Source organism: Micromonospora acroterricola, assembly GCF_003172955.1.
In the GTDB taxonomy this organism is placed as follows: domain Bacteria; phylum Actinomycetota; class Actinomycetes; order Mycobacteriales; family Micromonosporaceae; genus Micromonospora; species Micromonospora acroterricola.
The window spans coordinates 1-51,000 of sequence record NZ_QGKR01000196.1 but is presented as its reverse complement, the minus strand read 5'-3'; the positions used below and the strand labels follow the sequence as shown (position 1 = coordinate 51,000).

Annotated in this window: 63 protein-coding genes and 2 pseudogenes; 48 read left to right on the top strand and 17 right to left on the bottom strand. The window is 70.5% G+C overall.

The window, feature by feature from the left end; translation table 11 throughout:
- The 6 genes from DKT68_RS15400 to DKT68_RS15375 all read left to right on the top strand — a co-directional run.
- The coding region (locus DKT68_RS15400) for a hypothetical protein (RefSeq protein WP_201749051.1) at positions 1–1,640 on the top strand (1,640 nt) is incomplete at its 5' end.
- A 328-nt stretch (positions 1,641–1,968) separates the two neighbouring features.
- Positions 1,969–2,313 carry a hypothetical protein gene (locus DKT68_RS15395; RefSeq protein ID WP_109818095.1) on the top strand — a complete coding sequence of 115 codons (345 nt, stop codon included), beginning with the start codon at positions 1,969–1,971 and terminating at the stop codon, positions 2,311–2,313.
- Positions 2,314–2,322: 9 nt separating this feature from the next.
- Entirely contained in the window at positions 2,323–2,667 is a 345-nt protein-coding gene (locus DKT68_RS15390; protein WP_109818094.1) for a hypothetical protein, read from the top strand.
- Positions 2,664–3,188 carry a hypothetical protein gene (locus DKT68_RS15385; RefSeq protein WP_236646910.1) on the top strand — a complete coding sequence of 175 codons (525 nt, stop codon included), beginning with the start codon at positions 2,664–2,666 and terminating at the stop codon, positions 3,186–3,188. Before DKT68_RS15390 ends, DKT68_RS15385 begins: the two co-directional genes overlap by 4 nt.
- Complete coding sequence (locus tag DKT68_RS15380; protein ID WP_109818093.1) at positions 3,188–3,886, top strand: class I SAM-dependent methyltransferase; 699 nt, start codon at positions 3,188–3,190, stop codon at positions 3,884–3,886. Before DKT68_RS15385 ends, DKT68_RS15380 begins: the two co-directional genes overlap by 1 nt.
- The gene (locus DKT68_RS15375) at positions 3,883–4,185 is read left to right on the top strand and encodes a hypothetical protein (RefSeq protein WP_109818092.1); all 303 of its coding nucleotides are present in this window, start codon (positions 3,883–3,885) and stop codon (positions 4,183–4,185) included. Before DKT68_RS15380 ends, DKT68_RS15375 begins: the two co-directional genes overlap by 4 nt.
- Positions 4,186–4,267: 82 nt before the next feature.
- On the opposite strand, the gene DKT68_RS15370 is transcribed toward DKT68_RS15375, so the two are convergent.
- A complete protein-coding gene (locus DKT68_RS15370) occupies positions 4,268–4,972 on the bottom strand; it encodes a recombinase family protein (RefSeq protein WP_109818091.1) in 705 nt (234 codons plus the stop codon).
- 264 nt (positions 4,973–5,236) lie between these two features.
- On the opposite strand from DKT68_RS15370, the gene DKT68_RS15365 reads away from it, so the two are divergent.
- The 27 genes from DKT68_RS15365 (at position 5,237) to DKT68_RS15235 (ending at position 28,241) form a co-directional block, all read left to right on the top strand.
- Entirely contained in the window at positions 5,237–5,638 is a 402-nt protein-coding gene (locus DKT68_RS15365) for an endonuclease domain-containing protein (RefSeq protein WP_236646909.1), read from the top strand.
- 44 nt (positions 5,639–5,682) lie between these two features.
- Positions 5,683–6,135, top strand: coding sequence for a RyR domain-containing protein (locus DKT68_RS15360; protein WP_109818090.1), 453 nt, complete (start codon positions 5,683–5,685; stop codon positions 6,133–6,135).
- A 103-nt stretch (positions 6,136–6,238) separates the two neighbouring features.
- Positions 6,239–6,868, top strand: coding sequence for a DUF7341 domain-containing protein (locus tag DKT68_RS15355; protein WP_109818089.1), 630 nt, complete (start codon positions 6,239–6,241; stop codon positions 6,866–6,868).
- On the top strand, positions 6,865–7,239 hold the full coding sequence (locus DKT68_RS15350) for a hypothetical protein (RefSeq protein WP_109818088.1): 375 nt from the start codon (positions 6,865–6,867) through the stop codon (positions 7,237–7,239). Before DKT68_RS15355 ends, DKT68_RS15350 begins: the two co-directional genes overlap by 4 nt.
- Before the next feature lie 505 nt (positions 7,240–7,744).
- Positions 7,745–7,999: a hypothetical protein gene (locus DKT68_RS15345; protein WP_109818087.1), complete on the top strand. Its 255-nt coding sequence runs from the start codon at positions 7,745–7,747 to the stop codon at positions 7,997–7,999.
- Positions 8,000–8,198: 199 nt separating this feature from the next.
- Positions 8,199–9,131, top strand: coding sequence for an HNH endonuclease (locus DKT68_RS32705; RefSeq protein WP_109818086.1), 933 nt, complete (start codon positions 8,199–8,201; stop codon positions 9,129–9,131).
- The gene (locus tag DKT68_RS15335; RefSeq protein ID WP_109818085.1) at positions 9,128–9,487 is read left to right on the top strand and encodes a hypothetical protein; all 360 of its coding nucleotides are present in this window, start codon (positions 9,128–9,130) and stop codon (positions 9,485–9,487) included. The genes DKT68_RS32705 and DKT68_RS15335 overlap by 4 nt, the downstream gene beginning before the upstream one ends.
- On the top strand, positions 9,487–11,118 hold the full coding sequence (locus tag DKT68_RS15330) for a hypothetical protein (RefSeq protein ID WP_109818084.1): 1,632 nt from the start codon (positions 9,487–9,489) through the stop codon (positions 11,116–11,118). Before DKT68_RS15335 ends, DKT68_RS15330 begins: the two co-directional genes overlap by 1 nt.
- A 3-nt stretch (positions 11,119–11,121) precedes the next feature.
- Positions 11,122–12,591: a phage portal protein gene (locus DKT68_RS15325; protein WP_109818083.1), complete on the top strand. Its 1,470-nt coding sequence runs from the start codon at positions 11,122–11,124 to the stop codon at positions 12,589–12,591.
- A complete protein-coding gene (locus DKT68_RS15320) occupies positions 12,581–13,645 on the top strand; it encodes a VG15 protein (RefSeq protein ID WP_109818082.1) in 1,065 nt (354 codons plus the stop codon). Before DKT68_RS15325 ends, DKT68_RS15320 begins: the two co-directional genes overlap by 11 nt.
- Positions 13,646–13,682: 37 nt before the next feature.
- On the top strand, positions 13,683–14,411 hold the full coding sequence (locus tag DKT68_RS15315) for a hypothetical protein (protein WP_109818081.1): 729 nt from the start codon (positions 13,683–13,685) through the stop codon (positions 14,409–14,411).
- Positions 14,412–14,423: 12 nt separating this feature from the next.
- Entirely contained in the window at positions 14,424–14,813 is a 390-nt protein-coding gene (locus DKT68_RS15310; protein WP_109818080.1) for a head decoration protein, read from the top strand.
- Between the two features lie 16 nt (positions 14,814–14,829).
- Positions 14,830–15,867 (top strand): major capsid protein, encoded by a 1,038-nt coding sequence (locus tag DKT68_RS15305; protein ID WP_109818079.1) that lies wholly within the window; start codon positions 14,830–14,832, stop codon positions 15,865–15,867.
- On the top strand, positions 15,864–16,256 hold the full coding sequence (locus DKT68_RS15300) for a hypothetical protein (protein WP_201749050.1): 393 nt from the start codon (positions 15,864–15,866) through the stop codon (positions 16,254–16,256). Before DKT68_RS15305 ends, DKT68_RS15300 begins: the two co-directional genes overlap by 4 nt.
- A gap of 69 nt (positions 16,257–16,325) precedes the next feature.
- The gene (locus DKT68_RS15295) at positions 16,326–16,721 is read left to right on the top strand and encodes a hypothetical protein (protein ID WP_109818078.1); all 396 of its coding nucleotides are present in this window, start codon (positions 16,326–16,328) and stop codon (positions 16,719–16,721) included.
- Positions 16,718–19,579 (top strand): hypothetical protein, encoded by a 2,862-nt coding sequence (locus DKT68_RS15290; RefSeq protein ID WP_109818077.1) that lies wholly within the window; start codon positions 16,718–16,720, stop codon positions 19,577–19,579. The genes DKT68_RS15295 and DKT68_RS15290 overlap by 4 nt, the downstream gene beginning before the upstream one ends.
- Before the next feature lie 161 nt (positions 19,580–19,740).
- Positions 19,741–20,136 (top strand): DUF6093 family protein, encoded by a 396-nt coding sequence (locus tag DKT68_RS15285; RefSeq protein ID WP_109818076.1) that lies wholly within the window; start codon positions 19,741–19,743, stop codon positions 20,134–20,136.
- Positions 20,133–20,528, top strand: a complete 396-nt coding sequence (locus tag DKT68_RS15280; protein ID WP_109818075.1) for a hypothetical protein — start codon at positions 20,133–20,135, stop codon at positions 20,526–20,528. The genes DKT68_RS15285 and DKT68_RS15280 overlap by 4 nt, the downstream gene beginning before the upstream one ends.
- Positions 20,525–20,932 (top strand): hypothetical protein, encoded by a 408-nt coding sequence (locus DKT68_RS15275; protein ID WP_109818074.1) that lies wholly within the window; start codon positions 20,525–20,527, stop codon positions 20,930–20,932. Before DKT68_RS15280 ends, DKT68_RS15275 begins: the two co-directional genes overlap by 4 nt.
- A 26-nt stretch (positions 20,933–20,958) precedes the next feature.
- Positions 20,959–21,159, top strand: coding sequence for a hypothetical protein (locus tag DKT68_RS15270; RefSeq protein WP_109818073.1), 201 nt, complete (start codon positions 20,959–20,961; stop codon positions 21,157–21,159).
- Entirely contained in the window at positions 21,156–21,665 is a 510-nt protein-coding gene (locus DKT68_RS15265; RefSeq protein ID WP_109818072.1) for a phage tail tube protein, read from the top strand. Before DKT68_RS15270 ends, DKT68_RS15265 begins: the two co-directional genes overlap by 4 nt.
- Positions 21,662–22,240, top strand: coding sequence for a hypothetical protein (locus DKT68_RS15260; RefSeq protein WP_109818071.1), 579 nt, complete (start codon positions 21,662–21,664; stop codon positions 22,238–22,240). Before DKT68_RS15265 ends, DKT68_RS15260 begins: the two co-directional genes overlap by 4 nt.
- A gap of 104 nt (positions 22,241–22,344) precedes the next feature.
- Complete coding sequence (locus tag DKT68_RS15255; protein ID WP_109818070.1) at positions 22,345–22,602, top strand: hypothetical protein; 258 nt, start codon at positions 22,345–22,347, stop codon at positions 22,600–22,602.
- A 3-nt stretch (positions 22,603–22,605) separates the two neighbouring features.
- Positions 22,606–24,771, top strand: coding sequence for a hypothetical protein (locus DKT68_RS15250; protein WP_109818069.1), 2,166 nt, complete (start codon positions 22,606–22,608; stop codon positions 24,769–24,771).
- Complete coding sequence (locus DKT68_RS15245; protein WP_109818068.1) at positions 24,768–26,174, top strand: hypothetical protein; 1,407 nt, start codon at positions 24,768–24,770, stop codon at positions 26,172–26,174. Before DKT68_RS15250 ends, DKT68_RS15245 begins: the two co-directional genes overlap by 4 nt.
- A 313-nt stretch (positions 26,175–26,487) precedes the next feature.
- Positions 26,488–27,555, top strand: coding sequence for a DUF5047 domain-containing protein (locus tag DKT68_RS15240; RefSeq protein WP_236646908.1), 1,068 nt, complete (start codon positions 26,488–26,490; stop codon positions 27,553–27,555).
- Positions 27,555–28,241, top strand: coding sequence for a hypothetical protein (locus DKT68_RS15235; RefSeq protein ID WP_146218379.1), 687 nt, complete (start codon positions 27,555–27,557; stop codon positions 28,239–28,241). Before DKT68_RS15240 ends, DKT68_RS15235 begins: the two co-directional genes overlap by 1 nt.
- Positions 28,242–28,245: 4 nt before the next feature.
- On the opposite strand, the gene DKT68_RS15230 is transcribed toward DKT68_RS15235, so the two are convergent.
- Positions 28,246–28,683, bottom strand: a complete 438-nt coding sequence (locus DKT68_RS15230; protein ID WP_146218378.1) for a hypothetical protein — start codon at positions 28,681–28,683, stop codon at positions 28,246–28,248.
- Positions 28,684–28,761: 78 nt separating this feature from the next.
- On the opposite strand from DKT68_RS15230, the gene DKT68_RS15225 reads away from it, so the two are divergent.
- The 6 genes from DKT68_RS15225 to DKT68_RS15200 all read left to right on the top strand — a co-directional run bounded on the left by DKT68_RS15225 (position 28,762) and on the right by DKT68_RS15200 (position 33,191).
- Positions 28,762–29,286: a hypothetical protein gene (locus DKT68_RS15225; protein ID WP_109818064.1), complete on the top strand. Its 525-nt coding sequence runs from the start codon at positions 28,762–28,764 to the stop codon at positions 29,284–29,286.
- A gap of 19 nt (positions 29,287–29,305) precedes the next feature.
- The gene (locus DKT68_RS15220) at positions 29,306–31,021 is read left to right on the top strand and encodes a PIG-L family deacetylase (RefSeq protein WP_161556669.1); all 1,716 of its coding nucleotides are present in this window, start codon (positions 29,306–29,308) and stop codon (positions 31,019–31,021) included.
- Positions 31,022–31,030: 9 nt separating this feature from the next.
- On the top strand, positions 31,031–31,843 hold the full coding sequence (locus DKT68_RS15215; protein WP_109818062.1) for a hypothetical protein: 813 nt from the start codon (positions 31,031–31,033) through the stop codon (positions 31,841–31,843).
- Between the two features lie 4 nt (positions 31,844–31,847).
- The gene (locus DKT68_RS15210; RefSeq protein WP_109818061.1) at positions 31,848–32,264 is read left to right on the top strand and encodes a hypothetical protein; all 417 of its coding nucleotides are present in this window, start codon (positions 31,848–31,850) and stop codon (positions 32,262–32,264) included.
- Between the two features lie 41 nt (positions 32,265–32,305).
- A complete protein-coding gene (locus tag DKT68_RS15205; RefSeq protein WP_146218377.1) occupies positions 32,306–32,635 on the top strand; it encodes a hypothetical protein in 330 nt (109 codons plus the stop codon).
- Positions 32,636–32,843: 208 nt separating this feature from the next.
- A complete protein-coding gene (locus DKT68_RS15200) occupies positions 32,844–33,191 on the top strand; it encodes a hypothetical protein (RefSeq protein ID WP_109818059.1) in 348 nt (115 codons plus the stop codon).
- 73 nt (positions 33,192–33,264) lie between these two features.
- On the opposite strand, the gene DKT68_RS15195 is transcribed toward DKT68_RS15200, so the two are convergent.
- The 9 genes from DKT68_RS15195 to DKT68_RS15160 form a co-directional block, all read right to left on the bottom strand.
- The gene (locus tag DKT68_RS15195; RefSeq protein WP_109818058.1) at positions 33,265–33,711 is read right to left on the bottom strand and encodes a hypothetical protein; all 447 of its coding nucleotides are present in this window, start codon (positions 33,709–33,711) and stop codon (positions 33,265–33,267) included.
- A 320-nt stretch (positions 33,712–34,031) separates the two neighbouring features.
- Positions 34,032–35,948 carry a hypothetical protein gene (locus tag DKT68_RS15190; RefSeq protein ID WP_109818057.1) on the bottom strand — a complete coding sequence of 639 codons (1,917 nt, stop codon included), beginning with the start codon at positions 35,946–35,948 and terminating at the stop codon, positions 34,032–34,034.
- Between the two features lie 83 nt (positions 35,949–36,031).
- Positions 36,032–36,901: a hypothetical protein gene (locus DKT68_RS15185; RefSeq protein ID WP_109818056.1), complete on the bottom strand. Its 870-nt coding sequence runs from the start codon at positions 36,899–36,901 to the stop codon at positions 36,032–36,034.
- A gap of 2 nt (positions 36,902–36,903) precedes the next feature.
- The gene (locus DKT68_RS15180) at positions 36,904–37,278 is read right to left on the bottom strand and encodes a hypothetical protein (RefSeq protein ID WP_109818055.1); all 375 of its coding nucleotides are present in this window, start codon (positions 37,276–37,278) and stop codon (positions 36,904–36,906) included.
- 19 nt (positions 37,279–37,297) lie between these two features.
- Positions 37,298–37,780, bottom strand: a complete 483-nt coding sequence (locus tag DKT68_RS15175) for a hypothetical protein (protein WP_146218376.1) — start codon at positions 37,778–37,780, stop codon at positions 37,298–37,300.
- On the bottom strand, positions 37,777–38,073 hold the full coding sequence (locus DKT68_RS15170) for a hypothetical protein (RefSeq protein ID WP_109818053.1): 297 nt from the start codon (positions 38,071–38,073) through the stop codon (positions 37,777–37,779). The genes DKT68_RS15175 and DKT68_RS15170 overlap by 4 nt, the downstream gene beginning before the upstream one ends.
- Positions 38,074–38,145: 72 nt before the next feature.
- The gene (locus DKT68_RS15165; protein WP_109818052.1) at positions 38,146–39,057 is read right to left on the bottom strand and encodes a DUF2637 domain-containing protein; all 912 of its coding nucleotides are present in this window, start codon (positions 39,055–39,057) and stop codon (positions 38,146–38,148) included.
- On the bottom strand, positions 39,054–39,227 hold the full coding sequence (locus DKT68_RS31185; protein WP_161556668.1) for a hypothetical protein: 174 nt from the start codon (positions 39,225–39,227) through the stop codon (positions 39,054–39,056). The genes DKT68_RS15165 and DKT68_RS31185 overlap by 4 nt, the downstream gene beginning before the upstream one ends.
- On the bottom strand, positions 39,224–39,421 hold the full coding sequence (locus DKT68_RS15160) for a hypothetical protein (RefSeq protein WP_146218375.1): 198 nt from the start codon (positions 39,419–39,421) through the stop codon (positions 39,224–39,226). Before DKT68_RS15160 ends, DKT68_RS31185 begins: the two co-directional genes overlap by 4 nt.
- Before the next feature lie 141 nt (positions 39,422–39,562).
- Between DKT68_RS15160 and DKT68_RS15155 the strand changes: the two genes are divergently transcribed.
- From DKT68_RS15155 to DKT68_RS15135, 5 genes and pseudogenes are all read left to right on the top strand, one after another.
- A complete protein-coding gene (locus DKT68_RS15155) occupies positions 39,563–40,213 on the top strand; it encodes an NUDIX domain-containing protein (RefSeq protein WP_201749049.1) in 651 nt (216 codons plus the stop codon).
- A 132-nt stretch (positions 40,214–40,345) separates the two neighbouring features.
- The gene (locus DKT68_RS15150; protein ID WP_236646907.1) at positions 40,346–40,759 is read left to right on the top strand and encodes a GntR family transcriptional regulator; all 414 of its coding nucleotides are present in this window, start codon (positions 40,346–40,348) and stop codon (positions 40,757–40,759) included.
- Positions 40,760–41,098: 339 nt separating this feature from the next.
- The gene (locus DKT68_RS15145; protein WP_146218374.1) at positions 41,099–42,103 is read left to right on the top strand and encodes a hypothetical protein; all 1,005 of its coding nucleotides are present in this window, start codon (positions 41,099–41,101) and stop codon (positions 42,101–42,103) included.
- Positions 42,104–42,225: 122 nt separating this feature from the next.
- On the top strand, positions 42,226–42,651 hold the full coding sequence (locus DKT68_RS15140) for a hypothetical protein (protein ID WP_109818048.1): 426 nt from the start codon (positions 42,226–42,228) through the stop codon (positions 42,649–42,651).
- A 43-nt stretch (positions 42,652–42,694) separates the two neighbouring features.
- Positions 42,695–43,045: pseudogene (locus DKT68_RS15135) on the top strand (alanyl-tRNA editing protein); the annotation flags it as partial.
- A 64-nt stretch (positions 43,046–43,109) separates the two neighbouring features.
- Here the strand turns inward: DKT68_RS15135 and DKT68_RS15130 are convergent.
- Entirely contained in the window at positions 43,110–43,745 is a 636-nt protein-coding gene (locus DKT68_RS15130) for a CGNR zinc finger domain-containing protein (protein WP_201749048.1), read from the bottom strand.
- A 68-nt stretch (positions 43,746–43,813) separates the two neighbouring features.
- On the opposite strand from DKT68_RS15130, the gene DKT68_RS15125 reads away from it, so the two are divergent.
- Positions 43,814–44,263 carry a VOC family protein gene (locus DKT68_RS15125; protein ID WP_109818047.1) on the top strand — a complete coding sequence of 150 codons (450 nt, stop codon included), beginning with the start codon at positions 43,814–43,816 and terminating at the stop codon, positions 44,261–44,263.
- Between the two features lie 109 nt (positions 44,264–44,372).
- Positions 44,373–45,287 (top strand): SDR family oxidoreductase, encoded by a 915-nt coding sequence (locus DKT68_RS15120; RefSeq protein ID WP_109818046.1) that lies wholly within the window; start codon positions 44,373–44,375, stop codon positions 45,285–45,287.
- Here the strand turns inward: DKT68_RS15120 and DKT68_RS15115 are convergent.
- From DKT68_RS15115 to DKT68_RS15095, 5 genes are read right to left on the bottom strand one after another with little or no spacing between them, the layout of a single operon-like run.
- On the bottom strand, positions 45,278–46,246 hold the full coding sequence (locus DKT68_RS15115) for a helix-turn-helix transcriptional regulator (RefSeq protein WP_109818045.1): 969 nt from the start codon (positions 46,244–46,246) through the stop codon (positions 45,278–45,280). The genes DKT68_RS15120 and DKT68_RS15115 overlap by 10 nt on opposite strands.
- 23 nt (positions 46,247–46,269) lie before the next feature.
- Positions 46,270–46,911 carry a response regulator gene (locus DKT68_RS15110; protein ID WP_109818044.1) on the bottom strand — a complete coding sequence of 214 codons (642 nt, stop codon included), beginning with the start codon at positions 46,909–46,911 and terminating at the stop codon, positions 46,270–46,272.
- A complete protein-coding gene (locus tag DKT68_RS15105; RefSeq protein WP_109818043.1) occupies positions 46,908–48,179 on the bottom strand; it encodes a sensor histidine kinase in 1,272 nt (423 codons plus the stop codon). The genes DKT68_RS15110 and DKT68_RS15105 overlap by 4 nt, the downstream gene beginning before the upstream one ends.
- A 10-nt stretch (positions 48,180–48,189) precedes the next feature.
- A complete protein-coding gene (locus DKT68_RS15100; protein ID WP_109818096.1) occupies positions 48,190–48,924 on the bottom strand; it encodes an ABC transporter permease in 735 nt (244 codons plus the stop codon).
- Positions 48,925–48,935: 11 nt separating this feature from the next.
- Entirely contained in the window at positions 48,936–49,844 is a 909-nt protein-coding gene (locus tag DKT68_RS15095) for an ABC transporter ATP-binding protein (RefSeq protein WP_109818042.1), read from the bottom strand.
- A gap of 210 nt (positions 49,845–50,054) precedes the next feature.
- Between DKT68_RS15095 and DKT68_RS15090 the strand changes: the two genes are divergently transcribed.
- Positions 50,055–50,846: an EI24 domain-containing protein gene (locus tag DKT68_RS15090; protein WP_109818041.1), complete on the top strand. Its 792-nt coding sequence runs from the start codon at positions 50,055–50,057 to the stop codon at positions 50,844–50,846.
- Between the two features lie 13 nt (positions 50,847–50,859).
- Positions 50,860–51,000: pseudogene (locus tag DKT68_RS15085) on the top strand (macro domain-containing protein); the annotation flags it as partial.

The window sequence follows — 51,000 nt, the reverse complement described above, 5'->3', positions numbered from 1 at the left end:
ACCCCGCACCGGCGCCGGCCGCCGCCCGCACTACGCCCCCGGTCGACGGCACCGCCGCCCTCGCCATCCCCGCCCCCGACCACACCATCAAGCGGTCCATCCAGCTCGACGGCGACGCCGACACCATCCGCCAGGTGCAAGACGCCATCAACCAGGGCGCCCTGCCCGACACCTACGTCACCAACGGCGAACTCGTCGAACTCACCCGCGTCTCCGGCGACAGCTCCGCCGCCGGCCTCGCACCCGCCGAGCAGCCACCCCTGCCCGTCATCTCCACCGCGATCAGCCCCGACGGCCTCGCCGCGCTACTCGCCCACCACACCTACACGCACCGGATGAAGAAGACCCGCGACGGCGAGCTCTACGAAGAGGAGATCACCCCGCCGTCCCGGACCCTCGCGTCGGTGCTGTCCCGGCGGTACTGGCCCGGCGTACCCGCGCTGCACGGCATCGTCGGTTCCCCGGTGCTGCGCCCCGACGGCACCCTGCTCCAGCAGCCCGGCTACGACCCGGCCACCGGCCTCTACTACGCCGCGACCGTCGCCGTGCCGCACATCCCCGAGCAGCCCGGCGGTGACGTCGTCGACCAGGCCCGCCGGTTCCTGCTCGCCGACTTCCTCGGCGACTTCCCCTGGGTCGACCCCGCCGACCGGGCCAACTACATCGGTCTGCTCATCGCCCAGATCCTGCGCCCCTACCTGCGGACCATCACACCGTTCGGGCTCATCAGCGCCAGCGCCCCCTCGTCCGGCAAGACGATCCTCTCCGAAGGCATCGGCCTGCTCTTCGGCCAACGCGTCCGCACCTGGGTCCGCTCAGAAGGTGAGCAGCGCAAGGCCATCACCGCGGTCCTCGACGAGAACGCGCCCACCGTCGTGTTCGACAACATCCGCGAAGGCGAGATCATCGACTCCCCGGTGCTGGCAATGCTCATCACCACCCCGGTGTGGACCGACCGGCTGCTCGGCACCAACAAGACGTTCAGCGCCGCCAACGACCGGCTGTGGCTGGCCACCGGCAACAACATCCGACTCGGCGGGGACATGGCCACCCGCACCGTGCTGATCCGCCTCGACCCGAAGACGCCGCACCCCGAGCTGCGCACCGGGTTCGCCATCCCCGACCTCGACCGGTGGGTCAAGACGCCCGGCAACCGCACCATCCTGCTGCGGCACCTGCTCATCCTCGTCATGGACTGGATCGCCAACGGCGCCGCCCGCACCGGCCACACCATGCGCCAGTTCTCCACCTGGGCCGCGGCCACCGGCGGGTTCCTCGCCCACCACGGCATCGACGGGTTCCTCACCAACGCCGACGCCGTGCACGAGCTCGACGAGCAGAAGTCGGAGTGGATCAGCTTCCTGGGCCGCTGGCACGACCTCTACGGCAGCACCCCCAAGCTCGCCCGCGACATCCGCCAGTCCGCCGACATCGAGTTCACCGGCGGCAGCACCTACGACCGGTGGCAGGGCGACTTCATCACCGACGGCGAGAGCAACCTGCCAAAGAACGCCGTCGCCCTCAGCGCCCGGCTCCGCGGCCACGTCGACCGCTTCTACGGCGACTACGTCCTGCGCGCCAAGCGCGACACCGACAAGAACGTCACCTGGTGGTCGGTCGAGCAGGGCGGTGAGGCGTGAGCGCCCCGCTGCCGGAGTTGACCCGGAGTTGCAACTCCGGGAAATCAGTCAACTCCGGGTCAACTCCGGGTCACGTTTCCGCAGGTCAGACACTATGCCCAAAGATCAACCGGAGTTACCGGAGTTGGAATGGATGTCTTACGCGTACGCGCGAAGAAGAAGTAAGCAACGCCTCGCGCACACGCACGTATGGAACGGCCGAATCAACTCCGGCAACTCCGGGACGGGCGTCAATCCACGCCCTGACCTGCGACAACACCACCCGGAGTTGGACCCGGAGTTGGCGCGGACAGCCGGAATCAACTCCGGGACAACTCCGGGAGCCCCGATGACCGGGCCGCTCATCACCACCACCGTCAAGGTCGACACCCACCTGCGCTGCGGCGCCCCCGTGCTCACCGGCCACGCCGAAGGACTGCTCGCCCGCGTCGACCTCACCCCGCTCAACCAGACCGGCGAGATCCACGCCCTCTGCGCCGGCCTACAGACCTACACGCTCACCCGCCTCGGCCTCGTCCACCGCAACGCCTGCCGCATCGCCGGCACCGCACTACGCGACGTCGGGCCCGTACTCGCCCAGCACCGCTGCCACCGCCGGATCCCCGCCGACCACGCCGCCACCACTGCCCCGACCGTCGCCGCTGTCGTCGACCCCGACACCTGCCCGTACTGAGGAGAAGCCATGACCCAGCCGAACCAGCCGAGCGAGTACAGCCCCGGCTACGTCCTGCCACTGCCCGAGCTACGCGCCTACCGCAACAGCGCCGGCCTCCACGTCCAGGCCGTCCAGCTCACCAAGGCCAACATGCGCGCCGTCTACGAGTGGGCCGACTCCAAGCAGTTCTTCGAGCCCGCCGGGCCCAAGCCGGACGACGGGTTGGTCGTCACCGGGCTGACTATCTTCACCGCCGACGGCCGCCGCAAGGCCAACTTCGGCGACTGGGTTGTCCGCTGGGCGGTCAACGGCACCTTCGACCGGTACGACGCCCTGACCTTCGGCCAGTTCTTCACCGAGGTGCAGTCGTGAAGCGCCGCCCTCGCGACATCGGCACAAAGGCCGAGACCGCCGTCGTCCGCTACCTCCAGTCGGCAGGTTTTCCCCACGCCGAACGGCGCAGCCTCCGCGGTGCCCTCGACGCCGGAGACATCACCGGCACCCCCGGCGTGTGCTGGGAGGTGAAGGGCGGCGACGCGGCCCGCACCGCCTCCGACCTGATGATCGAACGCTGGATGGCCGAACTCGCCGCCGAGGTGACCAACGCCAAGGCCGACGTCGGGCTGCTCGTCGTCCAGCGCGCCGGGGTCGGACCGGCCAACGCTGGCCGCTGGTGGGCGTACATGCCGTGCTTCCAGGTTGCCGTGCTCGCCGCCGATGACCCGGTCGGTGCCTACGGGTCCTTCCCGGTGCGGATGTTGCTCGCCGACGCCGTCACCCTCCTACGCGCCGCCGGCTACGGCGAACCCGACCGGCCGGTGGTGGCCCCGTTCAGCCCGTCCGCCGGTGTCGGCGCCCACACCGTCAACCCGCCCGGAGAGGACGCCGCCTGATGAAGCCCCGCCTGCTCGACCTCTGCTGCTGCCAAGGCGGCGCCGCCCGCGGCTACGCCAACGCCGGGTTCGACGTCGTCGGCTGGGACACCGACCCGCAGCCCCGCTACCCGTACGAGTTCCACCAGGGCGACGCCCTCGCCGTGCTCCGCGACCGCGCCTACGTCCAGAGCTTCGACGCCATCCACGCGTCGTGGCCGTGCCAGTTCTTCAAGAAGGGCACCCTGCGCACCGTCAAGCCGGCGCTCGACCTTGTCACCCCCGGCCGCGAACTGATGCTCACCTACGACATGCCGTGGGTGATCGAGAACGTGATGGAGGCGTCGCTCGACCGGGCCCGCTCCATCGTGCTGTGCGGGGAGATGTTCGGACTTCGGACCATCCGCCACCGCCGCTTCGAGCCGTCGCCCGGCCTGACGCTGGTCGCACCGCGGCACGAGCGTCACAAGCGCCGCACTGCGCACAGCCGGCGCCGCGAGATGTGGGAGCGGGGCTACCACGCGTCGTTCACCGGCGACATCGGCACCTACGCCGGCCCCGAGGGCATGGGCATCGACTGGATGACCGGCAACGGACTGTCCGAGGCCATCCCGCCCGCCTACACCTGGTTCGTCGGCATGCAGCTGATGAACGTCCTCACCACCACCGCCCTCGCACGGGCGAAGGGCGACCAGCTCGACATGGTGAGCGCCCCATGAGTTGCGACCAGTGCGCCGGGACCGGCACCGACTCAACCCTCGTCGCCACCGACCCCTACCCGATCTACGAGCCGCACCCCTGCGGCCACTGCAAAGGAGTGCCCGAGATGAGCCTGCTCAGCCAGATCAAGAACGCGCTACTGCGACGGCCCACCCGCGTCAAGGTCGAGATCACCTATCCGCACAGCGAGTTCATCCCCGGCGCGTACACGCCCGGCCGCGCGACTCGGCGCTACGGCTGCGACGAGTGCGGCATGAAGCTGCGGCTGTCGACCTTCCACGGCCCGGTGACGTGGTGACCGTGCACACCGGATAACTCCCAGATACGGGTGCCTGCATCGCGATAACTGAGCAAATTTCCACGAACCAGGAGCGCAGATGTCAGCTCAGACCCGCCCGCCGAGCCACCGACCGGACCGCCATCGCGGACCAGCGGTCGGCTCGGCGTGGCCGGAGCCCGGCGGCGTCCAGCGCGGCGGCGATCACCCGGTACGACTGCTTGGCCTTCCGGAGTCGCACGATCTCGTCGCGGGCGGCCTGCTCGGCGGGGTTGGGTGCGGCATCACGCTCGCGCCCCTTGCCCTCACCGTGGAGCCCGAAGGCGTACTGACCGACCGCGTGCCGGCCAGCCTCGGCCTTGGCCTTCCGGCCGTCGCGCATTCGCTTCACGATCATGCGGCGCTCCAGCCCGGCGAACACCCCGGCCATCTCCCGCATCGCGGTGCGCATCGGGTCGTCGGGGTCGTCGCGGAGCACCTCCCCGCCGTCGACCGCGAACATCGACCCGCCGTAGCGCCACACCAGAGCCAGCGTCGCCTCCTGGACGGTGACGGCGCGGGCCAGCCGGTCGAGGCGGGGGACGACCAGTCCCTCGGCGGTGCGCTTCTCGATGTCGTACAGAGCGGCCGAGAGGCCGGGCCGGTCGGCGGCGTCCTTCGCGCCGGAGACCCCGGCGTCGGTGTGCAGCGCGACGAGTCGGTGCCCGTTGGCGCGGCACCACGACCGGACGGCCTTCTCCTGGACGTTGAGGCCGAAGCCGTCCATCTGCGACTCGGTGCTGACTCGGAGGTACCCGGAGAGCTTCATAGTGCCCCTGACCTGCGGTGTAAACGAGACTCCAGATTAGTTTACAATGGAGCTATGAGCGACGGCGCTTCTGAACTGGGCAAATGCGGACGTAAGACCAGGAGGGGTGGCCGTTGCACCGCACATCGGACGTCCGGCTACGACTCATGCGCGCAGCATCTCACCGCTGAGGAGCGCGCCGAGTACGACCGCCACCGCGCTCGGCCCACCCCGTTCGACCAAGCGTGGGCCGATCCGATCGAGCCGGCGTGCTGGTGGTGGCCGGTGCTCGACATCGCCGCGCTGCTCGACATCGCCTGCGAGGGGTTCAGCAGCGACGCCCGCGAGATGATCCTCAGCGCGCCCGCCGGGGCCCTCGCCATGCAGGCGTGGCAGGAGGGGCTCTGCGCGATCCGCGGCCGTCGCGCCGGCCGCGGTCTGGTGCTTGACCACGATCACGCCACCGCGTTGGTCCGGGGCTACCTATGTCGGTCCTGCAACGTCCGCGAAGCACACACGGTTGGCGTCTTCGACCTGTACCGGCAGCGCAACCCCGCCACGATGCTTGGCGTCCGCGAGCAGTACTGGAACGACGTAGCGGAAGCGCTCAACCCGCAGTCACTCCAGCCCACTCCACCCCCGACCGACCGCTGGCGGCAGAACCCCGCCGCCGGCATCGGCCTGTGACCACCACCGCGCCGCGCTGAGCGGCCCAACGGAAGGACAGCGCCATGGCCGACACCACCGGCCCCGCTCTGCCGAGCAAGCCGGATATGGCGGCCTTCGCTCGGGCGGTGCGCTTCCGCGAACGGGCGGTCCAAGCCGCCTTGGAGCACTTCGTCCGCATCGACATGTACCCGGAGAGCATGTACGCCCGCGCGGCGTTCGACGCGATGGAGGGGCTGATCCGAGAGGACGAACGGGAGCGGCTTGCTGAGGCTAGTCGGCTTATGCCCGCCGAACCGATCGAGGAGATGACTGAGGCGCTGTCTGAGGCCGTGCACGTGGCATGGATGGAGACGAAGACCCAGCAGGGCGTCACGTCGCGTCGCAGCGAATGGGGTGAGGAGCAGATGGTGCCCTACCGCGACCTGTCGGAGCGGGCGAAGGACCTGGATCGCGGCACAGTGCGAGGCGTCCTGGCGGCCATCGACCGGGCCGGCTACCGCATCTCACGGGCCTGACACGCCGGTGGCCCAGGACCGGCGAAGTCCTGGGCCACCACCAGCACCCCGACAGGGCGCCCGTACACACCGGCCAGCCTACAGATCCGGGGGGACCACTGAGATGGACCGCGACGCCACCATTACCGCCATCACCGGGCTCGCCGAGCAGCTCTGCGACCCGCACCACCACGTCGAACGCGTGCGCTACTGGGACAAGAACCGCAACGAGAAGCACCGCGAGTGGCGCACCACCCAACCCGGACTCCTCACCCAACTCCATCAGGCCGCTGTAGAGCCCGTAGAAGGCCGAACAGAGCCCGGCCCTAGGTCGGTGCCGGGTAGCCGCCCACCGCTCGCCCTGGAAGCTCTCAGCACCCACGCGGCCATCTGCACGCACGTCGCCCACTGGTGCACATCCCTCCACCTGGACCTTCGGGACACCGCCGAGGCCAACCTCCGCGCCCTCATCGGCGCCACCCCGCAACTCGACGACGACGACCTCACCCTCCTCGCCGCCGAAATGCGCCGCTGGCACCGGTGGGCGTCCGTCGCCACCGGCTGGACCGCACCCCTGTTCGCACCCCACGTCCCCTGCCCCGCCTGCAAGGTCACCGGCCAGCTGCGCGTCAACCTCCACGCGCAGATCGCCCACTGCCGCGCATGCCAAGCCACCTGGGCCAGCGACGACGGATCGATCTACCACCTGGGCGCGTACATTCAGGCCCACACCAGCAGGAAGGCAGCAGCATGAGCATCGTCGACACCATCGACCACGCGATCAGTGACTGGGAGACGTCACCAGACGCGATGCGTTGGGCGGCCGACGCCTCTGCCCCTCAGCCTGCCTCAGGCGGCATCGCCGGCCTGGCGGAGGCGCTGGACATCCCGCTCACTCAGTGGCAGCAGCTCGTGCTGGCGCACCCAACCCGGATGGCCGCCGACTTCGATCGCGTCCGCGTGTCCTTCACGGCTGCGGCTACACAGTTCGCCGAGGCCATGAAGGGCATCGGGGCGGCACTGCGACCCATCCTTGACGAGGGGCTGTGGACTGAGGCGCCACGCTTGGCCCGGGTCACCCGGTTGCGGCGGGCGTACCGGGCCAAGCGACGCCACCACTGGTGACCAGCGCGCCAGCTTGACGTGTAGGCCCACTACCTACGAAGATGTGACCTACCAGAAGTGTCTTCGAAGCCCCGCCAGTGCCCCCGTGCCGGCGGGGCTTCGTCGTACCCGAGGGGCGGGGAACGCGGGCAGGCCGGCTGTGGCGACTGGCCTGCCCGCACCGCACCAGCACGGAGGCGAACAATGCCCCGAGCGAAGCGCGTCTGCTCAGCACCTGGATGCCCACAGCTAACCGATGGCGGCCGTTGCGGTACGCATAGACGCGAGGCAGACCAGGCGCGAGGCAGCAGACAGCAACGCGGATACGACCGGGCTCACGAGCTGGAGCGCAAGCGGTGGAAGCCAGCCGTTGACCTGGGCAAGGTGGACTGCAAGGCACCCACCTGCGTCATGCCCACCCGTCGCATCCGGCCAGGTCAGGACTGGGACTTGGGGCACACCGAGGACCGCCGCACCTGGCGCGGACCCGAGCACATGCAGTGCAACAGAGGATGGAGGCGCGACCGTGGTAGACCCTGACGACGTCGGCCCAGCCATCGAACGGGACCTCGCCGACGCCATCGCCAACGTGCTGGCCGAGCACGAGAAGAGCATGGTCACCAAGTGGGTTGCCCTGGTCGAGAGCATGGACGCAGACGGAGACCGCGGCCTCTGGACGCTCACCAGTGACGGTGTCAAGGCATGGGACACAGTCGGCCTGCTGCAGCACGGCCTGCACATCCAGCAGGCGCAGACGCTGCGGCCGGAAGACGACGACTGACATGGCCACAGTGCACGTCGTCCCCGTTAACGACCTCATCGAGCACGACAGCAGCGGCGGTCAGGACTGCGTGTGCGGCCCAACTACGGAGCCGGTCCCCGGCGAGGACGGGTCGATGGGCTGGCTCGTCAGCCATCACAGCCTCGACGGCCGAGAGCTGCGCGAGCAACGGCGGTAACTGTCGCATCTACCTGCGATAATGAAAGGGCCCGGCGGGTGCGCTAACACCCCCGGGCTATGGCCGATCCAATTGAGGTGGACCGACATGGCAGATGCTACCTGCCCCCAGTGCGACGGTGCTGTGCAGCGCCGGAAGAAGTCAGGCCCTCCGCCGACGTACTGCTCGCAGCAGTGCAGGCGCGACGCCTACGCCGCCAGATGCCGAGCTGACGGCCGGTATGCCGCGATGCTCGCCGCTCGTGTGGCGAACCGCAAGCCGACGACCCATCGCCTCACCTGTCGCGTCTGCCTCGCCGAGTTCGAGTCCAAGCAGCGCGGCGTGGCTTACTGCTCGAAGCGGTGCCGAGAGGCCGGCAACGGACGGGGCTGCGACCGCGAGGGCTGCCCTCGACCACACCGGGCCAAGGGCCTGTGCAACCGGCACTACAAGGACGAACGCTACCCAGACGTTCGCTTCGCCATCCCGGAGGATCCGGAGGGGAAGCGGAAGCGCGACCTCATCAGGGCCAAGCGGCGTAGAGCCGCCCAGCGCCGAGCCGATGCGGAGAACGTCGACCGCGATGTGGTCGGTGAACGGGACGGGTGGCGCTGCGGAATCTGTCACCGCAAGGTTGACCAGCGCAAGGCGTACCCACATCCAATGAGCGCATCGCTCGACCATGTCGTGCCGCTGTCGTTTGGCGGCCGGCACACCTACGCCAACACCCGGATCACGCACCTCCGTTGCAACATGGCGCGGAGCAACCGCGGCGGCGATGAACAGCTTCGCCCTCGTGTGACTCAGCGTGACTACCACCCCCTGGCACCCACCCCCGAGGGGTGGCCTGAGCAGTACCGCCGGGGAGATGGCTCGCTGTCCAGAGCCCTGAAAAGTTTCCGGAGGTGCCTGTGGCTACGGAGCGTGCACCCTCCGGCCTGGGTGCGAAAGGGCGCCGACTGTGGCGCGAGATGAACGAGCTGGCGCAGTTCAACCCAGCTGAGCGGGTCATCCTTGAGGAGGCCTGCCGGATTGCCGACCGGCTCGACACCCTGGATCAGGTGCTGTCTGGCGACGCGTCGGGGTGGATGCGTCTGAAGCAGAGCCAAGATGGATCCGAGGTGACGGTGACGCTTGACAACGCGTTGTCGGAAGCCCGGCAGCAGGCCAACGTCTTGAAACAGCTTGTGGCGTCGCTCCGGATCCCGGACGAGGTATCAGGAAAGCGTCCGCAGCAGCGCGGTGGCTCGCGGGGTGCATACCGGCCGTCCGCCGCGAAATCAGCGGGCACGGTGACGAGCCTGCGTGACCGGCTACGGCAGCCTGGCTGATGCCCTGGAATCCGGAGCGGGCCGATGACCCGTTGAATCTGGGTTTCCCGACGCTGGGCTACGACGTGGCAGCCTGGATCGAGGCGTTCTGCTGCCACGGTCCGGGGGACGTGGTGGGCACGCCGGTGGAGTTCCACCGGGATAAGGAGTTCCTGAAGTTCTTGTGTCACGCCTATCGGCTCGATCCGATGACTGGCCGCCGCGTCTTCGATGAAGCGGTCTTGTCTCGGCCGAAGGGCCGGGCCAAGTCGGAACTGGCTGGCTGGATCGGAGTGGCCGAGGCGCTAGGCGAGGTGCGTTTTGATGGTTGGAACGCCGACGGGCAGCCGGTGGGCCGCCCCGTCGTATCGCCCCTGCTGAAGTGCCTGGCCACGGAAGAGTCGCAGGCCGGGAACACGTTCGAGAACATCGCCTTCATCTGCGGCGAGTGGGGCAAGGACACCCACCCCGAGATCTACGAGGCCATCTCCGGCGCCCGCAACTACCAGTCGGCGACCGCGCTGTACCTGCCGCACGGCGGCGAGATTCGGGCGTGCACGTCGGGCTCGGCGTCGAAGGACGGCGGGAAAGAGACCTGGGTGTGCGCCGATGAGACGCACCTGTACGTGCTGCGCGAGCTGAAGAGCATGTACGGCACGGTCAGTCGGAACTTGGGCAAGCGGGACCAGCCGTGGCTGATGCAGACCTCGACGGCGTACCGGCCGGGTGAGCAGTCGGTGTTCGAGGACACCCTGACCGCGTGGCGCAAGGGCGAGCTGTCGCCGTCGGTGCTGATGGACCACCGCGAGGCGAAGGGCCGTATCGACCTCGACGACGAGGCGCACACGAAGGCGCAGTTGCGGCAGGTGTACGGCGAGGCTGCCGGGTGGTTGGACTTGGACCGGATTTACCGGAACATGCGTGACCCGCGGATCTGCGCCGACGAGGCGGAGGCGGCCCGCTACTACCTGAACCGGCCGCTGTCGACGAAGGACGCCTGGATCGCGCTGGACGTGGTGGAGCGGCAAGCCCGTAAGGAGGCCGTAGCCGCCGGCGAGGCGATCGCGCTGGGTTTCGACGGATCGCTGCGCGACGACGCGACGGTGCTGATCGGCGCGCGGATGTCGGACGGGTTCCTGTTCCCGGTGGGGATCTGGGCGAAGCCCAGCGGACCGGAGGGCAACTGGTGGGAGGTCCCCCGCTCGGATGTGCTGGCCGCCATCCGGGAGGCGTTCGCCCGCTACCAGGTCAGCCGGTTGTACGCCGACCCGCACGAGTGGCGGTCGGACGTCGACAGCCTCGCTGAGGAACTGGGCGCTGAGCGGGTCCTGTCGTGGGAGACGCGGCGGGATGTGCAGATGGCCGCGGCGTTGGACCGGCTGCGCACCGACCTGATGAACGGCGCCGTGTGGCATTCGGGTGACGCGGTGTTCGTGGAGCACTTCGGCAACGCGTACGTGCGGCGTAAGGGCGGGCACCGGCTGGTGCGCAAGGAGCACGACCAGTCCAATCGAAAGATCGACAGCGTGGTGGGCGCCGCGCTGGCATACGAAGCCCGAGCAGACGCGCTGGCCGCCGGCTGGTCCGGCGAAGAGGTCAGCTCGAAGATGGTCGTTTTCCGCAACCGGAACCGGAGCATGAGGGGGTCGTAGCGCATGGCGATGACCCCTGAGGAGACAGTCTCGTACCTCGACGCGAAGCTGCTGAAGGCTCAGCGGCACCTGCGCCGGCTGGACGCCTATTACGAGGGCGAGCAGCCGCTGCGGTTCCTGGCGTTGGAGCTGAAGCAGGAGTTCGGGGAGCGGCTGGCGGAGCTGGTCATCAACTGGCCGGAGATGGTCGCGGACGCCTACGAGGCGCGCCTCGACCTGACGGGTTTCCGCTTTCCGGGCAGCATCTCCAACGGCGTAGACGTCGACGACGCGGACGCGGACGTGTGGGGCATCTGGCAGGACAACGACATGGACCGTCAGGCCCCGCAGGCGCATCTGGAGTCAATCGCGCTGGGCCGCTCGTACGCGATTGTCGGCGCGCGCGGCAAGCTGGCCGAGGGGCCGGCGGCCGAGGACGCGCCGGCGGATCCGTTCGACGTTGACACGGACTCTCCGCTGATCTCGGTGGAGCACCCGACGCAGTGCATCACCGAGCAGGACCCTCGGACCCGGCAGCCGGTGTCGGCGCTGAAGCGGTGGAAGGACGCCGACAACGTGCAGCGGGCAACCCTGTACCTGCCCGACTCGACCCGGCACTTCGTCCGGGCGCGCCGGTGGGTGGAGCAGGACCGCGACGAGCACAACCTGGGCGTGGTGCCGGTGGTGCCGCTGGTCAACCGGGGCCGGATGCTCAAGCACGACGGCCGGTCGGAGTTCGCCTCGGCGATCCCGCTGGCGGATGCGGCCAACAAGATGGCCACGGACATGATGGTGTCCGGGGAGTTCCACGCGATGCCCCGTCGCTGGGCGCTGGGCATGGGCGCTGAGGACTTCGAGGACGAGAACGGCAACACGATCTCGCCGTTCGAGCAGATCGCTGGCCGGATCTGGGCGCACCCGAAGAAGCCGGGCGAGGTGGAGGTCGGCCAGTTCCCCGAGTCGGACTTGTCGGTGTTCCACAGCACGATCCGGGTCCTGGCGCAGCTGGCCGCGCAGTTGGCGGCGCTGCCGCCGCACTACATGAGTTTCAACACCGACAACCCGGCCAGCGCGGACGCCATCCGGTCGTCTGAGGCGCAGATGGTGAAGCGGGTGGAGCGCAAGCAGACCGGGCTGGGCGCGGACTGGCGGCGGGTCATGGCGATCGCGCTGCGGATTCGCGACGGCGAGGACTGGGATTCGCGGGTGCGTCGCATGAAGGTGGTGTGGCGCGACGCGTCCACCCCGACGGTGGCGCAGGCGGCCGACGCGGCGGTGAAGAAGCGCCAGCAGGGCATCACGACGCTGCGGCAGACCCGCATTGACCTCGGGTACGCGCCGGAGGAGATCCGGCGCATGGAGGAAGAGGACGAGGCCGAGGCCCAGCGCGACCCGGTGCGGCGGATCGCTGACGAACTGAACGGCGCTCGGTCGGTCACGCCGCCGGCGGAGACACCGGCGGAGCCGGTCGCGGAGCCGGCCAGTGTCGGCTGAGCAGGTCGCCCGGTCGCACTACCGCCGGCGGCGGCTGCTGGTGGAGGCGCTCGCCGCGGTCGCCAAGCGGCTGTGGCTGCGGGTCGACCCGGCGGACATCGCGCGGTCGTGGACGACGCAGCTCGCCGAACTGGTGGCGCTGACCAACGCCACGCAGATCGCGGCGGCCCGTTCCGCCGACGAGTACGTGGACGAGGTGCTCGACGCCCAGGGCATCAACCCGTCGCCGGCGGGCCGGTTGATGGCGGCGTCGGTGGCGGGTGTCGCCTCGGACGGTCGTCCGCTGGCCTCGCTGTTGTACGAGCCGGCGATTCGCGCGCTGTCGGCGGTAGGAGCTGGCGCTGAGGTGGACCGGGCGCTGGCGGGCGGGTTCGCGGCGCTGGACACGATGGTGCGCACCCAGGTAGCGGATGCGGGCCGTGCGGCTGACCAGGTGGCGCTGGTGTCCCGGCCTGCGGCGACCGGCTGGGTCCGGATGGTGGTTGGCCGTACCTGCGGGCGCTGTGTGGTGCTGGCGGGCCGCCGGTATTCGTGGCAGGCGGACTTCGATCGCCATCCGCATTGCGACTGCATAGCAGTTCCCGCCGGTGAGGACACGGCTGACGACATCCGGACCAACCCGCGGGCCTGGTTCAACCGGCTTGACGAGATCGAGCAGAACCGGCAGTTCACGGTGGCGGGCGCTCAGGCGATCCGCGACGGCGCCGACATCGCGCAGGTGGTCAACGCTCGGCGAGGCGCGTTCGGTCTCACCCCGGCCGGGGCGCGGATCACGGCCGATGAGGCGCGGATGCTGCGCGGCGGCCGGGACCGCGGCCGGCTGCAGGTGTCGGACGTGTTCGGTCACCAGCTGTACGTGACGACGGAGGGCACGACCACGCGCGGTCAGGCTGGTATCCGGTTGGGTGCCCGCCGCGATCGGGTGAAGGTCGAGAACGCCCGGTACACGTCGGCGAAGGCTCCGCGGCTCATGCCCGAGAGCATTTACAAGATCGCGGACGGGAACCGCGACGAAGCCATCCGCCTGCTACGGCGGTTCGGATATATCACCTGACCTGGCGCGACGCCGGTCACCAACTCGGAAGGTCGCGATGACCCTCACCAGCATCAAGCCGGGACTGCACGCCGCAGGCGACCTGCCGCTGCATCCCACTCTCACCCACCCGCTGACCGGTGCGCCGATCCGCGCGCTGGGTGTGCGCCGCAACGGTCAGGCGATCTGGCCGGTCATCGGCGCAGCGGAACCCGAGCCGGAGAAGCCGGAGGGCGGCAAGGAGCCGGAGAAGCCGGCCGACAAGCCGGACGACGGTGGCCAGGGCGGCGAGGACAAGCCGCTCGGCCCGGGCGGTGAGAAGGCGCTGGCGGCTGAGCGGGAGGCCCGCAAGTCACTGGAGAAGCAGCTCGCCGAGTTGGCGCCGCTGCGCAAGCTCGCTGAGGCGCTCGGCGGCGGTGACGCCGGCAAGGGCAAGAGCGAGGTCGAGCAGATCACTGAGCGGCTGGCCGCTCAGGAGCAGGCGATCCAGGACGAGAAGGTGGCCCGCTGGCGCGCCGAGGTGCAGGCGGACAAGAAGCTCACCGCGGCGCAGGCGGCCCGTCTGCAGGGCTCCTCCAAGGAGGAGTTGGCCAAGGACGCCGACGACCTCCTGGCGGCGTTCGGCGGGCCGAAGGACGACGAGGACGGCAAGGACGCGCGCCGCAGGGTTGGCATGCGTCCGGACCCGGCGCAGGGCGCGAGGCCCGGCGAGAAGGCGTCGTCTCTGGATGCCGGCCGGTCGCTGTACGCGGAGCGGCACAAGAAGAAGTCCACAACCACGACGTAGGAGTGCGAGGGCATGAACCTCAACCCCGTAACCGAAACCTTCCAGAACGAGGACCAGCGGTGGCTGGGGTCGGCCCACGCCACCAGCTCGGCCGAGTCGATCACGCTCGACACGAGCGCGTTCACCGCTGGCACCCACTACCCCAACGGTTACTTCCCCAGCGGTCTGCCGCTCGGGAAGATCACCGCGACCGGGCTGTACGGCCCGTACGACGACGCCGCGGTAGACGGCAGGCAGACCCTCGTCGGGCACCTGTTCTGCACCGTCGACGCGCCGGCCGTCAACACCCAGGACCCGCAGGGGGCGCTCTTCTGGCACGGACGTGTCATCGAAGCCCGCCTGCCCATCGCTGTCGACGCGGCCGGCAAGGTCGACGTCGCCGGCCGCATCCGGTACGTCTGAGAGGGGGTAGCTGACCATGCTGCTCAACGCTGACTACATCGAGCCTGTCGAGCTGACCGGCTACGCCCGGGAGGCCGCGGCGAACCTGCCGGACAACCAGTTCACGCTGGCCCGGTGGCTGCCCAACCGGCCCATCGACGACCTGGAGTACCGCTTCACCCGCGGCGGCGAGGGCCTCATCGAGGCCGCCACCTTCCGCGCGTACGACGCGGAGTCGCCGATCGGCTCCCGGCCGGGCCTGACCCGGGTCTCGGGCGAGCTGCCCCCGATCAGCCGGAAGATCCGCCTCGGGGAGTACGACCGGCTGCGGCAGCGTTCGGCGAACGCCGGCGCGATCCGCGACAGTCTGATGACCGACGCGGAGCGGATGACTCGCTCGGTTGCGGCGCGGATGGAACTGGCCCGCGGTGACGCCCTGGTCAACGGCTCCGTGACGATCAACGAGAACGGCGTGGTCGCGACGGTGAGTTTCGGCCGCTCGGGTAGCCACTCGGTGGCCCCGGGCACCGTCTGGTCGACGATCGCCACGGCGACGCCGCTGGCGGACCTGCTGTCCTGGCGGCAGACGTACATCACCACCAACGGTGAGGCGCCGGGCGCGATGGTCATGTCCAGTACGGTGCTGGGCTACCTGCTGCGCAACGCCGAGATCCGTGCACTGGTCGGGTCGACCCTCGGCGCGCCTTCGCGGGTGTCGCAGGCGGCGCTGCGGGGCATCCTCGACGACCACGAGCTGCCGCCGTGGTACATCGTCGATGAGCAGATCAACGTCAACGGCTCGGCGACTCGGCCGATCCCCGTGGACAAGTTCCTCTACCTGCCGGCGCCGGTGGACCCGAACGACGGTGAGGGCAGCCAGCTCGGCGCGACCCTGTGGGGCACTACCGCGGAGTCGCTGGACCCGCGGTACGGCCTGGACGAGGGCGAGCGGCCCGGCATCGTCGCTGGCGTCTACTCCACCGAGGACCCGATCGCCCTCTGGACGAAATCGGCCGGCATCGGTCTGCCGGTGGAGGCGAACCCGGACCTGAGCTTCGTGGCGGACGTGGCGTGAGCGGGGCGAAGCTGGCCACGTACGTGCACGTGGCAGACGAGCACGACCAGACGCACGTCTTCGGGCCGCTGGACGCCGTTCCGGCGTGGGCCGCGAAGAAGATCACCAACCCGAAGGCGTGGGAGGGCGGCAAGGTGCCGTCCAGCGTCGAGGATCCGGAGGCCGAGTTGGCTCGGCTGGAGGCTCGCATCGCTGAGCTGAAGGCCGTCCAGACCAGCGACGGCTCCGGTGCTTCCAAGCAGGACGGCCCTCCGCCGAAGGGCGGCGCCGGTTCGGGTGCTCCCGCGTGGCAGAAGTACGCCGCAGCGCACGAAGTCGAGGTGCCGGCGGACGCGTCCCGGGAGGCCATCTGGGCTGCCCTCGACGCCGCGGGCGTTCCGACCGAGTAGCAGGAGCGGGGCCGGGCGGCATCCTCCCCGCCGTCCGGCCCACCTGCACCAACCTGAGAGGGGTGAGCGGTGCCTGTTCTGTTCGAGCTGGAGCAGCTCGCCTCGTACATGCAGACCGACGGCCTGGATGCGGCGTCGGCGGCGCTGGCGCGTGACCTGGCGGCGGCGCTGATCCGCGCTGAGGTCGGGGCGGCGCGCTACGACGCGCTGTCGGATCTGTCGCCGTTCCTGCCGGTCGCCTTGGAGGTGGCACGGCGGGTGCTGCTGAACCCGGGTGGTGTCCGCTCGGAGCAGGTCGATGACTACTCGGTGACGTACGCGACGGAGTTCGTGGGTGGCGCCGCCCTGACCGAGTCGGAGGCCGCCCGGGTGCGTGCGGCTGCCGGCATGGCGTCGTCGGGTGCGTTCACGATCCGCCCTGCGGCACCGGTCCAGCCGGTCAGGTGTGCCAGGAGGTGGCTGTGACGCGCCGCAGGTTCCCTGACTCCGCGGATCGGCTCGCCTACCAGTTGCTGCCGAACAACACCCTGGGTGTGGCGTCGCAGCTCGACGCGGTCGTCTACGACGCGCTGACCGGCCCGGAACTGGCGGACATCGCCACCGACCCGGACGGCGACCCGATCCCGGGTTCCACGGTGAAGGTCGACGTGACGTCGGGTCTGCCGGACTTCCTGGGCCCGGATGATGACCGGGACGTCGTGTACGTGAGCGTCAACGGGGGCCCTCGGTATCCGGTCGCGGCGAAGGTCGTCGACCGGGTGGTGGAGCTGGCCGGGCAGCTCGATACGGCGCTGGATGATGCCGCGGCGGACGCGTCGGCGAAGGCGAACGCGGCGCAGGCTGCTGCTGTCGCGGCGGCCACCGCTGTGTCACTGCCCCGTCAGCCGGGGAAGAACTTGTTCGACAAGGCCACTGCGGTGGCGGGCCAGTTCTGGAACGGCGTCGGCTCCACGACGATCGCCCTGGCCACCTGGTCAGCGTCGCCGAAGTACCCGGTCATGCCGGGTCAGACGTATTCGATCAGCAACTGCCGAAACTACGAGACGTTCAACGCGGACGGCACGCCGAAGATCCACACCAACAACGCCAGCGAGGGACCGGTCACCTTCACCATCCCGTCGGGGGCTGCGTTCCTGGCCTTCACCGTGGCGTCCAGCAAGGTGGATGCGGCGCAACTGGAGTTGGGTTCACCGACCGCGTACGAGCCGTTCGGGTACGTGGTGGACCGGCAGCTCGCCGGCGGCCGGTACCTCGCCGACGCCGCCGCGAACGTGACCGCGTTGCAGCGGGCCGCCGGCGTGTCGGTGTACCGGTCGGGCAACAGCCTGCTGGTCCGCTCACCGTTCGACGCGACCCGGGACATCCTGATGCCCTGGAACTTGGCGTACGGGGAGGAGTCGCAGGCCGCCCCGGCGGACGTCACCAACCCGAATGTGGTGCTGGTGCCGTCGGTGACCGCCGATGATCTGGTGTGGCCGACGATCGCCACTGGTACGGCGATTCACAACGCGCCGGACGACAACGCGCCGATCAACGTGCAGTGGTGCTACATCGGCGGTAACCACGGCTGGACGGCCTGGAACGTCACGATGGCCGGGCACGGCAAGGCCACCGCCGACGTGGGCTCGACCTGGTCGGATGGGGTGCGGACGTTCACGCTGCTGGCGGTGGTGTCGTCGTCGGTGCTGCTGTTCGCCGGCCCGTACACGGTGTCGTCCGGCGTGGTCAGCAGCCCGTCTGCTGCTCCCGGTGCGGCCCTCACCCACGTTTCCGGCGCCACCAACACCACCGCGGTGCCGATCTCGGGCGGGGTGGCTGTCACCCAGATCCACCCGTCGTCCTACGACCACACCGCGACGGCGGCCTTGGATGGGCGTCAGGTGGCGACGGGCAAGGCCGCCGGTCAGGTGCTGACCATCTCGGAGTCGTACCTGATCGCCTCGTACAAGGGCATGGTCGATTGGGCGCAGTCGCACGTCGGCACGCCCGTGCTGGCCAATCTGTCCTCGGTGCCGGCTCTGGCCCGGGTGAGCAACACGTACCGGATCACGGCCGCGCAGGTGGTGGTGGCGCAGCGGGTCACCGCGGTCGAGAAGACGATTGTGAACATGGGCGTCACGCAGGCGTTTCCCCTGACCTTGCCGTCCGGCGGCACCCGCCGGCAGTTCATGCCCGGCGTGGGCGCGGCCGGCGGCGTGAACTTCTCGACCTTCGCTGACCTGGCTACGGTCACCGGCACCACGGACATCGGCCCGGCCGCCTACCTGTCCCCGCTGGTGCCGGCCGCGTCGATGACGCAGTGGGCCTACGACTCCACCGGCGCCGCCCAGTACGGCCTGGCCATGGGTCTGCTGCCCACCGCCGACGGGCATCCGTCGCAGCGGTTGAAGAACGCGGCCACCAAGGGCTGGTTCATCGCGCCGACGACGAAGAAGAGCTACCCGCAGTTGGCCTGGGCGAAGACCCTCAACGCGGGCGAGTCCCTGTCTGGGACGGCGTACCGCCGGTACCTGGCGCCGCCGTTCGGCCCGACTGAGCTGGTCGTGTCGGATGGCGCGGACACGTGGGCGATCATCGAGCGCACCGACACGGTCACCGACGCGCGGATGCCCGCCCCCGAGCTGCTCGGGCAGCGACTGGTGCCGGCGTGGGTGCCGACGGCGGTCACCGCGGACCGGGTCACCGGTAGCGGCATCACCTACAGCGTGCCGTCCGGACCCGGGTATACGGTGCTGCGGGCCACGGCGGAGCCGCCCCGCTTCGAGACCCTGGCCGGGGCGACGGCGGGCGCCGGGTCGTACTTCATCACCCAGCAGGGGCTGGTGAGTGCGCAGGCGTACACCGGTGGTTTCCAGACCCAGTACTTCTGGCAGATGTACCTCCCGGAGCCGGTGTGGGTTGACCAGGCGGTCTTCGAGGTGACCGTGGTGGGTACTGGCGTGATCCGGCACGGGGTGTTCTTCCACGATCCGGCGACGGGGCTGCCGGTGCAGTCCGGGCCGCTGGTCGACTTCGGCGCGGTCGACGTGACCTCCATCGGGGTGAAGACCTCGACGCCCAGCGCCCCGGTGCTCCTGCCTGCCGGTGTGCATTGGTATTCGCAGGCGTGGCAGGGCACGAACACCACGGCGCCGACGGTGCGGGTCGTCAACGGTCCGCCCGGTGTGGGCCCGTTGAACATCGGCACCACCACGGTCCTGATGTCGGGCAGCCGGATGGGCTACTTCGCCGCCGGCGTGGCCGGGGCGTTCGGGGCGGTCGCCCTGAGCGCGTCGAGCGCGCACCAACTGTTCGCGCCGCGTCTCGCCTACCGCCGAGCCTGAGGAGGGCAGCCATGCCGATCCCCGCTGGTCCGCTGCCGACGCCGAAGGTTGCCTGTCCGAATTCCGGCCCAGTGGCCCGTCCCGACGCGGGCAAGGTCGCCCGGCCGGTCGCCGGCGCGGGAAATCCGAGCCAGCCCGGCCACGTCCAGTAGGAGGCTGCCGTGTTGGAGTCGGTGCTGGCCCGCGGGCGGGTTGCCGCTGAGGCGCTGATGGTCGACGAGTGCGTGGTCGAGAAGGTGACGGGTTCGACGACCGACCCGGACACGGGCGAGGTCACCGACACATACGGTCCGGTCTACACGGGGAAGTGCCGGGTGCAGCAGGCGGCGCCGTCGGCGTCAGACCAGCGGGTGGGTGAGGCGGACCTGCTGATGGTGACGCGGGTGCTCCAACTGCCGGTGCTCACCTCGACAGCGGTGCGAGCTGGCCATCGGGTGCGACTGACCGGGTGCGTGCACGATCCGGGGCTGGTCGGTCGACGATTCACGATCCGGGCTGAGTTCGCGAAGAGCCATGCCACGTCCCGCCGGCTGGGGATTGAGGAGGCAACCTCATGAAGATCAGCACGGAGTCGTCGCAGGTCAACCACCTCGTCGCCGAGCTGGCCGAGGTGCCGGAGCAGGCTCACGACAACATCATCAAGGCTGTGCAGTTCACCGCGAACGGCATCAAGAAGACCTCGCGGGAACTCGCCTCGGGCATCGCTCACGCCCCCGACTACCCGAACGCCATCACCTACGACTGGGCTGACCTTGGCGTCGGCAAGGGTGTGTCGGCGGAGATCGGGCCGGACAAGGACCGCCGGCAGGGGCCGCTGGGCAACATCTTGGAGTACGGCACGGTCAATAACCCGCCGTACGCCCACCTCGGGCCGGCGTTGGACCGCTGGTCGCCGGACTTCGTGGAGGGGCTGGAGAAGGCCGCTGCGGACGCCCTGGGGGCGCTGTGAGCGACGATCCGCACGCGGTGGCGTTCCTATCCCTGCTGCGGGCCGTTCCGGGCCTGCGGGTGTTCCCCGACGAGCAGGGCAACACTCCGACGGCTACGACCGCGCTGCCGTACGTGGTGACGTGGGTCTCCGTCCGCTACGACCTCGGCCCCACGATCGACCTCAGGTCTACGCGGGGTGTGGCCACGGCGACGGTGCACTCGGTCGGCCTGAACGACACGTCCGCGCGGATCACGGCCGGGAAGGTCCGCGACGCGTACCTCGACGTCGTCCCGGCCATAGCCGGTCGGAAGGCGTTCCCGATCCGGCATGACGACTCCCCGCCTGCTCGACCCGATGAGTCGACGGGCCGGCGGGTGTACGACCAGATCGATGTCTACCGCTTGGAATCCCTGCCGGGCTGATCCGGCACCACACCTGAGGAGGAGTCGTGCCGGACCTGGTGCGTATCCGAGACAAGAACACGAACGCTGAGTACAGCGTCGGCCGGCGGCGAGCGGAGCAGCTCGCCGAGCGCGGCGCCGAGGTCGTCAAGGACGGCGACGCGACCGACCGGATGGGCCGCGCCCTGCCGGCCAGTGAGACCGCGAAGAGCACCAAGACCACCGCCGGCAAGGAGCAGACCCGATGACGTCCCCGCTGCCCACCTCGGTGCCGTCCGACGGCACCCTGCGCATCGACTTTGTGCCGACCATCGCGGACCGCGCCGCCCCGAAGGCCGCCACCGAACTGAACGCGGCGGGCTCGCAGGAACTGGCTGGCTACGTCACCGGCGATGGGTTCGCCCCGTCCGGCGAGCAGGCCACCGTCACCGACGAGCGCATCGCCTCAACGCAGACGTTCGAGCAGCCCGGCCGCAAGACCAAGAGCCTCAGCGTCACGTACGTGCACAACCCGGACGACGCGGCGAACAACGAGGCGTACCTGACCCTCGAAGAGGGCGTGACCGGGTACATCGTCACCCGCTACGGGGTGCCGCGCGCCCAGGCGTACGCCGTCGGCGACATCGTGGACGTGTGGCCGGTCACCGCCGGTGAGCCGATGAAGAACTGGAACGGCGCCAACTCGGTGCACACCGTCACGCAGCGGCTGTTCGTCACCGGCGACGTGGTCATCGACGCGGTGGTGGCTACGTGACCGACTTCGACGCGATCCTGACCGGGGCCCGACTGCCCGAGGATCGGGTGCCGGTGTGCACGCGCGGTGACCTGGTCGTCGAGTGGCGTCGCCTCGCCCGGGAACTCGCCGAGTCGAAGGTGAAGGGCGCCGCCGATCCTCGGCTGGGCGGGGACGGGACGGGTCCGCTGGTGGAGCGCATGGAGGCGCTGCGCGCTGAGGTCGAGGCCAGCACGGTGGAGTTTTTGCTGCGGGCGTTGCCGCGCAAGCAGTGGAACGAACTCGCCGACGCGCACCCGCCGCGCAAGGACGGCGGCCGGGTGCACCCCGATGACGCGGCGCTGGGCGCCAACCGGGAGACGTTCCTGCCTGCCCTGGTGCGCGCGTCGACGGTCGAGCCGAAGCTGAAGGACGATACGTGGGCGGCGCTGCTGGACGCGAGCGGTGAGCTGCTTGTTGAGCAGCAGTGGCGGCAACTGTGGCGCGCCTGCTGGAACCTCAACATGACGGAGGTTGATGTCCCTTTCTCCGTCGCCGGCTTGCTGACGACCCGGGTTTCCGGCAGCGAGTCCGGCTCGCCCGAACCCTCGGCGTAGCGCCGCGGCGGCTGGAGGGCTGGGAGCCGTCCACCGCCTACGAGCACGACGCCGAGGGCCGGCTGGTCAGGTCGACGCCGGAGGCGGAGTGGAACGACCACCAGGTGGCGCTGATGGTGGCGTTGGAGGAGTACGAGGCGGGGTTGTGCAAGCGCTGCGGCCATGACCTGGCCGAGTCGACCGACCCGGCGCATGACTACAACAACCCGACCGCCACGGCCGTGTACCTGCCGGCGCCGGGCACGCCGGTGCAGTGTCACTGCTGCGCGGCGCTGGAGCGGTCGGAGCAGGCCGTTGCCGCGCAGAATCCGCAGTTCCCGGCGGCGATCATGCACGCCGTTCAACTCGTGCCGAGGGGGTGAACGGTGACGCGTACCGTCAAGGTCGGCTTGGATGTCGACGAGGCCCCGCTGGTGCGCGGCATGGACCGGGCAACGGGAGCAACGAAGAAGACCGCTGCCGCCCTCGACGACGTCGCCGACTCGGCGAAGGACACCACGGTCAGCACGGACCGGGCGAAGGAGTCAACGGAGGATCTCGGCGAGTCGGCGAAGGACGCCGGACGGGGTCTGAACCGGCTCCGCGCGGACGCTGAGCGGCTCGACCGGCAGATCGACGAGACGACGCGCGGGATCCGCGACCTTGCCCGGCAGATCGCCGCGACATCCGACCAGGCGGTCCGCGCGGACTTGGCGAAGGAGTTGGCGGGTGAGCAGGGGAAACTGCGCGACCGGGTCAGCCTCCGCAGCCTGATCGACTTCAAGGACGACGACGAGGTCGTCGAGGACGGCGTCCGTATCGGCGGGCGGCTGGCGGAGAACATCGCCGCCGGCCTGTCCCGTGCTGGCGGTCCGATCTCGGCGGCGATGTCGAACGTCTTCGGCACCCTGCCCCCGCAGGCTCAGGCGGGCATCGGCGCTGGCCTGGTGGGTGCCGCCACCCTCGCCGCCCCGGGTATCGCCGCGGTGCTCTCCGGCGCTGTCGTGGGCGCGGCCGGCGCTGGGGGTCTCGTCGGCGGTGTGGCCATCGCGGCGAAGCATCCGCAGGTGCAGGCTGCGGCTAAGCTGACTGGCGACACCCTGATGAGGGAGTTGCAGCGCGGGGCGGTGTCGTTCGTCCCGGCCACCGTCGAGTCGCTCGGCATCGTCCGGTCGGAGATCGGCGAGATCGGCGATGACCTGGAGCGGGCTTTCAGCCGTGCCGCTCCGATGCTGGCGCCGCTGACCCGTGACGTGCTGGCCGGCGCGGAGGACGCGGTTGACGGGTTCGCCACCGCAGTCCAGCGGGCCGGTCCGGTCGTCGACGTGTTGGGTGACATCGCCCGTGACGCCGGTGACCTGGTCGGGGACGTCTTCGAGGATCTGTCGGAGAACGCCTACGAGGGGTCGCGTGCCCTGGCCGCGCTGTGGGGTGTCTTCTCCGCCGGCATCCGCAGCGTCGTCTCGACCATTTCCGCGCTGACCGAGGCGTACGGGCTGATGGAGAAGTTCGGGGCGCTGCTGGCCGGCGACCGGGACAAGCTTCTGCAACTCATCGTCGAGGAACACAACGCGAAGGCCGCAGGCGGTGGCCTGTCGGAGAATCTTGAGGAGCTGATCGCCGGGTTCACCGAGACGGGTGACACGGTTGCTGCCGCCGCCGTGGAGGTGGAGTCGCTGACCGATGCGATCCGCCGGATGGCGGGCGAGAACATCAGCGCCGAGCAGGCCAACATCCGCCTGGAAGAGGCCATCGACCGGGCCACCGAGGCGGGTAAGAAGAACAACGACGGCATCGACGAGAACACGGAGAAGGGCCGCGCGAACCGGCAGGCCCTGATCGGTATCGCGGAGGCCGCGAACGCCAGCGCCGAGGCGATCATGACCCAGACGGGCAGCCAGGATTTGGCGTCGGCGGCCACCGAGCGGGGTCGGGCGAAGTTCATCGAGGCCGCCCGGGCGATGGGTGTCGGCGCGGGTGAGGCTCGGAGGTTGGCTGACCAACTGTTCGCCATCCCCGCGAAGCGCGAGGTGAAGGTCTCCACCCCCGGGATGGGCTCGGCGCTGGAGTCGGCGCGGCTGTTGAAGCAGCGCATCGACTCGATTGACCGGCGCATCGACATCCGGGCGCGGATGACGACGACGTACGCGGGTTCGGCGCACAGCGGCCAGGGCTACTCGACCGGCATGCGGTGGGGTGGTGTGGTTGAGCGCGCCCAGGACGGTCTGCTGAACCTGCGTGAGGCGGGGATTTACAGCGCGTCGGCGCCTGCGCGGTACGCGTTCGCGGAGCCGGCCACTGGCGGTGAGGCGTTCGTGCCCCGGTTCGGGGATCCGGACCGGTCGCTGGACATCCTGTCGAGGGCGGCCCGCTGGTACGGGGCGGCGGTCGTGCCGGGCACCGTCTCAGGCGGTGCGGGAGCGGCGGGTGTCCCGGAGGTGCGGGTGTTCATCGGTGACAGGGAGCTGACGGACATCGTGGATGTGCAGATCAGCGCCCGTGACCGTGGGCTGAAGCGGCGTGTTGGCGCCGGGGCGGGAGCATCGCGGTGAGCCTCACGCTGACGTACGACCCGCAGCTGTCCCGGGTGCGGATCGTGGCGGACGGCCTCGGTGCCCTAGCGATGATGCGGGTCGAGCGGTCCACAGATCAGGTTCGCTGGACAACGGTGCGTGGGGGCGAGTTGAGCCTCCCGGTGAGCGGCGAGATCCGGGTGGACGACTACGAGTTCGCGCCGGACGTGCCGAACTTCTACAGGGTGGTCGGGGCGACTGCGTGGGACGAGTACAGCCGTGTGTCGGCGGCAGGCTGGGGTAATGCCCCGTCCGGGCAGGTGTGGCAGCATTTCGGCACGGCGGCGGCTTTCACTGCCAATGGCAACGCGGGGCAACACATTCACTCGACGACCAACTCGGGCCGCATCTCGGTGGTCGACGTCGGGTCGACCCGTGCGCGGGTGCGGGTGACGTCGAGCGTGCCGGCGGTGGCGCAGCCGGCGGGCACCGCCCTGACGGTCTACGCCATCGCGAGGTTCACCGACGACGCGAACTTCTACCAGTGCAGGCTCGGGTTCATCCCCGACCTGAACATCACCTGCTCAATCCGTAAGCGCGTCGCGGGTGTGGACACGACACTCGATTCGATCGTGCTGCCCGGCGTCACACACGTTCCCGGCACCCGCTACGTGGTGGAACTGGACGCGTCGGGCAGTTTGCTGCTCGGCCGGGCATGGCGGGAGGGTGATCCCGAACCAGACTGGCAGGTGTCGGCGACGGACACGGCGCTGACCACGGGCACCAAGGTTGGCATCCGCACGATCATCGACGCCGGTAGCACGAACACGCTGCCGTTCACCTACACCCTGGACGACTTCCTGGTCACGGTCCCGTTCAGGACGATCTACTCGGGTTCGGTCACCCCGGCTCTCGGGGGCGTGTGGCTGAAGTCACTGGCCAGGCCGTTCCTGAACCGGCAGGTGACCGTCCGGGACGTCTCGGAGGTGATCCGCCGGTCGCGGGCTGGCGTGTTCGATGTGGTGGGGCGCAGCTTTCCGGTGGCGGTGACAGACGTTCGGGGTTCCCGGCAGTGGACATTGGACCTGTCGACGTACTCGGAGCAGGACCGTTCGGACCTGGATCTGCTGCTCGCCTCGGGTGACGTCCTGCTGGTGCAGGTGCCGCCAGCGGCGGGCCGGCTGTCGGCGACCCCGGCCGGGTATGTGGTTGTAGGCGACACCCGGGAGATCACCCCACCGACCCTTGACCTGGCGATGCGGGTGTTCTCCCTGCCGTGCGTGGAGGCTGCCGCGCCGGGCCCGGACGTGGTGGGGGCGACCAGCAACTGGCAGACGGTGCTGAACACGTACGCGACGTGGGCTGACCTGCTGACGGCACATGCGACGTGGGGGTCGGTGCTGGAGCTGGTTGGCGACCCTGAGGACGTGATCGTGTCGTGATCGCGAGCTGGGAGAATGGACGTAACAAGGCCGCCCGGGGGGCGCACCTCCGGGTGCGATACCGCCGAGGTCCCGCTTCTAGTTACCCCTGTGCAGCCGGAAGTTGTTCAGCGCAGGCCGCTCATTGGGCGTACGACAACTCTGACCCCAATGAGCTGCAACACGTGGATGGTCGCCGCTACAGCGCCGACCCGAGCCACTACAGGCCGCTCTGCGTCCCGTGCCACAGCCAGTTCGATGCCTCCGCGCGGTCCGTCTCGTGAGGCCCGTCAGCGATGCGTTCCTGCGTACCCTGCGTGGCTCCCATCGGGCGGTGTTCGAGGCGCGCGTCGTCCCAGCAGGGCTCACCGGCGTCAACCCTCCTGGTACGGCCATCACCATCGAGGGTGGCGACGTCCAAATCGACGGGACAGCGCAGATCCGCTCAACCCTGGAAATGACCACCGAGGGCGCCGGTATGTGGCCCACCCGGGCCAGCGACCTACTCGCCCCCTACGGCAACGAACTGTTCGTACGACGCGGCATCCGCTACGGCAACGGCACCACCGAATGGGTGAGCCTCGGCTACCACCGGATCTACACGCCCGAGCAGGACCGGGCACCCCACGGGCCGATCCGAGTGATGGGCCGGGACCGCATGTCCGGCATCGTCGACGGCAGGCTCACCGCCCCGCGGCCCTTCGCCGCCAGCGCGACGTACGGCTCGGTGGTGTCGACGCTGGTCGGCGAGATATACCCGTGGGCGACGATCGAGTGGGACGAGTCGGGGGTGCGTGACACCCCGATCGGCCGGCAGGTCATCGCCGAAGAGGACCGGTACAAGGTCCTCGACGAACTGGTCTCGTCGGTCGGCAAGGTGTGGTGGTGGGACCACCGGGGCGTGCTCGTCATCCGCACCCCGCCGACGGCGACGCAGCCGGTGTGGGAGGTCAACCACGGCGCGAATGGGGTGCTGGTGTCCCTGTCCCGGCGGCTCACCCGCGAGGGCGTCTACAACGCGGTCGTGGCCACCGGTGAGGGCGCGGATACCACCACCCCGGTACGCGCCGTCGTGGTGGACAGCAGCCCAACTTCCCCGACGAACTGGTGGGGGAGCTTCGGGAAGGTTCCCCGGTTCTTCAGTTCCCCGTTCATCACCAGCTTGCAGCAGGCTCGCAACGCGGCGGCGGCGATGCTGGCGAAGCAGCTCGGCCTGCCGTACGCCGTTGATTTCACGGCGGTGCCCAATCCGGCGCTGGAGCCGTACGACCCGATCCGGGTCACCTACCCGGGCCGGTCGGAGCTGCATGTGATTGACCGGCTAACCATCGCGCTGACGGTCGGGGCGCCGGTGACAGCATCAACGAGGGAGCAAACAAGCGTGCTGATCGGGGAGTTGTGATGTCGTACGCCTCCGATGATTTGGCGCCCATCCTTGCCGCCCAGCCAGCGCAGGGTGTCGGCTACCGGCAGGGCATCGTCCGCGCCTGGAACCCTGTCACGGCGGAGAACACCGTCGAGGTCGCTGGCGCGCTGCTGGACAACGTGCCGGTGCTCAACACGAACGAGGCGCTTCTGCTCGCGCCGGGCGACGTGGTGGGCATCCTTACGTCGGGGCCGTCGTGGTGCATCCTGGGTCGGCTGACCGTCCCGGGTACGCCCGGCGCGGCAACGGCGCTGAACGCGATCCGCACGAAGAGCGTCACCGTGGCGACGTATGAGACGAGGACATCAGCGGTCTGGGGTGACCTGGCAACAGTCGGGCCGGTGGTGTCCGACGTGGTCATCGGCCCGTCCGGTCGATGCCTCGTCTTCATCACCTCGACGGTGACGCTGCTGACGACCAGCGGCGGTGGTGAGGTGGCCTACGCCATCACTGGCGCTACGACAGTCCCCACGGGTGACACCCCGCCGGCGCTGGCCTGGTACGGGCCGGCCGGCTCGGGGCCGACAGCTACCCGGCTGGTGCTCCAGGAGGGCCTCAACCCCGGCTCGCACACGTTCACAGCGAAGTATTCGGCGGTGGACCTCGGCGTCGGGGGGTCGGTGCGGTTCGGTGGCCGGAACCTGACGGTGATTCCGCTGTGACGCCTCAGCCGAACGTGATGTCGATGAGGTCCGTCAGTTCCTGCTCCGTGTACGGCATGAGCCCCACGGTGGGGATGTCCAGCCCGTAGGGGCCCTCGCCGGCCGGAATGACCAGCGTGAACGGCAGCTCACACGCGCCGTCGCGCAGCCGGCCGGCGGCCAGCGGCGCGTACGTGAGGGATGCCCCGGCGGAGTCGGTGACGATGACCTGCGAGTCGCCGGTCAGCTTCGTGCCCTGGCAGGTCTGACCGTGCCGCTCGAAGTCGCCGGGCTGAAGGCGGATCGCCCCGGCCACGGAGAACGTGGGCCGCCCAACGATGGGCTCCGGGTTGTGCGTGACCCGGGAGACGAAGGCGGTCCACGACACGGCGACCGCGGCCGCGAAGGCGACGAGGACAACCCCGGTCGCGGGGGTCAGCAGACGCATGAGCTTTGAGGTCACGGTCGCATTGTGCGCTGGCCTCGCAACTGATCGCAGCCACCGAATGGGTTCGCTGCTGCCCCGAGTTGGAGGACATCGATGCCCGGGTCGACACCCACCTATGGCTTCCCGTACCAGGTCAACAGCGACCCGCCGAACGGCCCGGCCCTTGGCCAGCAACTCGCCGAGGCTGTTGAGGCGCTGTTCGTCGCCAAGCAGCCGCTCCAGGGAACTGCGGTTCTCTCCAGCCTGTACACGTTGACGAGCACGATCACCGACCTTCCCGGTTGTTCGATCACGAAGAGCGTGCCCAGGTCGGGAGCGGTGGCGCTGTTGACGTGGACGGCGGACTGCGTGCTGACCGTCGCTGGCAGCACGTCGCTGATGGCGGTGGTCAACGTGATGATCGACGGCGTGGATCAGGCGGCCCCTCAGTCCCTGTGGGGGCCGGGCAATCAGGCGGTGCAGACCAACACCCGCGGCACGACCAGCGGCTCGATGACGGTGGTGTTGGGCTCCTCCGGATCGCACACGTTCAAGCTCCGGGCGGCGGCGTCGAGCGCGACCGGGCAGATCAAGCTCAACGCCCAGCACACCCAACTGACTGTGCTCATCCTCCCGTGACCGATCGGAGCGCGGGCCTGTGACCTTCCTGGCTGTGGTGGCCCATCCCGACGATGACCTGCTGTTCCTCAACCCCGACCTGTCCGACGCGATCCGCGCCCGGGGCGAGGTGACGACGGTGTACATCACCGCCGGGCAGGGGAGCGGCACCGGGGCGACGGCGGGTGAGCGGGCGCGGTCCCGGCAGCGCGGCATCTGCGATGCGTACGCCCACATGGCCGGCTACCAGCCGACCGGTGACCAGTCGGAGTGGTCGGGTGAGCTGATCGAGGTCGGCGGAAAGCAGGTCGAGCGGTACACCCTCGACGGGCGGATCCGGCTGCTGTGGCTGGCCCTCCCGGACGGCCAGCTCACCGCCCTGGAGGCGGGCACCCCGCAGCTCACGGTGGAAGTCCCCGGCGGGCTGGGTGCCCCGGTGTACGGCTACAACCGAGCGGACGTCGTTGCCGCGCTGCGAGCGCTGATCGACGTTTACCAGCCGGGTGAGGTGTGCACCCTGGATCCGTGGCCGGAGTCCCGGTACGAGCCGCACGACCACGCCGACCACACCGTCTCCGCCCGCCTTGCTGGTGAGGCTGCGACCGCGGCGGGGGTGCCGGCGCTGGCGTACCGCGGGTACTCCATCACCGCCGTGCCAGCCACCCTCGCGCCGCAGGTGGCGGCGGACAAGCGGGCCACCTTCGACGTGTACGCCGCCTACGACGATGACGCGCAGCCGTACGGCTGGTGTGAGCGGATGCTCTACCGGTGGCCGCGCGGCAACGGCTGGGTGGGCCGCAACGCCGACGGCAGGTTGCAGGTGTTCTCCGTGCGCGCCGGGCGGGTGGTGACTTGGTGGCAGGTCGACGACTGGACGTGGTCACAGCCCCGAGTACTCGGCGGATCCACTGGTCCGATCGCCCCCGGCCTGGCCATCGGCTACGACCTCGACGGCCGCATGGAGCTGCTGGCGCGGCGCCTGTCGGATCACCGCATCGTGTGCCTGTGGCAGACCAGCCCGTCGGGGCCGTGGGCGTCGACCTGGTCGTCGCTGGGCAACCACAACGCCGGCCAGCCCAACGAGGCGCAGATGGGTGTACCGACGGTCACCCGCCACGCTGACGGCCGGCTGTGCCTGCTGGTGAAGAACGGCGGCGGCGGGGTGTCCAGCCGGTCCCAGACCGCGCCGGGCGCCGGCTGGGGCCCGTGGACGGACCTCGGCGGCACCGACATCCAAGACGGCGTCACCGCGGCGGTCGGCCCGGGCGGCCGTATCGAGGTGTTCGCTGGCACCACCACCGGGCTGCTGCACTGGTATCAGACCGCGCCGAATGGGCCGTTCAAGCTCAACCCCAACCTGCCGTCCCTGCCGGCCGGGTCGCCACCCAGCGCGGTGCGGATGCCGGACGGGCGGCTGCTGCTCGTCTACCGCACCGCCGACTCCCTGGCCCTCACCTCCCAGGCGGCGCCCGACGGGCCGTGGGAGCAGCCTGTCGTGGTGTCCGGGCCTGGCGGTCACGGGCAGGTCACCGCCGCCACATGCTCGGGCCGGGTGTGGCTGGCCTGCCGTGACGCTGACGGCGGGGTGTCCGCGACGAGCCTCGACAACGACGGACTACCGGGCGACTGGGTCTCCTACGGGCAGGCGTGCGACGTGCCCGCCCTGGCCGTGGCCGGCGGGGTGCCGCACCTGTTCGTCGGCGACGGCCCATCCTGCCGGCCACTTGCCGAGGCCACTTGGACCGCCCTGCCCTGAGGAGGGACTGTGACCACCAGAGCAACCCCCGTCCTGACCGGCCTCGCCGCCGGATGGAAGAAGCTCTACAAGTCGGCGGTCATCTCCGGCATCGTCGGCGACACCCGCCACGCCAAGCGGGGCGGCTACCACATCAGCATCGAAGACCAGGTCAACCGGTCCGACTACTCGGTGACCCGCCCCGACGACAAGGCGCCGCCCGGTGCGTGGCCGCGTGACTGCGCCGCCGCCATCGACATGAACCTCAGCTTGGCCGACATGAAGGTCTGCCACGCCCGCCTGTGCGCCGTGTGGCGCAACCGGGCCAACGACCCCCGGGCCAAGTACATCAACGCCCACAACGGTTGGGACGGCAACGGCAACCCGGGCCGCTACGACTGGTACGCGGGCTCCGTCTCCACGGCAACGGACGACCACGAGTGGCACGTCCACCTGGAGATCCGCCGCCGGTACGTCAACGACCCGAAGGCCGCCGAGGCGGTCCTGTCCATCCTGCGGGGCGAGAGCCTCGCCGACTTCCAGGGAGACGACATGGCACTCGACACCAAGACCCCGATCTACGAGAAGGGCCCGTCGGAGCGTCAAGCCCTCGCCGACCTGCACTACGCCCAGTTCAAGGGCAACCAGGTCAGCGTGGAGCAGCAGGCCCTGGCCCGCATCGAGTCGCTGCTGGCGCAGCTCGCCGGGAAGGACTTCACCGACGAGCCCGCCATCGTGGCCGGGGTGCTGGCCGGGTTGGACCCGACCGCCATCGCCGCGGCGATCCCCACCACCCTCGCCAAGCAGGTCGCCGACGAGCTGACCGCCCGCCTGGCCGAGTAGCCGCGTGCCGACCATCGTCGTCACCGGCAGACACCGACCACACGAGGTGATGTTCCTGATCCTGTCCGCGCTCGCCGGCGGCGCGTTCGTCCTCGGCGCGAAACCACCCACCACCGTCGAGCAGCTCGTCGCGCCGTGGGTCCTGTGGACCTGGTACCTGCTGCTGCTCAGCTCCGGCGTCATCGGCCTGGTCTCGATCCTGCTGCCCGACACGTATCGGGCGTTGGTGCTGGAACTGGCGGCGATGCAGGGGCAGGCGGCGGCGCCGCTGCTGTACGGGCTGGCGCTGCTCGCCAGTGGCCGGCCGGAGGCGACGTTCGCGGTGGCGTTCTGCCTGTCCTGGGCGGGTGCGTCGGCGTGGCGGGGATGGCAGGTGGGCCGGGGCATCAGGGCCGTACAGCAGGCGGGGGAACGGTCGTGAATGGTTGGGCGCTGGTGTTGACGTGCGTGAGCGGCGGCGGGGTGGCCGGCATCATCACCACGCTGGTCGGGGGGTTGTTCAACCGGCCGAGGACGAGAGCTGACGCGGTGTCCCTGCTCACTGACAGCGCGTTGAAGCAGGTCAACGAGTTACAGGAACGCACCGCTGAGGCGGAGCGGGAAGCCGTGGCTGCCCGCGCCGAGGCCGCGCAGGCACGCCAGCAGATGCGGGAGCTGACCGGTGAGATCGATGCCGCAGTGGCGACGCTGCGGTCGTGGCGCGCGGCCATCCTGACGCCCGGCATCGAGATCGATCAACTGCGGGTGATGGTCCGTGACCCGGGCGGCACCATCAACGGCCGCCACCTGTAGCGCCGCACTGGTGCTCGTGCTGGGTTACGAGCCCGCACCCGGTCCGCTGGCACCGCCACTGGCGGCCCATCTGCCAGCACTGATCCACCTTGCAGGACCCCCACGCGGGGGTCGTTTCCGTGTGCCCAGCCGGACAGGGGCGGGGCACCTCAGCGATGCCGTCCGGCGTCTGCTCGTACAGCTGCACACCCACACCCTAGGAGAGACCGTGAAGGTATTCGGCCGCGAGCCCGCCCTCATCATCGGCGCCGTCGGCGCCGCGCTCACCGTGCTCGCCTCACTCAACGTCCCCGGCATCGACGCCGGAGCCGCCGCCGCGATCACCGCGTTCGTCGCCGCGTGCATCATCGCCGTCACCACCCGGCCCGTCGCCCCGGCCCTCTTCACCGGCGTCGTCGCCGCCGGCGCGGCACTGGTCGCCGAGTACGGCATGAACGTCCCCGACGGCGTCACCGGCGCCGTGTCGGGTGCGGTGCTGGCCCTGTTCGCGCTGGCCGGCGTCCGCCCGCAGGTCAGCCCCGTCGAGCCGACCGGGAACGTCGCTCGCACGGTGTAGCCCCACCCGCAACGCACTGCGCCCCCTGCTCGGCCATCACGGCTGGGCAGGGGGCGCTTCGCGCTGTCCGGGCTCAGCGCTGATCGAACGACGACTCCGTAACCGTCCAACTGCCATCCTGCTCCCGCTGCACCTTGCAACGGTAGTCGCCCCGCACCAACGCCCCGAACCCGTTCTCCGCGTCCACCTGCCCGGTCACCTCGTAGTAGGTGCCGAAGTTCCCTTCCTCACCGCTGACCGTGACGTCGTCGGCGTACTCGGCCGTCGCCGGGGACTTCAACTGGCCCGAGATTGCCGCCTGGCAGCGCTCAACGGCCTCGTCCTCGTCGCTGGGCATCAACGCGTACGCGAGCCCACCAACGGCAACCAGGCCGACGAGCACTGCGGCGGCAATCCACGGCCAACGGCGGGATGCCCGTCGGGGCGGCGTGGTGTCGGGCTCGGTGGGCTGGGGTTGCGTGGGGGTGGGCTGCTGCGGAATGCGCGCCTGGTCGTCACGCGGATCGATGGGGAGGGTCATGCCCGGCAGGCTACCGACCAGCGGCAACGAGTGAGGACCACCGTTCAGGCGGTGTCGTCGCCCCAAGATACCGATCAAGGGACGGACGTAATACGCGCTCCCCGCCACCAGGACGGGGAGCGCGCGATGTGGTGCGGTCAGTAACCGAGGGCCGGGATGACGAGGTACATGGCGGCCACCAGCAGCAACGCGGCGCCGGCGATGCCCGCCGCCCCTGCGATGGCGAACAGCTTCACGATCGACATGTGGTGTCTCCTTCTGTGGGGTTGGGTTGGTCGGTTCTCGGCGGCGATCTGGGCCTGCCGGGTCTCGTTTCGCGGTCAGGCAGCCTGGTTAACCGCCTCGTACTGGCGGCCACCACCGCGCACCTGACCTGCCTCGGCCAGGTCACCGAGCAGGTTGTGCACCTGCCGCACCGACAGCTCAATCGCCTCCGCGATCCGCGCCGGGCTGGTGTGTCCCGCCCGGATCGCATCGACCACCTTGGCGTGGCTCGGGCCGAGCAGCTTGCGCGCCTCCTGCTGCGCCTGCGCCACCATCACCGACCAGGACGGGAACGCCGCCCCACCGAACGACTCCAGCGCGGCACCGTCCCCGCCCGCAGCCGGCTCGGGCCGACGCGGCTCGGCGATCAGCGACACCCCGTCGACCACCGCCCTGCGCTCGGCGAAGGTCCGCTCACGAGTGCGGTAGCCCTGGACGGCCACACCCGCCTGCGTCCCATCGAGCGACCGCCACGTGAACCGAGTCGGCCAAATCGTCTTCGAACGATCGTCCAGGTAGGTGCTGCGGAACAGCGCCTGACGGGCACCCGGCGCTGGCTTCGCCACCAACCCGTAACCGCCGCCGGTCGGGAACTCCTTCGGGTTCTCCTTCACCCCGAAGATGGTCTTCGCGTTCGGGTCGTCGCCGGCCAGCATGATGCCGTTGCCGGTGAGCAGACTCGACCGCAGCGCCTCGCAGTACCGCGAGCCGGCGCCGCCGAACGCGTTGAGAGTCGGCTCCTGGCTGGCCAACACCAGCGCGACCCCGACCTTGCCGCCCTCACGGGAGATCGTCGCGGCGAGCTGCTGGGTCCGCTTCCAGTACTCCGGGTTCTCCGCCTCCAGCAGCGGCTTGTGGCACTCGTCGATGATCCCGAGCAGGCCCGGCCGGTCGGCGGTCGGGGTGAAGCCCTCGTGCCCATGCTGGACGTTCTCCCGCTGGCGCAGCAGCATCACGAAGTGCATCCCGGCGACCATCGCGAGGATCCGCTCGAACGTGCCCGCGAACAAGTCCGCGTGGCGCATGAGCAGCGGCGACGACGCCCCACCCTGCCCGTCGCCGTACCAGACCACCGTCGGGTGCGAGGTGCTGGACGCCAGCGACATGGCCAGCGAGTCGATGAGCCGGGACTTGCCCGACCCGGTGCCGCCCTGGATGAAGCCACCCCACAGCCGGTTGTCGGTGTACGCCCGCCAGAAGGCGGTGCCCTCACCGTCGGCGTAGGGGCCGAGCTGCACCCGACCGGTCTCCGAGTCGAACGCTGCCGGGCCGGGCCACAGCACGCCCTTCTGGACGGGAGAGTTGGTGACGACCGTCAACAGCGCGGTCGGCTCCGGCTCCGTCGGGTGCGCCTCGACGATGAGCTGCTGGTCGCCACGCAGCTTCAGCCCACCCCGGACCGTCTTCATCTTGTCCACGACCATCCCGACGTGCTGCTTGCCGGGGCGCAGCCGCAGCGTGTATCGGATTCCCGCGCCGATGGGCTCGGCGTTGGTCAGGCGCGACCCGGGCAGCACCCCGTCGGAGCTGCCGACGTTCTCCGCCCACAGCCGCTGGTACGCCGACCGGGTCACCTTCGGCTGGATCAACCCCACCGGGTGCTGTCGCCACCAGTGCATCGACAGCCCGTACCCGACCGCCATCAGCAGGCCGATCGCGCCCAGCGACAGGCCGGCGAGGGTCACGCCGGTGAGCCAGCCCACCGCGACCGCCACGAACGCCAGAGCCCGACGGCGGGCCTTCTTGTCGAACACCCGACGGCGAATCCTGGACGCGGCCACCACGGCGATGACGAACGCTGCACCGGCCACCCACACCGCGACGGCCTTCTCGTCGCCGACGGCGTGCACGGCGATGCGGGCGGCGCCGGCCGCGACGACGAGCGCGCCCACGGCGGCGTGCGGGGCGAGCTGCTGACGCAAGCCACCCTCGACCGGCGCCGCCTGCTGGGGCACCTCGGTTGTCGTGCTCATGTGGTTCTCCCTCGGGGTGTCCCGGCTTCCACCGCGGCGGCGCAGACCGGGGAAGCGTCTGCGCCGCACGGCGGGAGCCGGGGTTACTCGTTGACGAGCGCGACCTTCTCCGGCGCGTCCGGGTTGTTGGCGTAGAACTCGCGGCCCTGCATGAAGTCCTTCATCGCGTTGGACAGCGCGTTCCACTTCTCGGTGGCAGTGCCCGACGCCTCCCGGGCCTCAGCGGCAAGGCCAGTGATGCTGGGACCGAAGCCCATCTGCTCCAGCGACCCGGCGTAGCCCTCGCTGCCGGCGGTGGAGAACTCCTGGTGGGCGGTGGCCGCCGCGTCAGCGAACGCGATGGCGGTGGTCAGGCCGGTGGCCTCAGAGTTGGGCATGGTGATCTCCTTCTCGATCTTCTTGATGTTGGGGAACTGGATGACCTGCGCCAGGGTCTCGTCGGCGAGGCAGCGGTGATTGCTGGCCGACTCCTGGGCTCTGGCCCGCGTCATGAAACCGAACTCACCGGCACCGCACCGGCCACACCGCCACGCCTCCCGACCACACGCCGGGCCGCACGGCTCCAGGCAGTACGGGTGTTGGTCGTCGTGCACCACCGACGACCCGCTCAGCTCGTCCGGGTCCGGCGTCAGCCACTCCGGCTCACCGCGCTCCGGCTGTGGCTTCGGCTCCCGCACGATGCCGACCATGTCGTCAACCGGACGGGCCCTCGCCGCAGCCGACTTCCGACGCTTCTCCGTGTGCGCGGCCAGAGCGTCCGAGTACAGATCCGCGAACCACTCCCGGCCGCCGTAGCGGGGCTGCTGCGCCGGCCGGTGACCGGCCGCCTTCGCCCGCTGCTTCTTCAGCTCGTAGCGCGGGTTCGGGGTGCCCTTCACCGCGTGAACCAGATCCTCAGCACCCCGCTTGCCCATCCAGGCGATGACGAAGCACCAGAGCAGGACAATCTCCACGGCTACCAGCCCCTGGACTGGTTCATCGTCCGCGACGACACCAGGAAGCTGATGACGACCGCGGCGAGCGCCAAGCCGACCGTGCTCGTGCCCACCCAGTCGCCCAGGTGGTTCTCCGCCCAACCCCAGAGCTGGGCGAGACGGTCGCTGATCCAGCGCGGGATGGTGCCGTCGATCGAGACGATCAGCGACGGGAGCACGAACGCGCCGATGACGGCGTACTGGTTGGGGACGCGGTCCTTCGCGATGTCGATGCCGATGATCGCGAGAGCAGCGATGATCGCGATGACCATCACGGTGGAGCCGAGACCGACACCGACGAGGCCAGCCCCGCCGATCACGGCGAGCGCGAAGCAGATCCAGGCGAGCACTTTCATGGGGATACCTCCCAGGGGGTCAGAGAAACAGCCACAGCGCCGCGTCGGCGCCGGGGGAGATGACGTGGTCGACCAGCCAGACGACCGGGGGCAGGAACGACAGGGCCTTCACGGTGAGCACCGCGACCGCGCACCGGGCGGGCCGCTCCAGCACCCACTCGGCGAAGCGCGCCACCACCAGGGCGGGCACGGCGACCGCGCCCAGCCAGATCAGGCCGAGGCGGCGCGCCGGCCCGTGCAGCTGCTCGGTGTACCGGCCCCGCCGGGCGTAGAGACGCATCTGCTCGACGGCGGGGCGGCGCTCGGTGAGCAACGCTGGCGGGGTGCAGTAGTCGCCGAATCGGGCCAGCCACTCGCCCGTCGTGGTCGGCCGGTCATCACCGTCGGTGATTGCAGAGTGCAGACTTTCCGCCCCCGTCGAGTCGATCTCACGCTCAGCGGCCCCGCCGGGGAAGTCTGCATTGCAGAGTGCAGCCTCACGCTGCGTCACGTCCACGCTCACGACAGCTCCCCGGCGGGTGCGGCGTGACGGTCGGCGTTGCGGCGAGCCCGCAGCGCCACCCACGCGAGCGCGTACAGCAGCAAGATCAGCGCGGCGGTGACCGGCGACTCGACCTCCAGCCGGCCGGTGAACCCGCCGATCAGCGTTCCGCCGCCGACCAGCACCATGGCGGCGACGGCACCGTTCGCGACCAGCGTCTCGTCGCCCGGCCAGCGGCTGTGGATGTGATCGCCCGGCTGGTGCCGGGTAGGCGCGCGGTCCCGGGTGACCAGGACGATGTCGGTCTGGGACATTGGTGGTTCCTTCCTCGTGGGGTTGGAGGCGGTGCCCGGCCCGGCTGTAGGAGGTGGGACCGGGCACCGCGCTTATGGGGTGGCGACCGGCTCGAACGAGTGGCCGTTGGTCTGCTTCAACCGGTCGCGCAGAGTCGAGTCCGGGACGCCCTCCGCGCGGGCAGCCGCGCGCTTCGTCTCTCCGCCGCGCACCCGCGCGACCGCGCGCTCCAGAGCCGCCTCGCGCTCGTCGGCCGACGGCTCCGTGACCGGCTCCGTGGGGGTGCGCAGAACGACGTGCCCGCGCCGCGCGGGAGCCTGCGCGACCTGCGGAAGCTGCACCCGCGCGGGCATGCGCGGCGGCTCCACCTCAGGTGCGCGAGGCGGCTGCGCGGGCTGCGCGACCGGCTGCGCGGGAACGTGCGCGGCGACCTTCACGGCCGGTGCGCGGTCAGGCTGCGCGACCGGCGCGAACGACTTGCGCGGGTCCGTCGCGTCCAACACCAGCCGACGCCAGTCGCGCAGCGTCGACCACGGGGCGAGCGCCACCCGGATCAGACGCGGCGGCATCACCACCACCGGACCCGGCTGACCACGACGGCGCAGCACCTGCCGGCGCACCTCCGACAGCAGCACCTCGAACGCCAGCATCGCCAACACCGGCACAGCGGCGGCGAGGACGATGGTCTGCTCGTCACCGTCGGAGCGGGTCCACGCCCACGCGCCGTTGGACGCGGAGCTGGCCGTGATGGCGACGGCGGTGACCAGGCGGGCGAACACCGCCGGCCGGGCGTCGAGGCTCGCGGCCCACGACACGGCGGCCATCGCCACGGCCATCCCGTCGAGGACCAGCGGCAGCAGCTGCGGGGTGGTGAACCCGTTCGCCTTGGCGTAGTGGGTCTGCTCCTCGAACGACCACACCGCGCCGGCCAACCACACCCCGGCGATGAGGGTGAGCGCGATGCCGATGGGCAGGTGCTTGAGCCACGGCCGGCGGGCGGTCATCGGGCACCCCCGCGCAGGTTCCGCAGGGCGGCGACGCTGAACGCGACGCCCGAGAGAGAGCACACCAGCCCGGCAGCGTCGTCGAGCGGGAACGACAGGGCCACCAGCACCAAGCTGGCGATCAGGTAGATGCGGCCACGGGCGCGGCGCTCACCACGGCGGGCGCTCATCGCTCCGCCCCAACCCACTCGATGTGCTGGAGCTGGCCGGCGCCGTCCCTGCGCCACACGCGGGCACGGTCCAGGCCCTTGGCGACGACCAGGCCGCGCGCGGTGATCACGGCTTCGACTTCGTTGCGGGCGACGAACCCGACGGTGTCCTGGTACACGCCGTCGGCGGCGTAGAGGTCCACTCGGTACTCCATGCCGGCCAGCATGACACAACTTGGAAAGGTTGGAAAGCTTGGTAGAGTGCTCACATGTTGAGTCCCCCGCCTGCTCCCTCGCCGGGCCTTGCCATGCGACCATTGGTCAACTTGCAAGACCTGGAAGACCTGGGAGATGACGTGGCGGAGAGCGGATACCTGACCATCAACCAGGTCCGCGCGCGCCTCGTCGACGCCGGCTTCAACGACAGCGGCCAAACCATCCGTCGCCTGGTCGACCACGGCCACTTCGGCCGAGAAGGCGTGGACTGGTACCTCACCGAGATCGGCCGATACCGCATGGTGTCGACCGGCGCCGTCGACCGATTCATCGCCGGCCGGCGGCCGGCCGGCACCGAGAAGGGGGACCACGTGCCCGAAGACGCGACCACGCCCGAACGCAGCCCCGTTGTCGCGAGCATCGTCACCAGTGAGCGAGGCGTGCTCATCGGCCGGCGCAACGACGGCAACCCGCCGTGGACGTTCATCGCCGGTGAGATCGAACCCGGGGAGTCCTCGGCCGACGCCGCCGTCCGCGAGGTCAAGGAGGAAACCGGGCTACTGGTGAGGGCCGCCGAACGGGAGATCGGCCGCCGCGTCCACCCGAACACCGGCCGCACCATGGTCTACCTCGCCTGCTACCCCACGGGGAAGCTCGACGTGTTCGTCGGTGACGAGGACGAGCTGGCCGAGGTGAAGTGGGCCAGCCTCGACGAGGTGCAGCAGTTGCTACCGAAGATGTTCGATCGGGTGCTGGAGCACCTTCAGCGGGAGCTGGGCACCGCCAGCTAATCCTGCTGCACGCAACACGATGGCCGCTCCGGATCGGGGCGGCCATCGATCGTTTCAGGCCAACGAACATGTACGCATATGTGCTTTGACCCGTAGGGCTGTATGTGCCCGCCTGTCCGTACCGTCCCCACCGTGATCAACAGGTCGAGCCGCGACCCTGCCTACCGGCAGATCGCCGACCTGTTCCGCGCGCAGATCGAGACCGGCCAACTCCAGCCCGGCGATCGACTCCCGTACGAGGGGCGCATTGCCCAGGAGTACGGGGTGGGCAGGGCGACCGCACGCTCCGCGCTGCGGGTCCTGCGCGAGGAAGGGCTTGTGGTGACCGAGCGCGGCTACGGTACCTACGTGGTCGAGCCACCTCCCCGCGTCGCCGTGAAGGTTCCGCGCGGCTCCACCATCTGGTCGCGGATGCCCACCGAGGCGGAGCGTGTCGCGCTCGGGATGGAGCTGGGCGCGACGGTGCCGGTGCTCATGTACCGGACGGGTCAGCAGCAGCCAAAGGGCCCGTACGCTGCGGATCGAACGGATTTCACCACCGCGTAGACGCGAGCCATGGTCGGCGATCTTGGTAGCGTGGAAGCTGCCTGCGGGCGACGCGGCCAGCGGTGCCAGGTGAACCGGAAGTTACGAATGGTGCAAGCGGTAGCGCTCCCAACGCGGACCAAGCGGACAGCTCCATAGGAATCCCATCCTGACCGAACGTTCCAAGATCGCCGCCGCAAGGTGCAACCTGCACGGAACTACGGAACGATATGCGTCTCGCAGTGATCACGACGACACTGATGCGGTACTCCCGAGCTCAACAACTCACCGGGAGCAACAAGCACCACCGGGGTCCTGTCAGCAGGACCCCGAGGCAAGCACTCGTGGGGGGTGAGGGCCATGCAGACCAGGACGATCCAACGTCTCATGTACGGTGCGGCCCTCGCCGGCGGCATCTGGCTCGGCCTCACCGCCTGCGACCACGCCGCCCACGCCGACGACACACCCGCGCTGGTGGTGACCGAGCGGCCGGGGGGTGCGCTCGAACCCATCACCGAGGTCGTCCCCGAGCCGTCCAAGCCCGCCGAGCCTGAGCCGCCGGCCGAGCCGGAGCCTGAGCACAGCGAGGAACCGGCGCCCGAGCAGGAGCAGGCCGAGCAGGGACACGACGGCCCGGCCGACGAACCCACGCAGGCGCCCGACGAGCCGCCGGCCAACCCCGTGCAGGACGTCGTCGAGGAAGTCGTGGAGCCCGTCGTCGAGCCGGTCGTCGAGGTCGTCCCCACCCCGCCAGCGGCCACGCCGCCGCCCGTCGTTGTGGTCACCCCGCCGCCGCCGGTCGTCGTGGTCCCGGCGCCGCCGGCGTCCACCCCGGCACCGGAGCAGAGTGACAGCCAGCCCGTCGTGGACGTCGCACCCGTGGAGCCCGAGCCGGCGACGGTAGCCGAGCCCACCGAGGCGACGCCGGCCGACCTGCCCGTGACCATCGGCCCCATCGCCGCCACCACGCCGCCACCGGTCGACGACGGCATCTACCCGCCCGGCACCCTGCCCGAGCCCGCCCCGCGCGCCGCCGAATGCGAGAGTCACACCGGCCGCGTCGACAGCGACCCCGCCCGCAGCAGCGGCGACGGGAAGCAGCAACGGCGCAGCCAACACCAGCCGGCGCCCGACACGGCCACCGAGACGCCGCGGCCCGGGAAGCCCTGCCCCGGCGACGACGGTCCCGTCCAGACCGCCGCCACGGCCGCCGTCAAACCGCCGCCGCCCACCGGGGAGCAGCTCGTCGCCGACAACGTCGCCGGAGCCTACAGCCGGCCCGTGCTGCACCGGCTCACCCAGATCCGACCCCGCAGCCACACCCTCGCCGGCCGCACCGAACACCCCGAGCCCGGACCCGCCTGACCGAGCCTCGCCCGCGGCGCGACAGCGGGCACCAGCCGGCCACGGCCGGCGGGAGGCGGGCATCCGCGACCCCGACCTCCGATCACCGTCCCACCACCACCCTTGATCGGAGCTGATCAGACGTGCACAACCCCTTCAATCCGGATCGGACCCTCCGCTGGGCCCGCAACGCCAGCGCCGTCATCGCCGCCTCCATCGCATCGCTGCGCGTCGCTGACGCCATCGACGTGATCCTGCTTCCCGAAGTCGTGTCCGTCGCGGCCATCGCGCCGTTCATCGCCAGCGTGGTCACTGCCGTCGGCTGTGGCTACCGCATCAAGGCCCGCCGGTTGGAGCGGGACAAGGCGAGCGCCGAGAAGCGGGCGAAGTACGCCGAGTGGGAGAACGTCCGTCTGCGTCGCCAGGAGACACTGCTCGACGGAGAAGAGGACAAGGAGCTGTGGGACTCGGTGCCCGCGGCCAGCAACATGGAAGACACCTGCGCGTTCGGTACGCAGGTGGTCGTCCTCGATCAGCGCCGCCGCCCGTGGGGCCAGCAGGCTGGGTGAGCGGCAGTGGTGGGCCTCATTCTTTATCCGTCATAGGAGTGGAATGAAGCCGGGCGAGGCCCGGATGGACTTCAACCTTCCCGAGGTGCCGGCCGACTTCAAGAGCCGCATCGAGGAGCTGGTCAACGCGGAGATCGCGGCCGATCGTTCGGTCGCCGTCCGGGTGCTGCCGCGCACCGAGGCGCTGGCCCTGCCGGACATCATCCGTACCCAGTCCAACCTCATCCCGCCGGACGAGCAGGAGGTCCGGATCGTCGACATCGTCGGGCTGGACGTCCAGGCCGACGGCGGCACCCACGTCGCGTCCACCGCACAGATCGGCAAGGTGCAGGTGGTCAAGGTGGAGAGCAAGGGCCGGGCCAACCGCCGGGTCCGCGTCCGCCTCGCGGACTGAGCGGCGCTGCCGCCTCGCGGACTGAGCGGCGCTGCCGCCTCGCGGACTGAGCGGCGCTGCCGGTTCAGTCCGCCGGGTCGGCGTCCCGGCGGGCGCGCAGCGACCGGACCTTGTGCCGGTTGCCGCAGCGTTCCATGCTGCACCAGCGGCGTCGTCCGGGGCGTGAGGTGTCCACGAACACGAGGTAGCAGTTGTGCGCGCCGCACTCCCGGATCCGGTCGGCGTACGGCCCGCTGAGCAGCTCGACCGCGTCCCGGGCGATGCTGGCGATGACCTGCCGACCGGTTGCCGGGAGCGCCCAGTGTCGGGTCCCGTCGGGGGCCAGCCGAGGAGCCAGCGGCGCATGGGCAGCCGCCTCGTTGAGGGCGTCGAGGTCGGCGGGCGTGGCGTCGAAGTCGCTGGGTGTGTCGGCCGGCGGTCGTGTGCCGGTGCGGGCGCAGACCAGCCGCCACAGGGCGTCCCGCATCCGCCGGCCGTCGGCCAGGTCCGTCTGGTCGACGTCGACCTGGGCCGGGTCCAGGCGCAGCCGTGACCGCGCCAGCCAGTCGGCGAGATCCGCCGGGCGGTGCAGGGCCTCGTAGCGGGCCCCGATGCCGGGCCCGCCGGTGGTGAGGAACTCCAGGCAGAGGGCGCCGGGATCGAAGAGAAAACGGGCGCCTCGCAGCGACACCAGGGGGATTCCGCTTGCGACGTCGGTCACGTAACCACTATAAACGGTTACCGGGGGGCCGCACGACGCGGTCCGCCGGTGAGGATGAGGGAGACCCGATGGCCCTGGCATGGAAGCTCGTCATCGACTGCGCGGAGCCGATCGCGCTGGCCCGGTTCTGGGCGGCGGCCCTCGACTACGAGCTTGAGGACAACAGCGCCCTCATCGACCAGTTGGCCGCGGCCGGCAGGGTCGGGCCGGAGGAGTACGTCGAGGTCGACGGCCGGCTGGCCTTCCGGCAGCTCGCGGCGGTCCGCCACCCGGACGACCCGGTTCAGCCGGTCAGCGGCATCGGTCTTGGCCGCCGGCTGCTGTTCCAGGCGGTGCCGGAGAGCAAGCAGGTCAAGAACCGGCTGCACATCGACCTGCACGTCGGCCCGGAGGAGCGGGAGGCGACGGTGCGGCGGTTGACCGGGCTCGGTGCGAGCGTGCTGGGTGAGGTCGCCGATCGCGGCAGCGTGCACACCACCATGGCCGACCCGGAGGGCAACGAGTTCGACGTGCAGTGACACCCGGAATCGGGCCGGGCAGGGCGGTGCGGACACTTTCGCCGCCGCTCGCCGGCCCGTCCGGTAATTCGGACGGCGGCTGTCATGTATTGCTGACAGCCTCGCAGGTATGACACAACCGCTCGCAGGAAAGATCGCGCTCGTCGCCGGTGCGACCCGGGGCGCCGGCCGGCAGATCGCCGTCCAGCTCGGCGCGGCCGGGGCCACCGTGTACGCCACCGGCCGCAGCAGCCGGGCCGGCCGCTCGGAGATGAACCGGCCGGAGACCATCGAGGAGACCGCCGAGCTGGTCACCGCGGCCGGGGGCACCGGCATCGCGGTCCGGGTCGACCACCTGGTGCCCGAGCAGGTCCGCGACCTGGTCGCCCGCATCGACGCCGAACAGGGTCGCCTCGACGTGCTGGTCAACGACATCTGGGGCGGCGACCCGCTGGTCACCTGGGAGAAGCCGGTCTGGGAGCAGCCGCTCGACGCCGGCTTCCGCACCCTGCGGCTGGCCATCGACACCCACATCATCACCAGCCACTTCGCGCTGCCGTTGCTGATCCGCAAGCCCGGCGGCCTGGTGGTGGAGATGGGCGACGGCACCAAGGCGTACAACGACGAGAACTACCGTCTCTCGGTCTTCTACGACCTGGCCAAGACCTCGGTCAACCGGCTCGGCTTCAGCCAGGCGCACGAGCTGAAGCCGCACGGCGGCACGGCCGTCGCGCTCACCCCCGGCTGGATCCGCTCCGAGGCCATGCTGGACCACTTCGGCGTGACCGAGGAGAACTGGCGCGACGGGGCGGCCACCGACCCCCACTTCCTCATCTCCGAGACGCCGGTCTTCGTCGGACGAGCGGTGGCCGCGCTCGCCGCCGACGAGGAGAAGGCCCGCTGGAACGGCATGTCCGTCGACGCCGGCACGCTGTCCAAGGTGTACGGGTTCACCGACGTCGACGGCAGTCAGCCGGAGGGGTTCCGGTACATCACCGAGGTGGTCGACGCCGGCAGGCCGGCCGACGTCACCGGCTACCGGTAGAGCGCGCCGAACCGGTCGGCAGCCTCGGCGAACATTTCCCGCAGCTCCGGCGGATCGAGGACCTCCACCTCGGGGCCCAGCCCGAGCAGTTGGTGGTACGCCACCGTGACGGATTCGACCGGCAGTCGGGCCGCCACCCAGCCCTGCCCGTCGGGCTGGGTGGCGGCGGCAACCACCTCGTCGTACACGAAGGGGGCGTCCACCAGGTGTCGGAGCTGGCGCAGACCGGCGGGGCTGAACCGGACGCCGACCTCGGCCCGCAGCATGGTCCGCAGGAACGACCCGGCCTGCTCCCGCCAGTACCCGGCCAGGTCGAAGTCCTCGTCCCGGTCGAAGCTCTCCTCGCCCACCTCGACCCCGCTGACCCGGTCCACCCGGTAGGTGCGCGCGTCGTCGCCGACCCGGCCGACCAGATACCAGACCGCGCTCTTGAGCACGAGCCCGTACGGCTGGACCCGGCGGGTCACCTCCCGGTCGCCGCGCCGGTAGCGCAGCCGCACGACGCGGTCCCGCCAGACCGCCCGGGCCAACTCCGCCAGCCACGGCGGCGGTCCGGTCTCCCGGAACCAGCCCGGCACGTCCAGGTGGAACCGCTGCCCGGCGCGGGCCGGGGCGTCCCGTAGTGCGGGAGGCAGCGCCGCGAGCACCTTGAGCTCGGCAGCGGCGACCGCGTCGGCGAGCCCCATGTCGCCGGCCGGGCCGGGCAGGCCGGCGAGGAAGAGCGCCTCCGCCTCGTCCCGGGTCAGCCCGGTCAGCCGGGTCCGGTAGCCGCCGAGCAGCCGGTACCCGCCGGCCCGACCCCGGTCGGCGTAGACCGGCACCCCGGCCTCGGAGAGCGCCAGCACGTCCCGGTAGACGGTCCGCTCGGAGACCTCCAACTCCCGCGCCAGCTCACTCGCCGTCATCGACCCGCGCGCCTGCAACAGCAACAGCAACGAGATCAACCGGGAGGCGCGCATCCGCCCATCCTGCCCGGTCCGGCTCACCGTCCGCCGGGCGTGAGCAGCCCCCGGTCGTACGCGGTGGCCACCGCCGCAGCTCGGTCGTTGACCCCGAGCTTGGCGTACACGTGCAGCAGGTGTGTTTTGACGGTGGCTTCGCTGATGAACAGCCGGGCCGCCGCGTCCCGGTTCGAGGCACCCCGGGCCACCAGCGTGAGCACCTCCAGTTCGCGTTGGCTGAGCGGCTCCTCGGCCGGCGCGCGCAGCCGTCCCATCAGCCGGCCGGCGACGCTCGGCGCGAGCACCGACTCTCCTCGGGCGGCGGCCTGTACCGCCCGGACCAGGTCCTCGCGGGGCGCGTCCTTGAGCAGGTAGCCGGTCGCGCCCGCCTCGATGGCCGGTAGCACGTCCGCGTCCGTGTCGTACGTGGTGAGCACCAGCACCCGGGGGGAGCTGCCGGAGCGGGCCAACCGTCCGATGGCGGTCACCCCGTCCATCCCGGGCATCCGCAGGTCCATCAGCACCACGTCGGGACGCATCGTCGCGACCAGGGCCAGCGCCTCGGCCCCGTCCGCGGCCTCGCCGACCACCTCGAACCCGGGATCGCCGGTGAACATGCCGCGCAGCCCGTCCCGCACCACCGGATGGTCGTCGACGATCAGCAGCCGGACCGGTCCGGTCATCCGGCACTCCCGGCCAGGGCGGGCACGGAGGCCGAGATGGCGGTGCCGACGCCCGGCTCGGACTCGACGGCCAACTCGCCGCCGACCCGGGCCACCCGCTGCCGCATGGCGGTGAGCCCGTACCCGCCGCCCGGCTGCCGGGGCGTCGGCTGGTTGATGACGTCGAATCCCGTCCCGTCGTCACGGACGTCCAGGGTGACCATGTCCTCCATGTACGACAGAGTCAGCCCGACCCGCGACGCGGCGGCATGCCGGGCCACGTTGGCCAGCGCCTCCTGTGCGGCCCGCAGCAGGGTCACCTCGACCTCCGGGTGCAGCGGGCGAGGCGTGCCGGTGGTGGCGACCTCGGCGCGCACCCCGTTGAGGGCCGACCAGCGCCCGCCCAGTTCGGCGAGGGCGTCCGGCAGGCGGGCCGTCTCCAGCGGCTCCGGGCGGATCGCCCGTACCGAGCGACGGGCCTCGGTGAGGCTCTCCCGGGCCAGGGCGAGGGCGTTGTCCACGTGCCGACGCCAGTCGGCGGAGCGGTCGCGGGTCTGCTCGGCCGCCTCCAGTTGGGTGATGATGCCGGTCAACCCCTGGGCCAGGGTGTCGTGGATCTCCCGGGCCATCCGCTGGCGCTCGTCCAGCACGCCGGCCTCCCTGGCCTGGGTGAGCAGTTGGGCGTGTAGTCCCACGTTCTCCCGGGCCGCGTCGGCGAGCTTCCGGTTCGCCCCGGCCAGCTCCTCCACCAGGAGTTTGCGATTGGCGTTCTGTCGCTCGGTGATGGTGCCGAACCAGCTCACCGCGCCGGCCGCCCCGGCGTTGAACAGCACGAGCACTGACCAGAGCAGCCAGTGCGCCGCCGAGGTGGGTGGGCCCGCGCTCTGCGCGGTGGCGACCAGTACGCCGGTCACGGCCACCCCGGCGAACCGCCATCGGCCGGGAAGCACGAGGAACGCGTGCACGAAGCCGACCCAGGCGAAGAAGCCATACCACGGGCTGGCCACCACCAGCACGGCGCTGACGGCGAGGAGCCCGACGTAGTAGGCCGCCATCAGCGCACGCCGGGTGATCCACTGCGGGTGCAAAGTGATGAACCAGGCGACCCAGCAGCCGGCCGCCACGGCGACGGCCAGGGTCGGCGGGAACGGCAGGCTGCCCGGGGCCGGCGCGAAGCGTGCCAGCACGGTCCCGACGAGCAGCCCGACGAACGGCACGACCCGGTAGACGTTCGCCTCGCGCGCCTCCCACACGGCAAGCCGGTCGACCTGTTCCGCGGTGCTGGTCATCAGTTGTTGCTCACTCCCAGCGGAAGAGTTTCGCGGCGGTCGCGCCGGCGGCCACCGCGACCACCGCCATTATCCCCAGGTGCAGCGGGTGTGGCGACGTCCCGGTCCAGGCGTCGAGCAGCGCCTGCACGCCGGGTGGCGTGTAGTCGCCGATCCGGACCAGGAAGTCCGGCAGGAGGAACCGGGGCACGTAGACGCCGCCGAAGAACATGACCGCCATGAACAGCGGCACGGCCAGCGCCTGCGCAGACTTGGCAGTCCGCGCCACCGCCGCCACCAGCAGGCCCAGGGCCAGCAGGGCCGCCGTACCGAGGACGAGGGCCAGCGTGAAGCCCAGCGGACGCCGGGGCAGCGGTACGTCGAACGCCAACCGGCCGACCCCGATGAGCAGTACGGCGCTGACCAGGATCGTGGCGAGCGAGAGGACCAGTTGGGCGGCCAGCAGCGCGGCCGGGCTGGCCGGGGTGGTGGCCAGCCGGCGCAGCACCCCCCGTTCCCGGTAGGTGGCCAGCACCGTGGGCAGGATGTTCACCGCCGACATGGCGAGCGTGATCACGAGCAACGAGGGGGCGAAGTACTGGATGAAGGACAGGTCGCCGAACTGCGCCTCCGGCTGGCGCCCCGCCGGGATCAGCCCGAACACCAGCAGCAGCGCGAGCGGCAACGCGACGGTCGTCAGCGGCGAGCCGAAGTCCCGCAGGAAGAGCCGCGTCTCGATCTTGAGGATCTGCCCGAAGGCGTGCATGTCGCTCTCCCTCACTCGGCGGGCCGGTGCCCGGTCAGCTCGACGAACGCGTCGTCGAGGGTGGACTGCTCCAGCCGCAGGTCGGCGACGATGATCTGGGTGCGGGCGAGCACCGAGGTGACCGCGTGCAACACATCACCGGTGCCGGTCACCACCACCTGGCTGCCGGTGCGCTGTACGGCGGTCACCTCGGGCAGGTCCGTGAAGAGCCGGTCGTCCACCGGTGCGGACGGCCGGAACCGGACCCGCTGCTCCGGAAGCACCGTCGACACCAGGCCGGCCGGGCTGTCCAGTGCGACGACCCGTCCCCGGTCGATCACCGCGACCCGGTCGCAGAGCCGCTCGGCCTCCTCCATGAAGTGGGTGACCAGCACGATGGTCACGCCGCTGTGCCGGATCTGTTCGATGAGGGCCCAGGTGTCCCGCCGGGACTGCGGGTCCAGCCCGGTCGTCAGCTCGTCCAGGATCGCGACGCTCGGGTTGCCGACCAGCGCCAGCGCGATCGACAGTCGCTGCTTCTGACCGCCGGAGAGCTTCTTGTACGCGGTGTTCCGCTTGTCGCCCAGACCCAACCTGTCGATCAGGTCCGCCGGGTCAGCCGGGTCGCGGTAGAACGAGGCGTACAGCTCCAGCGCCTCGGAGACCCGCAGCTGGTCCGGCAGTTGGCTCTCCTGGAGCTGCACACCGACCCGCTGGCGGAGCTGGGCCGCGTCCCGGCGGGGGTCGAGCCCGAGGACCGACACCCCGCCCCCGTCCGGGACGCGGAGCCCGGCGGCACACTCCACGGTGGTGGTCTTGCCGGCGCCGTTCGGGCCGAGGACCCCGAAGATCTCGCCGGCCTCGACCGTGAACGACACGTCGGCCACGGCCACCAGGTCGCCGTACCGCTTGTGCAGGTTGGTCACCTCAATGACCGGCATCGTGCCGCCTTCCGCCGTTGCATCCGTACCTCTTCAGCCTGGTGGCTGCTGCTCGGCCGCGGATCGACCAGCCGTTGATGACCTTTCGTGGCAGCGGCTGACCCCGGCGATCCACCAACCGGTTGATGTGCAAGGGACGGATCCCTGTCGACGCGCTGCGTCTACGCGCCGCCCGGCGGCCGTTCCCACTGATCGCTAGGCTGCTCGATCGTGGACGCCAGCAGAATCGCCAACCCGGTCACCGGGGCCGTCGGACGCTTCTTCGCGGGAGCCGGGCTGCTCCTGCGTGGGCTCGGCCTCTACGTCCGCAGCCCGAAGCTGATGCTGTTCGGCATCGTGCCGGCGTTGATCTCCGGTGTGCTCTTCGTGGCCGCGTTCGCGACCCTGGTGTACTTCGTGGACGACATCGCCGCCCTGGTCACCCCGTTCGCCGACGACTGGTCGACCACCGCCCGCAATGTGCTCCGGGTGATCGCCGGGCTGGCCTTCCTGGGCCTCGGTGGCCTGCTCGCCGTGGTCAGCTTCACCGCCGTCACCCTGGTCATCGGCGACCCGTTCTACGAGAAGATCTCCGAGCGGGTGGAGGAACGGTACGGCGGCACGCCGGGTTCGGTGGAGGTGCCCTTCTGGTCGTCGCTGCGCCGCAGCCTCGCCGACTCCGTACGGCTGGTGGCCCTCACTGCGCTGGTCGGCATCCCGCTCTTCCTCGCCGGCTTCGTTCCGGTGGTCGGCCAGACGGTGGTCCCGGTGATCGGGGCAGCGGTGGGTGGCTGGTTCCTCGCCGTGGAGCTGGTCGGCGCCCCGTTCTACCGGCGCGGCATGCGGCTGCCGCAGCGCCGGTCGATCCTCAAGGCCGACCGGCCCGCCGCGCTGGGCTTCGGGGTGGCGGTGTTCCTCTGCTTCCTGATCCCGCTCGGCGCCGTGCTGGTCATGCCGGCGGCGGTGGCCGGTGCCACCCTGCTGGCCCGCCGCTCGCTCGGCCAGCCGATCGAGGAGCGCTGACATGGAGATCACCCTGGTCGAGTGCCGGGCGCTGCGGGCGTCGCGCTACGGCAGGGGCCTGCCCACCGGACAGGCGGTGGCGACCACCGCCGGGGAGCTGCCGGCCCGGTGGGTGATCCACACCGTCGGACCGGTCTGGTCGGCCACCGAGGAC

What these genes read in the sequence shown, in the direction of transcription:
- DKT68_RS15395 (WP_109818095.1), top strand. Translation starts at nt 1,969, where the DNA reads ATGACCGGGCCGCTCATCACCACCACCGTCAAGGTCGACACCCACCTG.
- DKT68_RS15390 (WP_109818094.1), top strand. Translation starts at nt 2,323, where the DNA reads ATGACCCAGCCGAACCAGCCGAGCGAGTACAGCCCCGGCTACGTCCTG.
- DKT68_RS15380 (WP_109818093.1), top strand. Translation starts at nt 3,188, where the DNA reads ATGAAGCCCCGCCTGCTCGACCTCTGCTGCTGCCAAGGCGGCGCCGCC.
- DKT68_RS15375 (WP_109818092.1), top strand. Translation starts at nt 3,883, where the DNA reads ATGAGTTGCGACCAGTGCGCCGGGACCGGCACCGACTCAACCCTCGTC.
- DKT68_RS15370 (WP_109818091.1), bottom strand. Translation starts at nt 4,972, where the DNA reads ATGAAGCTCTCCGGGTACCTCCGAGTCAGCACCGAGTCGCAGATGGAC.
- DKT68_RS15360 (WP_109818090.1), top strand. Translation starts at nt 5,683, where the DNA reads ATGGCCGACACCACCGGCCCCGCTCTGCCGAGCAAGCCGGATATGGCG.
- DKT68_RS15355 (WP_109818089.1), top strand. Translation starts at nt 6,239, where the DNA reads ATGGACCGCGACGCCACCATTACCGCCATCACCGGGCTCGCCGAGCAG.
- DKT68_RS15350 (WP_109818088.1), top strand. Translation starts at nt 6,865, where the DNA reads ATGAGCATCGTCGACACCATCGACCACGCGATCAGTGACTGGGAGACG.
- DKT68_RS32705 (WP_109818086.1), top strand. Translation starts at nt 8,199, where the DNA reads ATGAAAGGGCCCGGCGGGTGCGCTAACACCCCCGGGCTATGGCCGATC.
- DKT68_RS15335 (WP_109818085.1), top strand. Translation starts at nt 9,128, where the DNA reads ATGAACGAGCTGGCGCAGTTCAACCCAGCTGAGCGGGTCATCCTTGAG.
- DKT68_RS15330 (WP_109818084.1), top strand. Translation starts at nt 9,487, where the DNA reads ATGCCCTGGAATCCGGAGCGGGCCGATGACCCGTTGAATCTGGGTTTC.
- DKT68_RS15325 (WP_109818083.1), top strand. Translation starts at nt 11,122, where the DNA reads ATGGCGATGACCCCTGAGGAGACAGTCTCGTACCTCGACGCGAAGCTG.
- DKT68_RS15315 (WP_109818081.1), top strand. Translation starts at nt 13,683, where the DNA reads ATGACCCTCACCAGCATCAAGCCGGGACTGCACGCCGCAGGCGACCTG.
- DKT68_RS15310 (WP_109818080.1), top strand. Translation starts at nt 14,424, where the DNA reads ATGAACCTCAACCCCGTAACCGAAACCTTCCAGAACGAGGACCAGCGG.
- DKT68_RS15305 (WP_109818079.1), top strand. Translation starts at nt 14,830, where the DNA reads ATGCTGCTCAACGCTGACTACATCGAGCCTGTCGAGCTGACCGGCTAC.
- DKT68_RS15280 (WP_109818075.1), top strand. Translation starts at nt 20,133, where the DNA reads ATGAAGATCAGCACGGAGTCGTCGCAGGTCAACCACCTCGTCGCCGAG.
- DKT68_RS15265 (WP_109818072.1), top strand. Translation starts at nt 21,156, where the DNA reads ATGACGTCCCCGCTGCCCACCTCGGTGCCGTCCGACGGCACCCTGCGC.
- DKT68_RS15235 (WP_146218379.1), top strand. Translation starts at nt 27,555, where the DNA reads ATGTCGTACGCCTCCGATGATTTGGCGCCCATCCTTGCCGCCCAGCCA.
- DKT68_RS15225 (WP_109818064.1), top strand. Translation starts at nt 28,762, where the DNA reads ATGCCCGGGTCGACACCCACCTATGGCTTCCCGTACCAGGTCAACAGC.
- DKT68_RS15195 (WP_109818058.1), bottom strand. Translation starts at nt 33,711, where the DNA reads ATGACCCTCCCCATCGATCCGCGTGACGACCAGGCGCGCATTCCGCAG.
- DKT68_RS15190 (WP_109818057.1), bottom strand. Translation starts at nt 35,948, where the DNA reads ATGAGCACGACAACCGAGGTGCCCCAGCAGGCGGCGCCGGTCGAGGGT.
- DKT68_RS15180 (WP_109818055.1), bottom strand. Translation starts at nt 37,278, where the DNA reads ATGAAAGTGCTCGCCTGGATCTGCTTCGCGCTCGCCGTGATCGGCGGG.
- DKT68_RS15170 (WP_109818053.1), bottom strand. Translation starts at nt 38,073, where the DNA reads ATGTCCCAGACCGACATCGTCCTGGTCACCCGGGACCGCGCGCCTACC.
- DKT68_RS15165 (WP_109818052.1), bottom strand. Translation starts at nt 39,057, where the DNA reads ATGACCGCCCGCCGGCCGTGGCTCAAGCACCTGCCCATCGGCATCGCG.
- DKT68_RS31185 (WP_161556668.1), bottom strand. Translation starts at nt 39,227, where the DNA reads ATGAGCGCCCGCCGTGGTGAGCGCCGCGCCCGTGGCCGCATCTACCTG.
- DKT68_RS15160 (WP_146218375.1), bottom strand. Translation starts at nt 39,421, where the DNA reads ATGGAGTACCGAGTGGACCTCTACGCCGCCGACGGCGTGTACCAGGAC.
- DKT68_RS15145 (WP_146218374.1), top strand. Translation starts at nt 41,099, where the DNA reads ATGCAGACCAGGACGATCCAACGTCTCATGTACGGTGCGGCCCTCGCC.
- DKT68_RS15125 (WP_109818047.1), top strand. Translation starts at nt 43,814, where the DNA reads ATGGCCCTGGCATGGAAGCTCGTCATCGACTGCGCGGAGCCGATCGCG.
- DKT68_RS15120 (WP_109818046.1), top strand. Translation starts at nt 44,373, where the DNA reads ATGACACAACCGCTCGCAGGAAAGATCGCGCTCGTCGCCGGTGCGACC.
- DKT68_RS15115 (WP_109818045.1), bottom strand. Translation starts at nt 46,246, where the DNA reads ATGCGCGCCTCCCGGTTGATCTCGTTGCTGTTGCTGTTGCAGGCGCGC.
- DKT68_RS15110 (WP_109818044.1), bottom strand. Translation starts at nt 46,911, where the DNA reads ATGACCGGACCGGTCCGGCTGCTGATCGTCGACGACCATCCGGTGGTG.
- DKT68_RS15105 (WP_109818043.1), bottom strand. Translation starts at nt 48,179, where the DNA reads ATGACCAGCACCGCGGAACAGGTCGACCGGCTTGCCGTGTGGGAGGCG.
- DKT68_RS15100 (WP_109818096.1), bottom strand. Translation starts at nt 48,924, where the DNA reads ATGCACGCCTTCGGGCAGATCCTCAAGATCGAGACGCGGCTCTTCCTG.
- DKT68_RS15095 (WP_109818042.1), bottom strand. Translation starts at nt 49,844, where the DNA reads ATGCCGGTCATTGAGGTGACCAACCTGCACAAGCGGTACGGCGACCTG.